We start from the raw sequence: 56,852 nt of genomic DNA, 5'->3' as shown, positions 1-56,852 counted from the left end.
CGCACGGTGGGGCGCGTGAACTGGAAGTCGTAATACTCGTCGGCGTCGATGGAGGCCACTTTCTTGCCGCCCCACAGTTTGTTCAGGTAGCGCAGGGAGTCGCTGGCCGCTTCCCCGGCGTCATTCCAGCCTTCAAAGGCGGCAAGCATCACTGTTACGCGTTGTCCGTCAGCAACAGGCTGCAGGAACCGCTCCCGTTCGGGCCCGGCACCCGGTTCTGTGGTGTCTCCCTCGAAGCTATTCATTTCTTCACCCTACGTCCAAGGACCGCGGCTGTGCATTGAATGAAGCGCCAGAACATCGCGCAAATGCAGTGCGGCCGGTCAGGGGGAGCCCCATATTCGCCAAGGGCGTAGCCATCAGCCGGCGCCCAGGCAGTCCCCGTAGACTTGGGGCATGCGATTGCCAGCCGACAGTTCCCCGCTCAAAGCCGTCCTGTGGGACATGGATGGGACGATCGTTGATACTGAGCCCTACTGGATCGCCGCCGAGCGCGCGCTGGTGGAGGAACACGGCGGGACCTGGTCCCATGACCAGGCCATGCAGCTGGTTGGCCAGTCGCTGACGTTCTCCGCCGGGCTGCTCCAGGAAGCCGGCGTAGAGCTGGAAATCCGGGACATCATCGACACCCTCACCGGCTCGGTGGTCAGCAGCGTCCAGCGCCAGGTACCGTGGCGGCCCGGTGCCCGTGAGCTCCTTGAGGAACTCCACATTGCCGGTGTCCGGTGCGCACTGGTCACCATGTCCGAGGGTCCGCTGGCCAGGCAGGTAGTGGCAAGCCTTCCGCGGCAATACTTCGAGATCCTGGTCACCGGGGACACCGTTGCCCAGGGCAAACCACACCCCGAGGCGTACCTGACCGCCGTCGAATGGCTGCGGGACGCGGACCCGGACCTGGCCCTGCACCACTGCGTGGCACTGGAGGACTCGGTGCCCGGCGTGTCCGCTGCCGTGGCGTCCGGCGTGGCAACTGTTGCGATACCGCATATTGTTCCGCTGCCCGAGGATGAGCGCTACACCCTCTGGGATTCCCTGGCCGGCCGCACGGTGGCCGACCTCGAATCGCTCCTGCCCGGCGGCCAGGGACTGCACGGGTTCGTGGACGCGGCCCGTCCGTTCGGGGACCACCGGTGACGGAAACTACCGTCCCGGTCAGGCGCGAAGGCATTCCGCTGGGCAGGATCGCGGGCGTCCCCGTGGTGCTGGCCTATTCCTGGTTCATCATCGCCGCCTTCACGGTGATCGTTTACGGGCCCGTCCTGGCCCGGCAGAACCCGGCCCTCGGCGTCAGTGCCTACATCGTGGCGTTCGCGTACGCCGTCCTGCTCCTCGTTTCGGTCCTGGTCCACGAACTCGCCCACGCCCTGACGGCCAGAATCTATGGCTGGCCCACGCAGAAGATCGTGCTCAACCTGTGGGGCGGACACACCCAGTTTGAAAGCTTCACCGCGTCGCCCGGACGCTCCGTCCTGGTGGCCCTCGCCGGACCTGCCGCTAACTTCGTCCTGGCCGGAGGAGCCTGGCTGCTCCTTAGCACGGCAAGCATGGGCAGCGTTGCGGAAATCCTCACCAACATCTTTATGTGGGCGAACTTCCTGATTGCCGTGTTCAACGTCCTCCCGGGTCTTCCCCTGGACGGCGGACGGCTGGTCGAATCGGCCGTGTGGAAGGCCACCGGCAGCCAGGCCAAGGGCACGGTTGCGGCTGGCTGGGGAGGCCGGATCATCGTCGTCGCCATCGGTTACTGGTTTGTTGCCAGGCCGTTGCTTGCCGGGGATGCTCCTGATTTCAGCCTCCTGATGATCACTGTGCTGGTGGGTGGTTTCCTGTGGATGGGCGCCTCGGCATCGATCCAGCAGGGGACCCTTCGGGGCCGGCTCCACCTGGTCAGCGCGGCGGGGCTTTCGACTCCCGCTGCCGGCCTGCCATCTACCGCCACGGTGGAGGACGCCCTGAAATACGGTCGCGGGGACGCTACGGCGCTGGTGGTCTGCGGACCGGGCGGCCGGCCGGAGGGCGTTGTGGATTCCGCTGCACTGTCCTCGGTTCCTGCCCACGCCGCGGCGTCAACCCCCATCACCGCCGTTTCCTACGCGCTGTCTCCCGGCGCCTACGTCCCCGAATGGTCCAAGGGGCAGGAGCTGCTCCAGTTCCTGTCCCAGCTGGAAGGGCGGCACTACGCCGTCGTAGACCACAACGGCAAGGTCACCGGACTGCTCGCTCAGGACGCTGTCCTGGCCGCCATCACGGGCAAACCCCGGCGGCCCGATACACGCCGGCAGGGCCAAAACCGGTAGAGTTACCTGCCGGCCGGTGCTTTGCCGCCGCACACGCCGGATTGTTTCCACACGACATGCAGGCGCCACAGTTTTACAGGAGCGAGGAAAGTCATGAGCAGCGAAACCGCCGTCAACGAAGCCACAGAAGCAGCGGTCCCGGCCGGGGCTGCAGCCAGCGGCTCGCAGCCGGTGGGCGCCGCCCGGCGCCGGGGTCCCTTCCGCGAGGGGGAGCGTGTCCAACTGACGGACGAACGCGGCCGCATGAACACCATCACCCTCGAGAGCGGCGGCGCATTCCATACCCACCGCGGTTTCCTGAACCACGACGACATCATCGGCAAGGTGGACGGTTCCGTTGTTGTGAACAACGTTGGGCAGCAGTACCAGACCCTGCGCCCCCTGCTGTCCGACTTTGTCCTGTCCATGCCGCGCGGCGCCGCCGTGGTCTACCCCAAGGACGCCGGGCAGATTGTTACCATGGCGGATATTTTCCCCGGCGCCCGCGTCGTGGAAGCCGGCGTTGGTTCCGGTGCGCTGTCCATCTCGCTGCTCCGGGCCGTGGGGGACAACGGATATTTGCACTCTTTTGAACGGCGTGAAGAGTTCGCTGACATCGCCCGCGGCAACGTAGAGACAATCTTTGGCGGCCCGCACCCCGCCTGGCAGGTATCGCTGGGCGACTTCCAGGAAGAGGTTGTCCGCAGTGAGGCACCTGGCTCCGTGGACCGCGTGGTGCTGGACATGCTGGCCCCTTGGGAATGCCTCGATGCCGTGGCCACCGTACTCGCTCCCGGCGGTGTCTGGATCAACTACGTCGCCACCGTCACCCAGCTTTCCCGCACTGCCGAAGCCATCCGGGCGGACGGCCGTTTCACCGAGCCCGATGCCTGGGAATCCATGGTGCGCGGCTGGCACCTGGAAGGGCTCGCCGTCCGGCCTGACCACCGGATGGTGGCACATACCGGCTTCCTGCTGGTCACCCGGCGCCTGGCGGACGGCGTCACCGGCATCTCCGTCAAGCGCCGCCCGTCCAAGACAGACTTCAACGAAGAGGACGTCAACGCGTGGACGCCGGGTGCGGTGGGGGAGCGGCAGGTCTCCGACAAGAAGCTTCGGCGGGCAGCCCGGGACGCTATCGCGGGCACCCACGTCAAGGATGATCCAGAGGTCACGAACTAGTCCACATTTCGGGAGTCTCCATCCCTACCTGCCATCTTGGGGCTAATGTCTTAATAGAAGCGCAGGAAGGGGCTGATACATCATGGAGACACCAAACCAGGACTCCGGACGTACACCGGCAGAGCAGTCTGCCGCCAACGACCTCTCGGTTGCAGACCGCCAGGTCAACATCCTCCGGGACAAGCTGAGGCATATTGACCGGCAGTTGGCTGCGGCAACGCAGAACAACACCAAGCTGGTCAGCATGCTTGAGACCGCCAAGGCCGAAATCCTCCGGCTGAAGAACGCCCTGGACCAGGAAGGCCAGCCGCCCTACAGCTTCGGCACCATACTCCAGCTCAATCCCAAGCGTCAGCCGGCCCCCGGCAGCAGCGGACAGGCGGCAACCGAGGAATCGGTTGACATCTTCAACGCCGGCCGGAAAATGCGCGTCGGCATCAGCCCCCTGGTGAACATCAACCAGCTGGCGGTTGGCCAGGAGGTCCTCCTGAACGAGGCGCTCCTCGTTGTTGCCGGGCTCGGCTACGAGCGCGCCGGTGAGCTGGCCACGCTCAAGGAAATGCTGGGAGCGGACCGCGCCCTCGTGGTGGGCCGCGCCGACGAAGAACGCGTCGTCCGGCTTTCCGGGGCGCTCCTCGCCGAAAAGCTCCGGGTGGGCGACGCCCTTTCCATCGACTCAAGGACCGGATACGCCCTCGAAAAGGTGCCGCGCTCCGAGGTGGAGAACCTGGTCCTGGAAGAAGTCCCGGACATCACGTATGAGGACATTGGTGGCCTGGGGCCCCAGATCGAGCAGATCCGCGACGCCGTCGAACTGCCGTTCCTCCACCCCGACCTCTACCGCGAGCACGGGCTCAAGGCACCCAAGGGCATCCTGCTCTACGGTCCTCCCGGCTGCGGCAAAACCCTCATTGCCAAGGCCGTGGCCAACTCGCTGGCGGCGCGTGCTGCGGAGCGTTCCGGAAACGTGGACCTCAAAAGCTATTTCCTGAACATCAAAGGACCCGAACTCCTTGACAAGTACGTTGGTGAAACTGAACGGCACATCCGGCTGATCTTCTCCAGGGCACGCGAAAAAGCCTCGGACGGCAGCCCTGTGGTGGTGTTTTTCGATGAGATGGATTCGCTTTTCCGCACCCGCGGCACCGGTATCTCGTCCGACGTCGAAACAACCATCGTGCCGCAGCTGCTCAGCGAGATCGACGGCGTGGAGCGGCTGGACAACGTGATCGTCATCGGCGCGTCCAACCGCGAGGACATGATCGATCCGGCCATCCTCCGGCCGGGCCGGCTGGACGTGAAGGTCAAGATCCACCGTCCCGACGCCGAGGCCGCCGCTGACATTTTCAACAAGTACATCACTACCGACCTTCCGTTCCACGAATCGGACCTGGCAGAGCATGACGGCGACGTGCAGGCCACGGTGGACGCCATGGTCCAGCGGACGGTGGAAGCCATGTACTCCACGGACAAGTCCAACGAGTTCCTGGAGGTCACCTACGCCAACGGGGACACCGAGATGCTGTACTTCAAGGACTTCAACTCCGGCGCCGTGGTGCAAAACGTGGTGGACCGGGCCAAGAAGTACGCCATCAAGGACCTCCTGACCACCCACCAAAAGGGGCTTCGGATCGAGCACCTGCTGCGCGCCGTCGTGGACGAGTTCCGCGAGCACGAGGACATGCCCAACACCACCAACCCTGATGACTGGGCACGGATCTCCGGCAAGAAGGGCGAACGGATCACGTACATCCGCACCATTGTCCAGGGCAAAGCCGGCCAGGAACCCGGCAAATCCATTGAGACGATGCCGACAACAGGCCAGTATCTATGACCGCTGCACCGGAGCCCGCCGCCGGGGGAGCATTGCCGGCCGGCGGGGCCATGCGGGTCATGGGCGCGGAAACCGAATACGGCATCCACGCCCCGTCCGCACCTTCGGCCAATGCCACCATGATGAGCGCCAGGGTGGTCCAGGCCTATGCACAGGTAACCCGCCAGCGCGCCGCCGGCGGCGCCGAGACCCGCTGGGACTACACGGACGAGGAGCCGCTCCATGACGCCCGCGGGTGGACAGTGGACCGCAGTTCCGCCCACCCAAGCCAGCTGACGGACCAGCCGCCGGTACTGGATGCGGAGGCGGTGGCGCTGGCTTACGGCCGCGAGGAACTTGAGCTCGACGGCCAGGACGAGTCCGGGACCCTCCTGATGAACATGGTCCTGGGCAACGGTGCCCGGCTCTATGTGGACCACGCGCATCCCGAGTACTCCAGCCCCGAGGTCACCAATCCCCGGGATGCCGTGAGATGGGATGCGGCCGGCGACCTGGTGGCGCTGGCCGCCGTTCGCCGCCTTGCTGCGGATCCGGACCTTCCGCCGGTCAATCTCTACAAGAACAACACGGACAACAAATCCGTTTCCTACGGCTCCCATGAGAACTACCTCATGCCGCGCTCCGTGCCCTTCGGCGATATTGTGCGCGGGCTGACGCCGTTCTTCGTCAGCCGCCAAATCATGTGCGGGTCTGGCCGGGTGGGCATCGGCCAGGACGCCTCGACTCCGGGATACCAGATCAGCCAGCGCGCGGATTTCTTCGAGGCCGAAGTCGGCCTGGAAACCACCATCCGCCGGCCTATCATCAACACCCGGGATGAGCCCCACGCGACCGCAGACAAGTACCGGCGCCTCCACGTCATCATTGGGGACGCCAACCTCAGCCAGGTCTCCAACTACCTGAAGTTCGGAACCACGGCGATGGTGCTCAGCCTGATTGAGGCAGGACTGGCGCCAAAGGTCGAAGTCTACGAGCCGGTCGCCGCACTCCAGGCAGTGAGCCACGACACCGCGCTCACCGCCAGGCTGCGGCTGCTCGACGGCAGGCGGGTCACCGCCCTGGACCTCCAATGGATGTACCACGAGGCCGCTGCCAAGCTGGCGCAGGACACCGGTGTGGGAGACAAGGTGGACGGCGACGGGCACACGCACGATGTCCTGGAACGCTGGGCCGCCGTCCTCACCCAGCTCGACAACGACCGCGCCGCTGCCGCTTCCTCGGTGGAATGGCTGGCCAAACTGTCGCTGCTCAACGGATACCGGGAACGTGACGGGCTGGAATGGAACGACGCCCGGCTGGGACTCGTCGACCTCCAGTGGGCAGACATCAGGCCGGAAAAGGGCCTGTACTACCGGTTCCTCGCCAGGAACCGGATGCAGAGGATCCTTGAAGATGCGGCGATTGCGGGAGCAGTTTCCGAACCTCCGGCGGACACCCGGGCATTCTTCCGCGGCAGGTGCATCAGCAGCTTCGGCAAGGATGTGGTGGGCGCCAGCTGGGACTCCGTCATCTTCGATGTCCCGGGATACGGGCGGCTCCAGCGCGTGCCCACCAGGGAACCCCTCCGGGGAACCAAAGCCCTGACCGGCGCGTTATTCGAACGCTACCGGGAAGCGGGCCCGTTCCTGGCAGAGCTTCTGGGACATAACGCTCCGCCTGCGGCGTAAACCGCCCCCGGAAGCCCACACCGTGGCAGGATGGGCATATCGGAGGATCCGCCGGATCCGATGACGGATATAAGGAGGGGTAACAATGGCAGGCCAGGAGCAGCAGCAGCCGCAATCGCGCGACAGCCAGGTCGATGAGGACATTCCCGAGGCGCCGCCCGCGCCGCCGGAGGCACAGGCATCCGCATCGACTGAAGGCGTCGACGACCTTCTCGACGAGATCGACGGCGTCCTCGAATCCAATGCTGAAGAATTCGTCCGGGCGTTCGTCCAAAAGGGCGGTCAGTAACCCGGATTCGGAGGCTGGCGGAAGCCGCGGAAGGCCCGAATCTGTACCGACGTTGAAGGACCACGTTCAAGGAGTGCATGAGTGCAGGAATCAACCGCCAACCAGGTAGCCGCCAACGCCACCTCATCATTTACCGAGCACCTGCAACGGGACCGGCCGGAACTCCTTCCGTATAACCGGTCCCTCCAGGCAGGCGCGCCGGCGGCTGCCCCCCTGCAGGTTCCCCATGCCACCACCATTGTCGCCATGAGTTACGACGGCGGTGTGCTGATGGCGGGGGACAGGCGCGCCACCATGGGCAACGTCATTGCCAGTAGGCACATCGAAAAAGTCTTCCCCGCGGACCGCTACTCCGTCCTGGGGATCGCCGGAACGGCCGGAATCGCCATCGACCTGACCAGGTTGTTCCAGGTGGAACTTGAGCACTACGAAAAAATCGAGGGCACGCTCCTCAGCCTTGAAGGCAAGGCCAACAGGCTGGGCGCCATGATCCGGGGCAATCTTCCCCTCGCGATGCAGGGACTCGCCGTTGTGCCCCTCTTTGCCGGGTTCGACACCAGCGCCGGCGTCGGCAGGCTTTTCTCCTACGACGTCACCGGGGGCCGGTATGAGGAACGTGAACACCACACCGTGGGATCCGGTTCCGTCTTTGCCCGCGGTGCCCTGAAAAAGCTCTGGCGGCCCAACCTCACGGCGGCCGAAGCCGTCGCCGTCGCCGTCGAATCGCTTTACGACGCAGCCGACGACGATTCGGCCACCGGCGGTCCCGACACCGTGCGGCAGCTGTGGCCCGTCATCTACACCGTGGACAGTTCGGGCGCGCGCCGCGTGCCTGACAACGAACTTGCCGCGGCGTCCCGGAACGTGATCGAGGCACGGACCATCGCCGGACGGGAGGCCTGAGATGACACAGCAGTTCTATGTTTCACCCGAACAGCTGATGAAGGACCGCGCGGATTTTGCCCGTAAAGGCATCGCCCGGGGCAGGTCCGTCGTCGTCATCAGCTGCCAGGACGGAATCGCACTCGTCGCCGAGAACCCTTCTCCGTCCCTGCATAAGATCGGCGAGATCTACGACAAAATCGCTTTCGCCGCCGTCGGAAAATACAACGAATTCGAAAGCCTCCGCCAGGCCGGTGTCCGCTACGCCGACGTGCGCGGCTACTCCTACGACCGCGAGGACGTCACAGCCAGGGGACTGGCAAGCGTCTACGCGCAGAGCCTTGGAGCGGTGTTCACCGCCGAACAAAAACCGTTCGAGGTGGAGCTTGCCGTGGCCGAGGTCGGCGCCACCCAGGCGGAAGACCACCTTTACCGGCTGACCTTTGACGGCTCCATTGCCGACGAACACTCGTTCGTTGTGATGGGCGGCCAGGCGGACAAAGTCTCCTCCGTTATTGGAGAAGGCTGGCGCAGCTCACTGAACTTCGCTGACGCCGTACGCCTTGCAATGACCGGCCTGATCCCGCCCGGAGAGCCGGAAGAACAGGCAAAAGCACTTCCGGCAGGGGCGCTGGAAGTCGCAGTCCTGGACCGGCAATCGGAAACCACCCGCGGGTCCAGGCGCGCCTTCCGCCGGCTCAACGACGCGGACATCACTGCACTGCTGGCCTAGGAGGACAGGACAGATGGACAAGAGAATCTTCGGCATCGAAACCGAATTCGGGATCTCATACTCGAGCCCGGATTCGAGGCCCCTTGCCCCCGAGGAAGTGGCCCGCTACCTTTTCCGCAAGGTGGTCAGCTGGGGGCGTTCGTCCAACGTGTTCCTGACCAACGGCTCCAGGCTGTACCTCGACGTGGGATCCCACCCGGAGTATGCCACGGCCGAATGCGACGACCTGGCGCAGCTCATTGCCCACGACAGGGCCGGAGAGCTGATCCTGGACGACCTCGTGGACGAGGCGCAGGCCCGGCTCGCGGCCGAAGGCTTTAACGGAACGGTGTACCTTTTCAAGAACAACACCGACTCTGCGGGGAATTCCTACGGCAGCCACGAGAACTACCTCATTCCGCGCCGCGGCGAGTTCTCCCGGCTCGCCGAGATCCTGATCCCGTTCCTGGTTACCCGCCAGCTGATCGCCGGCGCCGGAAAGATCCTCAAAACACCCCACGGCGCAACCTACGCCTTCTCCCAGCGGGCGGACCACATCTGGGAGGGTGTCTCCTCCGCGACAACCAGGTCCCGTCCCATCATCAACACACGCGACGAGCCGCACGCTGATGCCGAGTTCTACCGCCGCCTCCATGTCATTGTGGGGGACTCGAACATGTCCGAAGCCTCGGCCCTCATGAAGATCGGCACCGTGGACCTCGTCCTGCGCATGATCGAGGCTGGAGTGATCATGCGGGACATGCGGATGGAAAACCCCATCCGCAGCATTCGCGAAATCTCCCATGACCTCAGCGGCCGGGCATTGGTCCGGCTGGCCAACGGACGCCAGCTCACCGCTCTCGAAATCCAGCAGGAATACCTGACCAAAGTCACGGCATTCGTCAAGGAGCACGGCCCGCACAACCCGCACGTCCCGGTCATCCTCGACCTGTGGGAGCGGACGTTGAAGGCCATCGAAAGCGGCGACTTCCGCGGGATCGACACCGAAATTGACTGGGCCATCAAGAAAAAGCTCATGGACAAGTACCGTGAACGCCACGGCCTGGGGCTGGATGCCCCGCGGATAGCCCAGTTGGACCTCACCTACCATGACATCTCCCGAAGCCGCGGCCTCTACTACCTGCTTCAGTCACGCGGTGCGGTGCGGCGGATCGTGGACGACACCGTCATCAAGGACGCAGTGGATGTCCCGCCGCAGACCACACGGGCCAAGCTCCGGGGAGACTTCGTGCGCCGTGCCCAGGAGCTGGGACGGGACTACACCGTTGACTGGGTGCACCTGAAGCTGAACGACAGGGCTCACCAGACCATCCTGTGCAAGGACCCCTTCCGCAGCGTCGACGAGCGCGTGGACGCCCTCCTCGACTCTATGGGCTGACACCCAGCTTCAGGGGCTATTCTGGATAGGGCCCTTTAGAGGGACCCCGCGATGCCCGCCGCTGCCATGCGGAACATCGCAGCCACCCTGCCCCGACGAAAGTTTTCTTACGTGCGCCGACTACTAGCAATCCTTCTTCCCGGTCTGCTGTTGCTGACCGCCTGCGGCGGCTCAACCGCAGAGCCGGAGCCCACCAGCGTATCCGCCGGCGAGACTGCCAAGTTCGACTCCCTCAAACTGACCGACAACGGGGACAAAAAAGCCCCCGGCGTGGAATTCACCAAGCCGCTGGAAGTGGCAGAGCCCACCATCAAGGTCATCACCGAGGGCAACGGTGAGGCGGTGAAGGCAAACCAGGTCGCCAATATCTCCATTCTGGCGCTCAACGGCACTGACGGCAGTACCCTTGAGGACACCTTTCCCGGCGAGCCCGAGCCCCTTGAACTCAACGACGAACTGAAGACCAGCAGCGAGGTTATCTACAACGCCTTTGTTGGCGCCAAGGTAGGTTCCAGCCTGGCCCTGGCCGTCCCCGGGCAGCAGAGTGCACCGGCCCCGAGCCCCTCGGACGGAGCCAGCCCCGGCCCGTCCGCCGCGGCGGAGCCCACCCAGTTGTTGATCATCAAGGTCCTGTCCGCCGAGGACGTGGCGCCCGTACTGGAAAAGCCTGAGGGCGAGACTGTCACCCCGCCGGCAGGACTGCCTACCGTGTCCGAAAAGGACGGGGTCCCCGAGATCAACGTTGAGGGTGTGGCTGCTCCCACGGCCCTCGTATCGCAGGACCTCATCAAGGGCAACGGCGCCACGGTGAAGGAAACTGATACCCTCACCGTGAACTACGTGGGCGTCACCCTTGAGGGCGGCACCAAGTTCGACTCAAGCTTTGACCGTGGCGAGCCTGCAAGCTTCCCGCTCACCGGCGTCATTAAAGGCTGGACACAGGGCCTTGCCGGAAAGACGGTCGGCTCCCGCGTCCTGCTGGTCATCCCGAAGGACCTTGCCTACGGCGATGAAGGACAGGGCGAGGCCAAGGGAGACCTGGTGTTCGTAGTGGACATCCTCGGGGCGAAGTAGCAACACTTACAGTCACAGCAGCACAGGTTACGGCAACGCCGCGGCTGGCCCGCGGCTGCAGGAACCAGCAGCACAAAGAAAAGCAGCACTGACATCTAAGGAGCAACCATGTCATTTGGTCAGCGTGAATTCGACCGCCAGAAGCCCGAGATCGACTTCCCGGAGGGCGACGTCCCCACCGAGCTGGTCATCACCGACCTCATTGAGGGTGACGGACGCGAAGCCAAGGCCGGCGACACCGTGTCCACCCACTACGTGGGCGTCGCCTGGTCCACCGGCGAGGAGTTCGACGCCTCCTGGGGCCGCGGAGCTCCGCTGGACTTCCGTGTGGGCGTGGGCCAGGTCATCCAGGGCTGGGACCAGGGCCTGCTGGGCATGAAGGTGGGCGGCCGCCGCCGCCTGGAGATCCCGTCGGAGCTGGCCTACGGCTCCCGCGGCGCCGGCGGAGCGATCGCTCCGAACGAAGCCCTGATCTTCGTGGTGGACCTGGTGGGAGTCCGCTAAGCAAGGATTACCGGCCTCCGCTACCGCCAGGGCGCGGCAGTACCAGGACGCAATGTCCTGGTGCTGCCGCGCTTTCTGCGTTCCGCCCCGGACTTTAGTAACGTAACCAGAGTGCCCGTATCCCGTACTGAACGTCTCCTCAACCTGCTGATCGCACTCCTGAACACCCGGTATGGGTTGCGCCGCAGTGAGCTGCGCGAGAAGGTCTACCACGATTCTTCCGGCAACGACGTCGCCTTTGGGAGGATGTTCGAGCGGGACAAGAATGACCTGCGCCAGTTCGGTTTTGAGGTGGAAACCCTCACGGACATGGGGTGGAGCGAGGACGACCCCGCCACCACCCGCTACCGCATCGGCAAGGAATCCAACCGCCTTCCCGATGTCCAGCTGGGGCCGGACGAATGGACTGTCCTCCTCCTGGCCTCCCAGCTGTGGGAGCGGGCTGCCCTTGGCAATGCAGCCCAGAGCGCACTCCGGAAACTCCAGGCGTCAGCGCATCTCACGGACGCCGCCCTGCCCGCCGGCGTCCAGCCACGCATTAAGCCGGCAGGACAGGCCTTCGACGACCTTGTCGCCGCCATGCACTCGCGGCACCCCGTCACCTTCATGTACCTTGCGGGCAGCACAGGCAATGAGGAGCTGCGGACCGTGGAGCCGTGGGGCCTGGGGAGCCGGTTTGGCCAGTGGTACCTGGTAGGCCACGACCGTGTCCGGGAAGCGCCACGGCACTTCCGTCTTTCCCGCATTACCAGTGCCGTCACAACCCTGGACAAGGAACTGTATACGCCGCCGGCCGGCTTCAACGTCCGCCGGGAATTGGACCGCCTCCCCGAACTGCCGCTGCGCACCGCCGTCGTGGACGTCCGCGAAGGGCGCCTCCTGGCACTGCGGCGGCGGAGCTCCGGGGAAGGCAGTATGGCCGGCCGGCCGGCGGCCGGCTATGAGCGATTGTCCGTGCAGTACCGGGACCCCGAGGCGCTTGCTGAAGAGCTCGCCTCCTACGGACCGGATGCTCTGGCGGTAGAGCCTCCTGAACTGGTCTCTGCGGTCCTGCGCAGGCTGCGCGCGGCTGCGGTGTTCAGTTCCGAACCTGAACCCGCCTACACCCTCGGCGCTGCCCGGGCCGCTGCCGTCCGCAAGCGCACGTCCGAGGACCAGCTCAAGCGAATGCTGCAGCTGGTGCCCTTCCTGGTGCACAACCAGGGCCTGCACATCCAGGACGTGGCAGACCGGTTCGGGATCACCAGGAAGGAGCTGGAGGACGATCTGCAGATCCTGATCTGCTCCGGCCTGCCGGAGGGATACCCGGACGACCTCCTGGACATCCACTGGGACGACGACCATGTCTACATCACCCAGGACCTGGACCTGACCAAACCGGTCCGCTTCACTGTGGAGGAAGCCTGCGCCCTGCTGGCCGGGCTGGAGACGCTGAACGGGCTGCCGGAAGTGGCTGAAGGCGGAGCACTGGAATCGGTGACCATGAAGCTGCTGGCGGCCGCTGGTGAAGAAGGCCTCCGGGCAGCTTCCCTGGCCGGTCCGGAAGTGGCCCCGGCTGACGCCGCCACACACGCCACCGTCCGGCAGGCCATCGAATCCCGCTCCCAGCTTCACCTTCGGTACCTCTCGCCCCAGCGGGACACCATTACGGAACGCAACGTGGATCCGCTCCGCCTCTTTTCGCTGGACGACACCTGGTACTTCGAGGCGTACTGCCACCTAGTGCGCGGCTTCCGCAACTTCCGCCTGGACCGGGTCCAGGCGGTTCGCCTGAGCGGCGCTCCTGTCTCGGACGGCATCACGCCTGCGGAGGGGGTTCCAGCCAGGCTTTTCACCGCGAACGACGACGACACCACCGTCACCGTCCAGCTCACCCGGCAGGGGAGGGGGCTTGCAGACGACTACTACGCGGAACGCAGCGCAGAACTTCCCGACGGCGGGCTGGTGGCCGAGATCCGGTTCGGCAATACGGACTGGCTGCCGATGTTCGTGGCCCAGCACGGCGGTTCTGCCAGGATCCTGGCACCGGTTGAGCTGGCGGAGGCATCCCGCAGCTGGTTGGCGGCAGCCCTGGCCAGGTACGGCGGCTAGACTTTTCAGCATGCCTTGGTGGTCCTGGATCCTGATATGGGTGGCGCTCGTTGCGCTCTCACTGCTCTTCTATGTCCTGTTGGGCATTCGCCTGTTCCGCCGGTTCATGGCGACCGTCAAGGATCTGGGGGCAGCCGGTGAGAAGCTGGGGCACCTGGGCCCCATGGATACGCCGAATGATTCAAACCCGGCGGCGCCCCCGCAAGGCGCGGCGGTTTTTGCCTCGCCCACGCTCATGCGACATGATTACGAGGCATCCAAGTCGTCCCGACGGGAAATGCGCCGCCTGCGGCGCGTGCAGCGCAAGAAAGACCGGGGCCAGCCGCAGGCGCTCGGCGATCTCGACTTTACTTAGAAGTAAAATGTACTTAGACGAAAGGATTTCCCGTGGGAAGACTCTTTGATGGCCCCTGGCCCATCGTAATTATCATCGTTGTTGCTTTGCTTCTCTTTGCCGCTCCGAAACTTCCGGCCATGGCACGCAGCCTTGGCCAGTCCATGCGGATCATCAAGTCCGAGGTCAAGGAAATGAAGAACGACGGCAAGCCCGACACCACCGACGCCTCAGGCCCGGTGGAAGGAACCATCGTTAATCACCCCAAGGCGAAGCCCGGCGAGCCGACCGACGGCACTGACGTTCCGCCGTCGAACCGCGCCTGACCCCCAGTGGCACTGTCGCGGGCCCGTAAAGCCAACCCCGAGGGGCGGATGGCTCTTTGGGACCACCTCAAAGAGCTGAAGAACCGGCTGATCAAGTCGGCCATCGGCGTCGTCATTGGCGGCATCGGAGGATGGATACTTTACGATCCGCTGCTGAAAGCCCTGGCCGATCCGGTCAACCGCATCTCCCAGCAGACGGGCGGGCTTTCGGCAATCAACTTTGGCACCATCGCCTCTCCCTTCGACTTCAAGCTGCAGATGTCGCTGCTGATTGGCGTGGTGATTTCCAGCCCGATCTGGATCTACCAGCTGTGGGCTTTCATCACACCGGGGCTGACCTCCAAGGAGCGCCGGTACACGCTGGGGTACATGGCTGCCGCTGTCCCGCTGTTCCTTGCCGGCATCTGGGCGGGCTGGCTTGTGGTCCCGCAAGTGGTCCGGGCCCTCACCCAGTTCACCCCGGACGGTTCGTCCAGCGTCATTGACGCGCGCACGTACATTGAGTTCGTCACCCGGATGGTCCTGGTGCTGGGTATCGCCTTCCTGGTGCCGGTGGTGCTGGTGGGCATCAACATGGCCGGAGTCATTTCCGGGCAGACCATCCTCAAGGCCTGGCGCATCACCGTGTTCCTGGTGTTTGTCCTTGCCGCCATTGCCGCTCCCGGCGCGGACGCCATTTCGATGTTCATGCTCGCGGGGCCGCTTCTGGTGCTGTTCTTTGCCGCAATCGGTGTTTGCCTGATGAACGACAAGCGCCGGGCGCGCCGTGAGGCCAAGCGGGCAGCCGAAACAGAGGCAACAGCAGACATCGCCACCCCGGGCAGTGAGCTGAAGAACCTCTAGCCGCCCGTTAGGCTTGGGGTATGTCCTCCAACACCGGGCCTTCTTCCTCTGGACCGTTCACTCCCGGACCCCCTGACTTCGAAGAGCTTTCACCCGCCGAGCGGTACCAGGCCAGCGCCAAACGCCAGGCCGAGGCAGCGACGTACCTCGGAGCCTTCATCCGCACGCTGGACTTCGAGCTCGACGACTTCCAGCGGCAGTCGTGCCTATCCTTGCAGGAGGGCAGGGGAGTGCTGGTGGCGGCGCCTACTGGAGCCGGGAAGACCATTGTTGGTGAATTCGCCATCTACCTGGCGCTGGAGCGCGGCCTCAAGGCGTTCTACACCACGCCCATCAAGGCCCTCAGCAACCAGAAATTTACCGAGCTTTCCGAGAAGTACGGCGCCCGGAACGTCGGCCTGCTCACTGGCGACACGAGCATCAACGGCGACGCGCCCGTCGTCGTGATGACCACGGAAGTGCTGCGGAACATGCTGTACGCGGACTCCGCAACCCTCGATGACCTGGGCTATGTGGTGATGGACGAGGTCCACTACCTTGCCGACCGGTTCCGCGGCGCTGTCTGGGAGGAAGTCATCATCCACCTGCCGAGCGAGGTGCAGGTGGTCTCGCTCAGCGCCACGGTCTCCAACGCCGAGGAGTTCGGTGCGTGGCTGGACACTGTCCGGGGCGACACCGACATCATTGTCTCCGAGCACCGGCCGGTACCCCTCTGGCAGCACGTGATGGTGGGGCGCCAGATTATGGAACTGTTCGCCGGGGAAACCACTTTCGACGAGATCGCCCCGCCGGTGGACGGGGACGGAACGCAGCCGGTCCCGTCCGCGGACAGCACCAAGGGGCGTGGCTTCGACGTAAATCCGGACCTCCTCAAGGTGGCGCGCAGCGAAATCCAGCAGAGTTTCCGCAGCCGCCAGGGAGGACCTGGCGGACGCGGCCAGCGCGGAAGGCGCGGCAACGACCGGCCGGGCCGGGGCGGCGACGAACGCGGTGTCCGTCCGGCCAGCCGGCCACAGGTCATCGCAAGCCTTGACCGCATGGACCTGCTGCCTGCCATCACCTTCATCTTTTCCAGGGCAGGCTGTGACGCTGCGGTGGCGCAGTGCGTGGGGTCCGGACTGTGGCTCACCACCGAGAAGGAACAGCGCATCATTACCCAGCGCGTTGACGAGGCCGGGCAGGACATTCCCCCGGATGACCTGGACGTCCTGGGCTTCTGGACCTGGCGTGACGGCCTGATCCGGGGCTTTGCGGCGCACCACGCCGGCATGCTTCCCACGTTCAAGGAAGTGGTGGAGAAACTTTTCGCCGACGGCCTGGTCAAGGCGGTTTTTGCGACGGAAACACTGGCACTGGGCGTCAATATGCCAGCCCGCTCCGTGGTGCTGGAAAAGCTGGACAAGTTCAACGGCGAAGCCCACGTGGACATCACTGCCGGCGAGTACACCCAGCTGACCGGCCGTGCCGGCCGCCGCGGCATCGACGTGGAGGGCCACGCGGTGGTGCTGTGGCAGCCCGGAACGGATCCGACGGCGGTGGCCGGCCTTGCGTCCCGGCGCACCTACCCCCTGAACTCGAGTTTCCGGCCCACCTACAACATGAGCATCAACCTGCTGGCACAGTTCGGCCGGGCAAGGGCCCGCGAAATCCTGGAGTCCTCCTTTGCCCAGTTCCAGGCTGACCGTTCCGTTGTGGGTCTGGCCAGGCAGGTGCGCAGCCGGGAGGAGTCGCTGGCCGGGTACGCCAAGTCAATGACCTGTCATCTGGGAGACTTCACCGAGTACGCACGGCTGCGCAGGGAACTGTCCGACGCCGAAAACGCCGGCTCCCGCACCAAGTCGCGCGTCCGGAAATCACTGAATGACGATTCCCTGGCGCGCCTGCTGCCGGGGGACGTGGTGGATGTTCCCGGCGGCAGGGCACCCGGCCCGGCAATCGTGCTGAGCTCGGACCACACCAGCCGGGAACCCCGGCCCGCCGTCCTGACGCTGGACAACCAGCTGCGCAGGATCGGGACCGACGACCTGGAGGGACCCATCTCTCCGCTGACGCGCATCCGCATTCCCAAGTCCTTCAACGCCAAAGTTCCCAAGTCCCGCCGGGACCTGGCGTCCTCGGCACGGAATGCCCTGCGCGAAAACCGGCCGCCTGCCCCGGGCAACAACCGCAACAACGACTTTGGCCTCGCAACCGCCCTGCCGAACCAGGAAAAACGCATTGCCGAGCTCCGCCGCGCCCTGCGGGCCCACCCGTGCCACGGCTGCAGCGAACGCGAAGACCATGCCCGCTGGTCCGAACGCTGGTGGAAGCTGCGCCGCGAAACCGACGGGCTGGTCCGGCAGATCCAGGGCAGGACCAACACCATCGCCAAGACCTTCGACCGCGTCTGTGACGTCCTTTCCACCTACGGGTACCTCGAACAGACAGCGGACGGGCGGCTCTCCATCAGCCCCGACGGCCAGCGGCTCCGGCGGATCTACGGGGAAAAGGACCTGCTCATCTCCCAGTCTCTGCGACTGGGAGCGTTCGATGACCTGGACGCCGCCGAGATCGCGGCCCTCGCGAGCGTGCTGGTGTACCAGGCGAAACGCGAGGACCGGGGGCTGAGGCCGCGGATGCCCAGCATCTCCCTTGAGACGTCGGTGGATATCGTCGTCCGTGAATGGTCCGCCCTTGAGGATGTGGAAGAGGACAAGAAGCTTCCCCTGACCGGCGAACCTGAACTCGGGCTTGTCTGGCCTGTGTACAAGTGGGCCAAGGGCCGCCACCTGCAGGACGTCCTCAGCGGTACGGATCTGGCCGCGGGCGACTTCGTCCGCTGGGTCAAGCAAGTTGTCGACCTGCTGGACCAGCTCGCCAAAATCCCCGGCCTGGATCCCCGCCTGGCAAGGCTCTGCGCCGAAGCCATCTCGCTGATCCGCCGCGGTGTCGTGGCCTATTCCTCCGTCCTCTGATCACCCGTGCCGGCTGACCGCCGGCACCCCCAACGCCAGGAGCATTTCCCGTATGTCCCAGCCTGAACAGCTGCCCGCCCCGCGTGCAAAAACGGTCCTTTACCGGAACGGATCCGTGTACACGGCCGCCGACCCCTTTGCCACGGCAATGGTGGTGGATGGGGGCACAGTGGCGTGGGTGGGATCCGAGCAGGCTGCCACCTCCATCGCGGACAGCTCCATGGAAATCATCGATCTCCGCGGAGCCCTCGTTGCTCCAGGCTTCATGGACTCCCACATCCACCTGACGGAGACGGGGATTGCGCTGGACTCCCTTCAGCTGGGCGGAGTCCGGTCAGCCAGGGAGCTGCTGGACGCCGTGGCCGCAGTTCCCGGTGACGGCCCGGTCCTGGGCCACGGCTGGGACGAGACCACCTGGCCGGACAGCAGCCTCCCCACCGAAGGTGAACTTGAGCGTGCGGCAGCGGGACGTGCGGTGTACCTGTCCCGGGTGGACGTGCACTCCGCACTGATCTCCAGATCACTGGCCCATGCTGCCGGTGTCCGGCAGCTGGACGGGTTCGACGGCGGCGCCAGAGTCCGCCGCGCCGCGCATACGGCCGCCCGGCAGGCAACCCGGCGCCTCCCGCAAGAAGCATTGAAGCGTCACCAGGCCAGGGCACTGTCCGAAGCGGCAGCCAACGGTTACGTGGCGGTGGCGGAAATGGGGGCACCGCATATTGGCGGTGCGGAGGACCTGCGGCTTGCAGGAGCCTGGAACAGCGGGGCGGATGGAAGCGCAGGGGTTCCTGAAGTCCTGCCCTACTGGGGGGAACTGGCGTCCTCGGAAGAGCATGCCCGCAGCCTCCTGGACCAGTTCGGCTTTGCCGTGCGTGGGCTCGCAGGCGACCTGAACATTGACGGCTCCGTTGGTTCCCGGACCGCTGCCCTGCGGACCGGGTACAGCGATGCCCCTGACGAGCAGGGCAGCCTCTACCTGAGCGTGGAAGAAGCCGCGGCACATCTCGCCGCCTGTTCGCTTGTGGGAGTGCAGGGCGGTTTCCACGTCATTGGCGACGCCGGCCTGGACACCGCGCTGGCGGCACTGGAACTGGCCGCCAGGGAAGTGGGGGAGCAGCGGGTGCGTGCAGCCGGACACCGTTTTGAACACGTGGAAATGGTTGATCCAGCGGCCATCGAGGTGTTGTCCCGGTATGCCGTGACGGTCAGCGCCCAGCCGGCGTTCGACGCCGCCTGGGGAAACCCGGGAGGTCTCTATGAGCGGCGCCTGGGGGAGCGGAGCCGGTCCATGAACCCGTTTGCTTCGCTCTACGCAGCCGGCGTGCCCGTATGTTTCGGCAGTGACAGCCCCGTGACGCCGCTGCGCCCCTGGTCCAGCGTCAGGGCGTGCCTGGAGCACCATAACGAAAGTGAACGGATTTCCGCCCGCGCGGCTTTCCTGGGCCACACCCGGGCGGGCTGGCGGGCAGCAAGGTACGCCGACCCCATGGCCGGCCAGCTCGTACCAGGCGCTCCCGCAAGCTTCGCTGTATGGGAAGTGGAGGAACTGATGGTCCAGGTTGCCGACGGCCGGGTCCAGTCCTGGAGCACCGACCCGCGGGCGCGCACGCCGCTGCTGCCTGCCCTGGATACCGGCACCGACCCCGTGTGCCTGCAGACGGTCCGCAACGGCGTCGAACTTTACGCAAGTCCGGCGCTGCGGTCCTGACCGGAGCGCGGCCGACCTATAATTGATAGTTGCGCCCTCCGCCGATCCGTTCGCAGCCGGGCGCACTGACCATTTCCCCCAGGAAAGGCCCCCTGTGCGCGTCCTCACCATCATTCCCACCTACAACGAACTGGAATCGCTGCCCAAGACCCTTCAGCGGCTTCGCACGGCAGTTCCGGCGTCGGATGTGCTGGTGGTGGATGACAACAGCCCTGACGGTACCGGGCAGCTCGCGGACGGCTTCGCCGCCGAGGATTCCCAGGTCCATGTCCTGCACCGGAAGGGCAAGGAAGGCCTCGGTGCGGCGTACATCGCCGGGTTCAGGTGGGGCCTGGACGCCGGTTACGACGTCCTCGTGGAAATGGACGCGGACGGTTCCCACCAGCCGGAGCAGCTTCCCCAGCTGCTGCAAGCTGTTGAGCAGGGCGCTGACCTTGCCATGGGTTCCCGCTGGGTTCCCGGCGGGAAGGTAGTTAACTGGCCGCTCTACCGCCAGGCCATTTCCCGGGTGGGAAGCACCTACGCCCGCCTGATGCTTGGGCTGAACATCAAGGACGTCACCGGCGGGTACCGTGCGTTCCGCAGGACAACGCTGGAAAAGCTCAACCTGGACCAGGTCGACTCCGTCGGCTACGGCTTCCAGGTGGACCTCGCCTTCCGCGTGGCCCGGATGGGGCTCCGCATCGAGGAACGTCCCATCACCTTTGTGGAGCGTGAGCTTGGAGCCTCAAAGATGAGCGGCAACATCGTGGTGGAAGCCATGATCAACGTCACCAAGTGGGGTCTGCAGGCCCGCTGGAACACGCTGACCCGCAAGAAGGCAGCCAGCCAGCCCTAGGCTGTACGCGCCGCCGCCAGCGCGGACCGCTGAAACAGCAAAAAGAGGAGCCGCCCCAGCACGAAAGTGCAGGGGCGGCTCCCTTTTGTTGTCAGAACGACAGGCCGGAGCCTTTATGCGGAGCGGCGCTCTCCGCGGCGTTCGCGCAGGATGGTCAGCCGGTCTTCGAGGATCTGCTCAAGCTCGGGGAGTGAGCGGCGTTCCAGGAGCATGTCCCAGTGGGTACGGACAGCTTTGTCGTTGCTGGTGTCCGGCCGTTCGCCATCAACGAGGAGCGCTTCCTTGCCGGTCTTGGAAACCCAGACAGGCGGGATTTCTGCCTCTGAGGAGAAGGTGACGAAGACCTGCTCGCCGTCCTCGCACCGGTACTCGACACGCTGGCGCGGAGCCGGCTCTACTCCGGACTCGGTCTCCATGCTCTGTGCACCAAGGCGCATGCCCCGCAGGCTGCGATCGCTCATGATTTCTCCCTCTGGTCGGTTCGCGGTGTACAACACCGCGCTAGCCGGTGGCGGCAAAGCGCCGCCGGACTACTCTGTGCTCTGTGCTGCATCTTATGATTCAACGCATCGCGAAGCTCTCTTGTTCCAGCGGATCTGCTCCGGCCGGACAAATACACAATTATGCCGGACAAATACACAATTATACCGTCAGCCCGCCGGAACAGCCAAAAGGAGGGACCCGCCGAAGCGGATCCCTCCCTCACAGCCGGCCAGGATGATGATTACGGGTGCTGCCGCTGTGCTTAGGGTTCGGACGGTTTCGCGCCGACTTCATCAAACAGCCCGCCGGCGGATTCCGGAGCGGTCCCGCCCAGGGCGCTGCCGATTCCCTTCAGTGCTTCGCCCACCTCACTGGGAATGATCCACAGCTTGTTGGAGGAGCCCTCCGCCAGTTTGGGCAGCGTCTGCAGGTACTGGTAGGCCAGGAGCTTCTGGTCCGGGTTGCCCTTGTGAATGGCGTCAAAGACTTTCTGGATGGCCTGCGCTTCGCCGTCGGCACGGAGGATGGCGGCTTTGGCGTCACCTTCAGCCGCAAGGATCGAGGCCTGGCGCTGGCCCTCAGCGGTCAGGATGGCCGACTGCTTGGTTCCTTCGGCAGTCAGGATGGCCGCGCGGCGGTCGCGCTCGGCGCGCATCTGCTTCTCCATTGAATCCTGGATGGAGTGGGGCGGATCGATGGCTTTGAGTTCCACACGCGAAACCCGGATTCCCCACCGGCCGGTGGCTTCGTCCAGGACACCGCGGAGCTGGCCGTTGATCTGGTCGCGGGAGGTCAGTGCCTCCTCCAGGTTCAGTCCGCCCACCACGTTGCGCAGGGTGGTGGTGGTCAGTTGCTCCACGGCCTGGATGTAGTTGGCGATTTCGTATGTTGCCGCCCGCGGATCAGTCACCTGGAAATAGACCACGGTGTCGATGGAGACCACCAGGTTGTCCTCGGTAATGACGGGCTGGGGCGGGAACGAAACCACCTGTTCACGAAGATCCAGCAGAGGCAACAGCCGGTCGACGAAAGGTATCAGGATAGTCAGTCCCGGGTTGAGTGTCCGTTGATACTTGCCCAGCCGCTCAACAACTCCTGCGCGGGCCTGCGGAATGATCCGGACCGCACGGACCAGAACGATTATCACAAACACGATCAGGACCACCAGCACTATGGCCAGTGCGGCTCCTCCTGCGTTATCCATACATCTCCTTTTTCCCCAAGTGTTCAGGCTGTATCAGGACTTGCCGTCGGCGTCCGATGCCGCCGAGACGACGGCGGTGGCGCCGTCTATCGCGGCTACGACTACTTTTTGTCCGGCGGGCAGGACCCCCGCCGCGGAGCGTGCACTCCAGATGTCCCCGCCGATTTTTACCAGGCCGCCGTCGGACGAGACGGACTCCATCACTACTGCCTGTTCGCCGATCAGGCGGTCGACGTTGGTCCGCTGCTCGGATGGCCCCTTTTTCAGGTGCGAGAGGGCCACGGGCCGGACAAACGCGATCATGAGAAGGGAGACGACGCAGAAAACCACGATCTGCAGCCAGGGGTCCGCACCGGCGAAGTCCGCCACCATGGCGGCGAGGGTACCTCCGCCGAGCATGATGAAAAAAAGGTCAAGGGTGATCATCTCGATCACTGCAAAAGCGAGGAAAGCCGATAGCCACAGTGCCCACCAGTTTTCGCCCAACCATTCAAACATCGTGCTCCCCCTTCGCTACGGGAAGGCCCATTTTGGCCCGCCAGTAACTGTCCTTACATCGTAGTGCTGGCGTCCGGCTTATGGGGGTTACTGCACTTTTGTGGGGGGATAGTGGCCAAGTCGTTACGCTGGCAGGGTTTCCGCGGGTTGGAAGACCATGAGCCGGAACCTTGCCTCGGACTCGATGATCCCGGGGTGGTCTTCAAGCCGGCCGGCGATGTCGCTCCGGTCGAGGTGGTGCCCCGCGGGTCCCATGAAGGCAAGGTTGGTTGCCTCCTCGTGGGTAAGCGCCAAGGGAAAGCCGATGTCGTGGGTTTCCGCAACCGTGAAATGGGGGGCCATCGCCCCGGTCAGCCGGCTCTCCTTGTCCTCTTCGATGTGGAGCATGCCCGTGATGCCGGCAAGCGAGCCGAGGTGTCCGGAGCGTGGTGTGACCACCACCAGGCGGCCTGTTGGCTTCAGGACGCGTGCGAACTCCGGCGCATTGCGCGGCGCGAAAATGACCGTGATGGCGTCTACCGACGTGCCGGCCAACGGCAGTGGCTGCCACACGTCCCAGGCCAGGTTCAGCGCTTCACTGTTGAGCCGGGCAGCGCGCCGCAGGGCGAACTTGGAGATGTCCATGCCCACGGCGGCTACAGTCCGGCCTTCTGCTGCCGCGTGATCCAGGATGCCCCGCAGGTAATGTCCGGTCCCGGTTCCGGAGTCCAGGACGACGGCGGAGTCCCTGGGCAGGCAGGAAACGACGGCGGCAGCGACAGCATCTGCGAGTGGCCGGTAGTGCCCGCTCCCCAGGAAGTTGAACCGGGCGTCCACCATCCCGGGGGTGTCAGCTTCGAAGGCGGTGCCCTTGCCCACGAGGAGGTTGTAGTAGCCCTGCCTGGCTGCATCGAAACTGTGCCCGGAACCGCAGGCAAGGCGCGCCGGGCCCGCGAGGTCCGGCCGCTCCCGCTCCAGCGGCCGGGAGCACACGGGACACAGCAGCGGGAGGTCCGCGGGGGAAGGCATAGGCACTATCTTAGGGCTGTCCGGCGGACTTCCCCGGTCGCCGGGAGCAGTGGCCCGGGGCTGCCCCGGCTCTGCGCTGCCGGTCCTGGATCAGGGGAGGAGGGCGGGGCCGTCGCCGAACCCGAGCCCCTCACGCGCTTTCTCTATTCCGGGCTCCGCCCACCTGGCGGCGTACTCGGCGTTGCTGCTGAGCGAGCGCAACTGGGCACGGTCCACGTAGAGCACGCCGTTCAGGTGGTCTGTCTCGTGCTGCACGATGCGGGCCTGCCAGCCTGCGAACTCCTTCTGCACGTGCGAGCCGTCCGGCACCTGGAATTCCAGCAGGACTTTTTCCGGCCGGGCAACCACTGCCTGCAGTCCGTTCAGGGAGAGGCAACCCTCGTAAAAGGACGCCAGCTCCGTGCCCACCGGGGTGTAGCGGGGGTTCAGGAGCGCCATGAATTCCAGGGGACGCCGCTTCCGCAGGGCAGCTGCCTCGGGGTCGACGTCGAACTGGTCCTCCACGACGGCGATCTGGAGGGGTATGCCCAGCTGCGGTGCTGCCAGCCCCACGCCCGGGGCCTCGTGCATGACCTGCCGCATGAGCGCGATGAGCAGGTCAAGCTGTTGGAGAGACAGCTGGCCGTCAAAGGCGGCGGCGCGCTGGCGCAGGGCGGGATGGCCGGCCTGCACGATGGGCGGCAGTGTGCCTGCTGACAGGATCCGCTCCACAGTTTCCCTGATCTGTTCGTCGCTGAGGGTGGTCTCCGGCGGATTCTGGCTCATGAGGAAAAGCCTACTGGCGGTGGGAGATCCGGCCCGCCTGCCTGGGCTAGTGTCTTTCCCATGGCTGAACACCCTTCCCCGAGTACCCCTGCCCTGGACTGCGTCCTGGGCTTCCTCCGCGTCCTGGAATCAGGTGGAGGGTCTGCTGGAATCCGGCCGTTCCTGGCGGAGGCCTTCGTGCTGGTCGAAGCGCCGCATCTGCTGGCGCCGGAAGGTTCCACCCGGACGCTGGCCGCTGTGCTTGCCGGTGCTGACCAGGGCACGGAGGTGGTGGCGGACCAGGCGTTCAGCATCAGGCGCACCACCTGTGAAGGCGGGAGGGTGGCCGTGGAGGCGGACTGGTCAGCAACAGTCCTGATGGATCTGCCCTACTGGGACAGGGGAGAGACCATCCGCGCCAGGACGTCATCGGTCTTCGAGGTCAGGGACGGCAGAATCGTGAGCCAGGACAGCTACGACTGCTACTTCCGGAGTGGTTCCTGACCGGCATGCCCTCACCGGCGGCCCGCGGCTACTGCATGGTGAAGCGCCTGGCGGTCCACCGGTTAACGGCTGGCACCGAAGCAGCGGCGCCAATGGCCAGGTTTCGCAGCTGGAGGAAGGGTGCCGGCAGCGGACGGCCCAGCATCATATTGACCTCGGACTGGCGCCTGGCGATGACGGCGGCACGCCGCCGCCCGCTGTCGAACTCTTTCAGCTGTCCTTCAACTGGCTCTCCCGCCACGCCCCTGCGAATCAGCGGCGACAGGGCGTGGGCAGCCAGCCAGCCAAGATTCATGCCCTGGCCGCCGATTGGGCTGATTTCGTGCGCAGCGTCGCCGATCAGCAGCACCCGTCCCGCCACCGTGCGGCGGGCAAGCGTGGACCTTACGCTGAAGGCGCTCATCATGGTGTTGGTCTCCACATCGGGCAGGATGCCCGTACGCTGCAGGACCAGTCCGGCCAGCCGATGGGCGTCCGCTGTCTCCGCCGGCGTGCCGAGCCGTACCACCCACCGCCTGAGGCCGCCCGGCAGCGGAAAAGATTCAACGATTCCCCCTGCTTCAAGGAACAGGACAGCCATCTGCCCGTGGTCCCCGGACTCGGCAAAATCGCCCATCAGGTAGTGGTCCGGATACGCCTTTGTGCAGACGGGCACGTCAAGCACCTTCCGCAGCTGCGACCTCGCACCGTCCGCGGCCACCACAAAGGATGCACAGAAGTCCCGCTGACCCGCACCTCCAGCAGAAGGCTCGACGACGACGGCGGCCCTTCCGCCGTCGTCGTACAGTCCTGTGACCCTCGCGCCCCTGACGATGGCCCCGCTGTCAAGGGAAAGGACGCGGTCCTCCAGGAGCTGTTCGGTTCGGTGCTGGGGGAGGGCCAGCACGAACGGAAAGGCCTCTGAAACGGTGTTGAAGGACATGCTGGCCACCGTTTTCCCCCCGCTGACTGCGAGGCCTGTACGGATCGGCACGCCCTCCTGCACCATGGCGCCGGCCAGCCCCACCCGGTCCAGCGCGTCGAGGGCGGGCGGGTGGATTCCGATGGCGCGGCTGTGGAGGTTCCGTTCGGTTCTCTGCTCGAGGATGCGGACCGAGATTCCCTCCTGGAGAAGGGACGCGGCCAGGAACAGTCCCACCGGCCCGCCGCCAACGATCACCACGTCGGGGGCCACGTCAGTTCCCCGGGTAGGCAAGGACCTGATGGAACGCGCTGCCGGTCCGGACCACCCAGCCCGGGGGAGCGAGGGCCTTCAACTCCCCGTGCGTGTAGCTCCGGCGGATGGAGGTCAGCCCGTCCGCGCGGATGAAGGAGTGGCGGAAAGGAAGTGCCGCAGCGCTGAACAGGGCGTAGGCTGCCGGGCTGCGGCGCAGATCATTGTGCAGCGCTGTTTTCCGGGCAAGCGTTTCTGAGTGTGCCAGCAGCTCCTTCAGTTGGCCGGCATCGAGGTGGTGGAGGACATGGTTCGAGATCACGAAGTCGTACTGCCGGCCCTCCTGTACAAGGTCGGTGCTGTGGGCTTGCCGGAAACTGACGCCTGGCACGGCAGGCCTGCGGAGGGCGAAGGCGGCGGCGCGGCGATCCGGATCGATGCCCGTGATGTGCAGGGTGAGCCGGTCGTCTGCGGCCCAGCGCGCCAGCATAACGGCAAGATCGCCGCCGCCCGACCCGATATCCAGGACGGTTGCCGGCCGGGAAGTGGCAGCAAGGAACGGGCGCAGTTCCCGCACGTACAGCCGCCGCCATCCCGACAGCACCCGGTTTACTAAGGCGAACTGCCGGTACGTGTTGTCCAGCGCCTCAGGGTCGCAGTCGGGCAGGTCCATGATCTCTGTGGCGCCGGCATCGCGCTGCCGCAGGAGGAAGTCCACGGGGTTCAGGCCACTGGAGCGTCCGCCGGCATCCGTTCCTGCCCCGTGCGCCCGCCTGGGATTACGACTTGAGCCTGCCGCAGTTTGGTGAACAGTGCGGTTTCCACCGTGAGTCCTGGCCCGAACGCCATGGAGCAGATCCGTTCGTCGCCGGGTTCAGGGGCTTGTTCCAGGATGCGTTTGATGACAAACAGGACTGTGGCGCTGCTCATGTTGCCGTAGTTCCTGAGGATTTCGCGGGCCGGAACCAGCTGTTCCGCCGTCAGGCCGAGCCGGGACTCGACTTTGTCCAGGATGCTCCGGCCGCCGGGGTGGATGGCCCAGTGGCGGATAGATGAGTAGGGGAGTGCAGCGAGTTCAGGGTCCCGGGCAAGGAGCGGCTCCAGCGCCCCGACGATGTGGTCGTCAATGATGTGCGGGACGTAATTGCCCAGGACCATTTCAAATCCGTTGTCGCCGATGTTCCATGCCATGGAGTCTTCACCGACGGGCGTGAGGACGGTTTCGAAATGGTCCAGTTGCAGCAGGGCGTTTTCCTCAGCGCCTGGCCTGGCTGTCACGACGGCGGCCGCGGCGCCGTCGGCGAACAGCGCGGATCCCATAATGGTGTCCGGGTCGTTGGAGGTGCGCACGTGCAGCGAGCACAGTTCCGCACAGACAACCAGGACCACCGCGTTGGGGTCGGCCTCACAGAACAGTTTCGCGGCGCGGAGGGCTGGAAAAGCCGCATAACAGCCCATGAAACCGAGGTGGTAGCGCTGGACGGCGGGATCCAGGCCGAGTTCACGCACGATCTTGTAGTCCGGCCCGGGGTTGAAGAATCCGGTGCAGGAGACGGTCACCAGATGAGTTATGTCAAGTAAATCGAGTTCCGGGCAGGATTCGACGGCGGCACGGGCGGCCGCGACGAACAGCTTGGTGGCCTCGCGGCCAAAAATTTCGTTGCGCACTTTGGTGCTGGGATTCAGCAGCAGGCCGGTGGCGGCATCGTAGAACTGCGGGTCTTCAGCCTGGAAATCGTTGGTCATTTCCTCAACGGCAGTAAACCTAGTGTCAATGGCTGCCGCGTCGAAGCATGTGCCCACCAGGCGTGAGCCGAGCCGGGTCAGGCCGGGCTGCGCCGCAAAAACATCCCGGGCCTCGGACTGGATCAGCATCGTTTTCGGAACTGCGGTTTCAAGGGAACGCACGTAGACCGTCATTGGTTCATTCTTGGCGAGCGGCGGGATATTGGCAACGGTGTGCGACGTGCTGACCTGCGGACTTGTCACTGGATCCGGGTCGCTGCTTTATGGCGGCTGCGGCCGCTTCTGCGGCCCTGAGCTTAACGCCGATAATCTACATTATGTAAAGTAGAACACAGTTGGCCATGCAACCTGCTCCCCCTAACGCCCCTTGAGAGACATCCTCTATCGCTCGTCCTCCGGTATCCCGATGCGGAAGAATGCAGGTGATCGGTGCCCGAGTGCCGATAGTTTGGGGAACATTGTGAAGCGGATTATCGGAATTGTCCTGGCAGGGGTCTGTGTCCTCGGTACGATCGCGTTCTTCATCGTCCGGTCCGCCGAGGACGAGGCAACGGCGGATATGCTTGCCCGCGCCGGACGCTTCGCCATCCCGTCAGACTGGAAGCTGACTGACGAAATCGTGCGCTCCGAGCGTTTTCTGTGCATGAGTACCAATCCTTGCCCCAGCCTTCCCGGCAATGGAATGCAGGGAAAGAGTTGAACACAAGCGACGTCACAGCTGTCGTGTCGGGGGTCGGGTTCGAGATGAAGGCCGACACTCCCTGCCAGCGGCCCTCGAATGCAACCGGCAACATCACCATCTGTAGATTCTCCGGCACAGATGGCGATTACACCTACATGGTCAATGTCGCCAGCCCTGGCTTGAACGAATCCCAGATCGTCACCATGATCGTCCGCCCAGTGGACTAGAACCTTGGGAAATCTTGAGGATGATTTCTCTGGCGACTGGATAAACACGCCGGTACCCTGAGATCATTCAGCCCGCATCCGCTGTCTTGAGCCGCAGATCAAGGCTGCAGTCCGCTGAGTAGCCGTTGGGGGTAATGCGGGGGCTGCGGCCGCTCCCCCGCGGCGGCTCCCGCGGGTGACAAGGACCGTGCTGCGACTCCAGACGGATCAGCGGCGCGGGCCGGCTCTAGAGGAGCAGGGTCCGTGGGGTCACGGTGAGGTTGATTCCGGCATTGGGGCCAAGCAGGTCTCTGGCAAATTCCGGGACGGCGATGTGTCCCCGCCAACGGGAGGGTGTGTTGTCTATATCCGTGAGCTGGTCTTTGTCTTCGGGATTCCAATCGCGGACTGCCGTGGAAATGGCACTGTTCCAGGCGGCCCATGCTTTGGGCAGCGGCCCGTCTCTGCCGGGAGGCTCAATATCGACCACCAGGGTGTCCTGCCAGTCCTCGGTTTGCTCCAGGTGGTCGTCGAAGAAGAAATGTCCCTCCTTTTCCCTGATCGACATCAGCCGCAGCCTGAGCGCGTGGCGCAGCCGCGGTACTTCCCGGCCGCCCACCCGGGGCCGGGGTGCTTTCGAGGAAAGGAAAGTGGTCAGCAGCGGCAGCGGCGAGTCGATCGGGTCCCCTTCCCTCCAGTGCTCAATCTGGACGGGACAGAAGTGGGCGGCGCTCTGTTCATGGACCATGACCGGCAGCCCCCGAATGGCCAGCCCCACGTCAAGCTGGAACTCCACCTCAGGGGGTGCAGCTTTGCCGACGGTGAAACCGGCGAGTTCAACTTCAATTTTGAGGTCGCCGAAGAGGAAGCGCTGGAGGTTCTGGTAGCCCTCCTCGGAATTGACGATGCCGTAGCGGCCGCTGTGGCTCCGGTGCACCACGGCCAGCGGCGCCCCCTGGACTGCGGCATTGTCAATCTGGACCAGGCCGTCGCTTCTTGCTCCTACAGCTTTGGACGAAAGGCCCAAGGCCACGTCGTAATCGCCTGGATTCGAGCCGACAAGGCAGAACAGCTCATCCAGCGGGAACCCGTCGTCGGGCATCTGCGTCCCTACGAAGGCCTCCCGGGTCCGTGTCCGCCTGAGGGCCGGCGGAGTGAGGTAGTCATACATCCTGTCCGGCCCGAAGATGTCCGCCCCTTGAACACCAAGGACGTCGCGGATCTTCTCCAGGAGGCCAAAACCGACTGCGAAACGGATTCCGCCATGCGGTGTTGCATAGGTGAACACCCGTGCCACGTATCGGGCCCCGGCCGCGGGGTCGATGGTGCCCTCCTCGCCGGCAAGGGTTTCGGGTATGACCCGCTGCAGCAGCGAGCGGCAAATCAGCCCTCCCATTGAGTGGGCCACCAGGAAGACCTTGGGGGCGCCGGTCTTATTGAGCACCAGCTTGATGAGCCCGAACAGATCCCGTGCGGCGTCCTCGAAGGAGAAGCTCTCCCCCTCCTCGCCGAAGGTATCCGCGGAATCATCGTAAAAACGATGGATCCATACGGATGCCGGGTTTACGGAGCCGGAATCCACGCTGTTCAGGAAGGCCCACTGGTCGCCATGGACCGGGACCTCGTACTTGTGGTCGGAAACGAGCCGCAGCATCGGGGACTCGAACTGGTGGAACTTGGCGCGTCCGTTTCCGTCGGCACGGACGTGGACAGAGCCTTGGCTGAACCCGTAAAACGGATCATCAACGGCATTGTTGATGGCAGAGCCTGTCCCCGCGAATCCGCGCACATAAATCACCGGCAGCCTGCCATCATCGCCGGGGAATCCCATGACTTGTCCCTCCTGCACCACGAAAACGGGCCCTCTTTCAGTAAGAGGTGCTGTGCCTTGCTCTGGGCAGTGGACCACCGCGGGCGTTACTGGCGCGTTACGGAGCTGCCGTTTTCCTTGAATTCGCCGGGCTCAGGCCGTAATAACGCGGCCGTAACGGTACCGCAGTGTACTGGTCTGAAGTGACCAGCTTTCAAGGAGCCAGTAATGGATGAGCAAGTAGCCGCTAATAGCCAGCCAGCTGGTCCGCACTGTGACGTAAAGCCGCAGACGCGCCCGGTGCTCCGCCCGGATCTTTCGACCCGCAGGGAGCGCCTGATCCGCCTGCTAAGGCTCAAATGGGTCAACGGTACCGTCCTGCACTACTGGTTCCTGGATGCTCCGGCTCCACAAAAGGAAGCGGTCCGCAAGGCGTTCAAGGAATGGAAAGACCTCGGCATAGGACTGGAATTCTCCGAAGTGGCAGACCGCAGTGAGGCCGAAGTTCGCATCGCCTTCGACCAGGGTGACGGCTCGTGGTCCTACGTCGGGCGCGACGTCCTGGGGATCAACGCCAACGAGCCCACCATGAATTTCGGCTGGGACCTCACCGACGACTACGGCCGCACCACTGCCCTCCACGAGATCGGCCACACCCTGGGCCTGCCGCACGAACACCAGAACCCCTTCTCCGGGATCATCTGGGACGAAGCCAAGGTCTATGAATACTTCGGCGGCGCCCCCAACCATTGGCCGCAAGAGCAGACACTGCACAACGTCCTGAGGAAGATTGACACCAGTGAAGTCGAGGGATCCTCCTGGGACCCTGATTCCGTCATGGAATACTGGTTCCCCGCCGGGCTGATCAAGGAACCTGCCCGTTTCCAGGCGGGGCTCAATCCGCCGGGAGGCCTGTCCCCCGCGGACAAGGAATGGGTCCGGAAATTCTTCCCGGCACTGCACTCCCGGCTTCCCGTTCTCCAGCCCTTCCAATCGGTGCCGCTCTCGCTGGTTCCGGGCGGCCAGGCCGACTTTGCGCTGGAACCCCAGGCATCGCGCAAATATGAGATAAGCACCTTTGGCGCGGCCGACACTGTTTTGGTCCTGTTCGAGGAAGTGCAAGGCGAGTTGCGCTTCGTCGCCGGAGACGACGACAGCGGGGAAGACCGGAACTCACGGGTCTCCGCCAAGCTTTTTCAAGGCAGGCGGTACGTCGTGCGTGTACGGCTGTACTGGGCCGGCGAGTCTGGACAGACCGCAGTCATGCACTGGTGACCGCGCCGGCCATTCTTGCGCCAATATTTCGGAAACGCGAGCCAACTCCTGATTTTCCTCCAGCAAGATCAAAACACCTGAGAAGGACGCATCCCGCCAAGGAAAGCCAGCTCCAGGCAGACTTAGGGACCCGGGCACAGCCCCGGCCTTTCCACAGGCATTAACTCAACCGGGAGGGGCGAGCGCGACGATGCAAGAGCACAACTGGTCCGAACCGGCCGGGCCCGGCGAAGATCCGGATGCCCCTTCCACAGGCTTGCTCATCATCCGCACCTGGCACGAACCAGGCCATCCCCAGGGCTTCAGGGCACGAATCACCTACTCCCAGGAATCCGGCAGCCGCCAGGACACTGTTGCCACCGCGGACCCAGCCGAGGTGCTAAGAGTGGTTAAGCGCTGGCTGGCCGCCCAGCCAGGAGTCACCGGCCGGAACTAGGCGCTCCTTGACCACGTTCTGCTGCCGTTCAAGGACAGCAGCAAGGAGCTCCCGGACCGGTTCCGCGGGCATCAGCCCCATGTCCTCCTGCAGCTGCTCCCGGTAGCGCTCATAGGCCCGAAGCGCGGCCGCCGGATTACCTCGCTGCAATTCGGCCCGGATCAGGAGACCGACGGCATTCTCATAGAGGGGTTCTATGCCCACGGCAGCCTCAGCGGCCTCCCGTGCCATCCCGCAGTCACCCAGGGCGAGCGACCGCGCGGCAATATCCGTGAAGATCCGCAACCGGTCCTGCTGCAGGTGGCTTTGTTCAAACACCACCCAGTCCTCATACCAGCCGGGAAGCAGTTGCGCGTCACGCAGCTCGTCCAGCAGAGAGCCGGCCCCAGCGCCGAAACCCGCCTGCCCCAGTGCCCGCGCCTGTGCCCGGATCCGGTTCAAATCGACATCGACCTGATCGTTCAGGGACAGCAACCTGCCTTCGTTGACGATCAGGCCCTGCACCTGGCGCGATGTTAAGTGGACGCTGACCCGGAGGCTTTCCAGGGCTTTCGAATCCGGGTACTCGGGCCACAGCAGTCCTACCAGATAGTTGCGTAGACGTGGGCCCTTGATGGCCAGGGCTGCGATGAGCCGCTGCTGCCGTGTTGCGACGTGGACGACTACGCCGTCCCGGCGTAGGCACCAGGACCCGAGCAGGTCCAGTTTTATTTCTCCATAGCCGTCGTCGTCCATGGGAACCTGATTTCGGTACAACTAAAGGTGGTGGATCAGTAGAACTGAGGATCCTCAATTCGATTGCCCTTGTCAATGTGTTCTGTCCCTTTTTTCCAAGGGGAGAGGCCACTATCGGTAGGGCAGAGTCAGCGCGTGGACCCGATCCCCGCCCCTACCAGCGCTCCAACTCCCAGGCCCAGCGCAAAACCAAGGAACGGGCTGTCGAACACGGCCAATCCAAGGGTTATGCCCACAGCAGCGCCAAGCAGGGAACAGATCCAGAGCGGCTTATTCACATGTCTCCTGATGTCATTGCTGCACCGGCGGCGTCACCCGGCATAGGCCCTTTGCAGTTCCGCGATATCCAGCTTCTGCATGCCCAGCATTGCCTGCATGGCACGATGAGAGCCGTGGGGGTCCGGGCCGGCGATCAACGAGGGCAGGATAGCCGGAACTACCTGCCAGGACACTCCAAAACGGTCCTTCAACCAGCCGCACTGGCTCTCGGAGCCGCCGTCGGTGAGCGCCGCCCAGTACCGGTCCACGGCGGATTGGTCCTCACAATCCACCACGAACGAGACCGCTTCCGTGAAGCTGGAGCCCCTGGCACCGTTCAGTGCAGTGAACCCGCGTCCTTCCAGTTCAAAGTCGACGGCGATTGCCTCACCGGCGACACCCGGTCCACCCTCACCGAAGCGCGAAACATTGATGATCCTTGAGTCGTCGAAAACGGATGTATAAAACTGCGCCGCGTCTTCCGCCTGGTTCTCGAACCACAGGCAGGTCCCAATTTTCCGTGGCATACGTGGCTCCCTTCCGGCTCGAGCCTAATGCCGCGATCCACCCCGCACAACGGCTGGCATTAGGCTCGAAACCATGAGTTCCCACACCGGTAAATCTCCAAAACCGCCCGCACTCCCCCGTCTGCTGGGAGCCGCAACGGCCGATGCAGTCCTGATCATGGTGTTTGCCGCCGTGGGACGCGACGCACACCAGCGCGGCGACATTCTGACCGGCGTGCTGCTGACGGCATGGCCGTTCCTGGCCGGCGCGGCCCTTGGCTGGTTGGTGGGCAGGGCATGGCGTGATCCGCTCTCGGTGCGCCGGGCAGGGCTTGCCGTTTGGCTCGGCAGCGTAGCGGGCGGGATGGTTCTGAGGGCCGTGACTGGGCAGACCGTGGTGCTCCCGTTCGTCATCGTTGCCTTGCTCAGTCTGGGACTTCTGCTGGTCGGCTACCGCCTTCTGCTTGCAGGCGCGAGGCGCCGCGGCCGTGTCGCGGCGCCCGACCGGCCTGACGCCTGACCTGTGCCCGTCCTGAGGCCTGGCGGATGTAATAGGCTGGCAGCAGAAGTCCGCCGGGTACTCCCACCGCGCAACAGATCCGAAAGGGTTCAACGTGATCACCGCATTCGTCCTGATCAAGACTGACGCTTCCCGCATCCCCGAGACGGCTGAGGAGATCTCGGCGATCGAGGGCATCAGCGAGGTATATTCCGTGACCGGCGAGTGGGACCTGATTGCCGTTGCCAGGGTGCACCGGCACGAGGACCTGGCCGACGTCATCGCAGACCGGCTCTCAAAGGTCCCGGCTGTTGTCCACACCACGACGCATATTGCTTTCCGCGCCTACTCCCAGCATGACCTGGACGCGGCGTTTTCCCTGGGCTTCGAACAGTAGGAAGCCAAGGCCCCCCTCAGCGGGCGGTCAGGGAAACCCACTTTTCAAGGACGGCCGCAGCGGCGCCCGTATCAATCGATTCGGCCGCGCGGGCAAAGGCTGTCTTCATCCGGTCCACGAAGGGCCCCTCGGCAGACTCATCGAAGGCCACGAGTCCGGCAGCAGCGTTGAGCAGAACAGCGTCCCGGGCGGCGCCTTCCTTGCCGGCAAGGACGTCCCGGACTACAGCGGCATTTACCTCTGCGTTGCCGCCGCGCAGCTGCTCCACTGTTGCCAGGCTGATGCCAAGGTCCTGCGGCGAGAACGTCATTTCACTCACAGCCCCGTCCCGGATCTCCCAAACGGTGGACGGGCCGGTGGTGGTGAGCTCATCGAGGCCGTCATTGCCCCGAAAGACCAGTCCCCTGCTCCCCCGCTGCGCCAGGACTCCCGCGACCAGCGGCGCCATCCTGGCATTTGCGACGCCGACAGCAGAGGCCTGCACTTTGGCCGGGTTGGTGAGGGGGCCGAGGAAATTGAACGCCGTGGGAACAGCCAGCTCCCGCCTGGGGACCGCGGTGTGACGGAATGACGGATGGAACACCTGCGCGAAGCAGAAGGTGATACCCGCCTCCTCGGCGTTGCGGGCAACTTCCTCGATGGTCAGGTCAAGCCGGACCCCCAAAGCCTCCAGCACATCAGCGGAACCGGACGACGACGACGCCGCGCGGTTGCCGTGCTTGACCACCTTGGCGCCGGCTCCGGCGGCTACAAGGGCCGCCATCGTGGAGATGTTGACTGTATTGAGCTGGTCTCCGCCGGTACCCACGATGTCCAGTTTTTGGCCCGAAATGCCGATGGGTTTTGCGTGGGCCAGCATGGCATCCACCAGGCCGGAAAGCTCCTCCACGGTCTCGCCCTTGGCGCTAAGGGCTACGAGGAATCCCGCGATCTGTGCCGGCGTGGCCTCCCCGGACATGATGGTGTCCATGGCCCAGGACGTGTTACCGGCAGTAAGGTCGGTGCCGCTGATCAGTGCCGAGATCACGCGGGGCCACGAGTTGGCGGACGGTGCGGAAGCCTGTGAAGTCACCTCCTGATGCTATCTAGGGTTGGCGGGGACTGACCAATATGAACCCCTGCGGGAACTTTTCCCCGCGAATTCGCGTCTTTGTAGAAAAAGTCCCCCAAAAAGGCGGTTTGCGTTGGGCAGCACGGACTTTTACAGACATAATGTCTATGTGACATCTGCGACCCATGCCCCCAGTACCCCGGCGCACCCCACGCTGAACCGCCCCAACATGGTTTCCGTTGGAACCGTTGTGTGGCTGTCAAGTGAGTTGATGTTCTTCGCCGGTCTCTTCGCCATGTACTTCACGCTGCGCTCAACGAGCGCACAGATGTGGGCGGACGAGACAGCCAAGCTCAACTTCCCGTTCGCGCTCGCCAACACGATTGTCCTCGTGGCCAGTTCCTTCACTTGCCAGATGGGCGTCTTCGCTGCGGAGCGCCTGCAGCCGCGAAGGACCGGGGGTGTGTTCCAGTTCGCCCGGTGGGGAATGAATGAATGGTTTACCCTCACCTTCCTCATGGGCGCCTTCTTCGTCGCCGGACAGGCTACCGAGTACGCGATGCTGGTTTCCGAGCACGTCTCGCTCTCCTCAAACGCCTACGGTTCCGCGTTCTACATGACCACCGGCTTCCACGGCCTGCACGTCATTGGCGGACTCGTCGCCTTCCTGCTCATCATGGGCCGGTCTTTTGCGGCGAAGAAGTTTGGGCACTTTGAAGCCACATCGGCGATTGTCACCTCTTACTACTGGCACTTCGTGGATGTCGTGTGGATCGGCCTCTTCCTGGTCATCTACGTACTCAAGTAGCCAGCTTTGATTCTTTTTCTACAAGAGGCAGAATTTCAGGTAGCGGCTCCCGGAGCCGGCGCAGGATCGAATAAAGGAACCACCACGTGAAGGCACTCTCACAAAAGCGGCGTCACCCACTTGCAGCAATAGCGCTGCTTCTGATGGGGCTCCTCATCACGGGTGGGCTCTACGCCGTGGCTACCACCGTCAACGAGGCGAAAGCCTCCACCACCTCTTACAGCGCAGATGACGTCGAAGAGGGCGGCAAGCTCTTCGAGGCCAACTGCGCCACGTGCCATGGCATGGGCGCCAGCGGCAGCGAGGCAGGTCCGTCGCTGGTTGGCGTGGGAGCAGCCGCTGTTGACTTCCAGGTGGGCACCGGCCGCATGCCGATGCAGATGAACGGTCCCCAGGCGATGAAGAAGCCTGTCCAGTTCAACGATGAGCAGACCAACCAGCTCTCAGCCTACGTCGCGTCCCTGGGCGCCGGCCCGGCGATTCCTGAAGAAGGCCTGCTTGACGAAGGCGGCGACGCCGCTGCCGGTGGCGAGCTGTTCCGCGTGAACTGCGCCATGTGCCACAACGCTGCCGCTGCCGGCGGCGCCCTGACCCGCGGCAAGTTTGCACCTGCCCTGGCAGACGTTTCGGGCAAGCACATCTACGAGGCGATGGTGACCGGTCCCCAGAACATGCCTGTGTTCAGCGACTCCAACATCACTCCCGAAGACAAGCGCGACATCATCACCTTCCTGAAGCAGATCGAGAGCAGCGGTTCCCCCGGCGGCGCCGACCTCGGTTCGCTGGGTCCGGTAGCTGAAGGCCTGTTCGTTTGGGTCGCCGGCCTTGGCGTCATCATCGCATTCACGATCTGGTTGACCTCCCGGACGTCCTGACATCCGCGTCACCGCACACTTCTGCTGATCCGTCAGCAGCTTGATATTAGAAACTAACCCGGTATCCGCCGGGACGAGAGAAGGATGAGGCGAATTATGGGCAACCATAGTGACGGCAGTCCGAACCACTCGGGCACCGTAGCTACGGCTGGTCAGAATGAGGTGGAGAAGTTCCAGGATCCTGGAATTCCTCCGCACCGTTTGCGCCTGGCTGACACGGACCCGAAGGCCGCAAAGCGGGCAGAACGGCAGGTCGCCTTACTATTTGGCATCTCTGTTGTTGGAACCCTAATCTTCCTGGTGGCGTACTTCGCCATTGATCTGGGAGCCGGGGAGTCGAGCATTGACGCCATCCGGCTGCAGAACATGCTCCTGGGGCTGGGAACCGCGTTCGCGATGCTCGGCATCGGTACCGGCATTGTGCACTGGGCCAAAGCCCTTATGCCGGACCACGAGGTTTCCGAGGAACGCCACGCGATCCGGTACGAAGAGGACCGCCAGGCTGCAGTACGCATCGTGGACGACATCGTTGAAGAGACGGGCATCAAGCGCCGTCCTCTGATCCGGAACACCCTCCTGGGAGCCGTCGCCCTCGCACCCCTGCCGGCAGTTGCCATCTTCGGCGACCTCGGTCCGCGTCCGGACAACAAGCTGGCCCACACCTTGTGGGCACCCCAGGAAGGCAAGCTCAAGCGTCTTGCCCGCGACCCCGACGGAACGCCCATCAAGGCATCCGATGTAACCATCGGATCGGCATTCCACGTTATCCCCGAAGGCCTGAACGACCTCCACGAGGGCAAGCTCAACGAAAAGGCCAAGGCCGTTGTGCTGCTCATGCGGCTGGATCCGGCGTCGCTGAACCCCTCAGAAGGCCGCGAGGACTGGGGATACAACGGCATCGTTGCCTACTCCAAGATCTGCACCCACGTCGGTTGCCCCGTTGCTCTGTACGAGCAGCAGACGCACCACCTGCTGTGCCCGTGCCACCAGTCCACCTTCGACCTCACGCAAGAGTGCAAGGTGATCTTTGGCCCGGCCAGCCGGCCTCTCCCCCAGCTGCCCATCGCAGTTGATGACGAGGGCTACTTGGTCGCTACCAGCGACTTCAAAGAACCCGTAGGACCAAGTTACTGGGAGCGTGATATGCATGAGCGCAGCATCAACAGCTGAGCCCGCTTTCGTCGCCAAAACCAAGACAGGCCGGTTTACCGACTTCGTCGACCAGCGTGTTGGCGGTTCCGGAATCCTCCGCGAATTCGGCCGCAAAGTCTTCCCGGACCACTGGTCCTTCATGTTCGGCGAAGTGGCGCTGTACTCTTTCGTCATCCTGCTGCTCTCCGGCACCTTCCTGACGTTCTTCTTTGATCCGTCCATGGCGGAGACGCACTACGACGGTTCCTACGTTCCGTTGAAGGGCGTGGAGATGTCCGTGGCCTACAGCTCATCGCTGGATATCTCCTTTGATATCCGTGGCGGCCTGTTCATGCGCCAGGTCCACCACTGGGCCGCCCTGCTGTTCGTAGCCTCCATCGCAGTGCACATGCTGAGGGTCTTCTTCACCGGAGCTTTCCGCAAGCCCCGTGAGATGAACTGGGTTGTGGGCAGTGTGCTGCTCATCCTAGCAATGGCTGCAGGCTTCACCGGTTACTCGCTGCCGGACGACCTGCTCTCGGGCAACGGCCTTCGCATTATTGACGGCGTCATCAAGTCCATCCCGGTCATTGGTACCTACATCTCGTTCTTCCTGTTCGGCGGCGAGTTCCCGGGTACCGCAGTCATCGGCCGCCTGTACATGCTGCACATCCTGCTGGTGCCTGCGCTGATCCTGCTGATGATCGTCCTCCACCTCTTCATGGTGGTCGTGCACAAGCACACCCAGTACCCCGGCCCCGGCCGCAACGACAACAACGTTGTCGGTTACCCGCTGGGCCCTGTCTACGCTGCCAAGGCCGGTGGGTTCTTCTTCATCGTGTTCGGCGTCCTGGCGCTCATGGCAGGCTTCTTCACGATCAACCCGATCTGGAACTACGGCCCCTACGATCCCTCCCCTGTCTCCGCCGGTACCCAGCCTGACTGGTACATCGGCTTTGTTGACGGCGCGCTGCGCCTGATGCCGGGTACTTTCGGCGACTGGCAAGTGGAGCAGACATGGCTTGGCTTTGTCTTCTCGTTCAATGTCCTGCTGCCGGCCCTGGTGCCTGCAGGCATCCTGTTCACCGTGATGTTCATGTACCCGTGGATCGAACGCTGGATCACCAAGGATGACCGTGAGCACCACGTGCTGGACCGTCCCCGCAACGCCCCCACGCGGACTGCCATCGGTATGGCCGGCTTTGTCTGGTACTGCGTCATGTGGGCCGCTGCCGGTTCAGACCTCATCGCCACCCACTTCCACGTCTCGCTGAACGATGTCACGTACTGGCTGCGGGCGCTGTTCTTCGTAGGCCCGATCATCGCCTTCATCGTGACCAAGCGCGTGGCCCTGGCCCTTCAGCGGAAGGACCGCGAAATCGCACTCCACGGACGGGAAACGGGCCGCATTGTCCGCCTCCCGCACGGCGAGTTCATCGAGGTACACGCTCCGCTGGACGAGTACAAGCGCTACAAGCTGGTGGGCTTCGAGTCCCCTGAGGTTCTCCCGGCCGTACCCAACGAACACGGTGTGGTGACCCGCAAGGAGAAGCGCCGTGCGTTCCTCTCCAAGTGGTTCTTCGAGGACCGTGTGGCCCCGGCTACTCCGGCTGAGCTGGAAGCCGCCCATGGCCACGGCCACGAGGCAGTGGAGGCACCAGAAGCAACGAAGAGCCTGTCCCACTAGGTTCTAAGATCCGACGACGAAGGCCCGGTCCGCTTGGACCGGGCCTTCGCTTTTAAGTTTGCTACGGAAGGGCAGACCTTCGAGTGGGTTCTCCTTTCGAAACCCGCAGACCTCTAGTGGTTCCGGGCCCTGCGCGCACCGGGCCGCTGCAGCGGAACCCATAGCTTGTATCTGTCAGCGCGGTAATACGACACGGAGTAGTCCACCATCGCCCGGGCAACAAAGGCATGGCGCTGGATTTTCAGCAGTGGTGAGCCCACCTCCACATTCAGCAAGCGCGCAGTGGAGGGTGAGGCCGCCGTGGCCTCAATCATGTCCTCTCCCCACTCCATCACCAGCCCGAACTGTTCGCTCAGCACGTTGTACAGCGACGTGGGCGGTTCCCCGTCCAGCAGCCCCGGCACACGGTGCGCGGGAATGAAGTTCTCGTCAACGCTCATCGGTTCGCCGTCCGCCAGCAGCAGGCGGCGGAACCGCACCAGTGGGGTTCCCTCGTCCAACTGCAGTTCGCGGGCCAGGAACGCACTCGCGGCTATCTGCTCGAAGCTCAGTACCTTTGCAGCCGGGACCATCCCGCGCCGCTGCATCTCTTCGCTGTACGACGTCAGCTTGACCTGGAGATCGAGCTTGGGCCTACGGACGAACGTCCCCAGTCCCACAACCCTCTCGATGACCTCTTCACCAACCAGGGCGTCGATGGCCTGGCGGACGGTCATTCGTGCCAGGCCGAACCGCTCAGCAAGATCGCGCTCTGACGGCAGGGCGGAGCCCGGCGGGCAGGACTGGGCGATATAGGAACGGAGGATCTCACGGAGCTGGACATATATCGCTGTTCCGCTGGTCCGGTCAATCTCGCCGGCGATTGCTGCCGCGCTAGATGCCATGGCGGGTCTCCCCTGCGTTGAAGTTCACCCTCCAATTTTAGGGCAGGTCTAGACCGGTACGGTCCGCGTTCCCGCCGCTTGGTAGGGCGGGCCGCCGGACGACTATATTCGTCTGGCACATGTCATTTGGCGGCGGAAGGCCGCAACAAAGAAGGAGTCCCGTTGCCAATACTCAAGGCAGTGGTCAGAGCCTCGGTGGGACTGCACGCACGTCCTGCCGCCGTGTTCGTCCGGGCTGTTACGGAAACCGGCCTGCCAGTGACCATCGCCAAGGACGGTACACCGCAGGTTGATGCGCGGTCACTCCTCCAGGTGATGGCGGCAGACTTCCACCACGGCTGCGAGGTGAAGCTCGGCATCAGTGAGTCTGCGCTGGATGGCGCACAGAGCCGTCGGGATGCTGAGGACGCCCTCCGGGCGCTTAGCGACCTTTTGGAGTCTCAGGGCGCCGCCTGAGGCCATTCAAGGCGCTGATAATAACGACGTCGGGCCCCACCTTCCGGTGGGGCCCGACGTCGTTGTTTTGTACTAGTTTGTTGCTAGTGTGCGTGGTCTCCGCGGCTGTACTCGTAGACCCAGCCAATAAGGGCAACAACGGCCATGCCGGCTGCGATGTAGACGATCCAGAAGCCCACTGCCAGGCCCAGGAAACCCGTGGCGCAGGAGAGGCCCAGGACCAGCGGCCACCAGCTCCAGGGGCTGAAGTGCCCCTGTTCGCCGGCACCCTCGTGGATCTCAGCGTCGCTGCGGTCTTCGGGGCGGAGGCCAACGCGCTTGCCGGTGAAACCGAGGTATCCACCGATCATGCCGGCCAGGCCGCCCACGAGGAGAATGCCAAGGATGCCCACCCACTCGCCCCAGTTGGTCAGGAAACCGTATACCAGGGACACGGGAACGAAGAAGAAGACTCCGGCACCAAAAATCCAGGATTCAATTTTCATTGTCAGTTATCCCTCTGGTCGGCGTTTCCGAGCGTCTGGGCTGCGGGAGCGGGTGACTCAACGGTGTGGACCTGGCGAAGTTCAGGGTGGTGCAGGTCCAGGGCGGGCCGTTCCGAACGGATCCGGGGCAGCGAAGTGAAGTTGTGCCGCGGCGGCGGGCAGGACGTGGCCCACTCCAGCGAGGCGCCGAAGCCCCAGGGATCGTCCACCTGCACCTTCTCTGCGCTGCGCCAGGTGATGTAGACGTTCCAGAAGAACGGGATCAGCGATGCACCAAGGACAAAGGAAGCAACCGTGGAGAACTGGTTCATCCAGGTGAAGTTGTCTTCCACCAGGTAGTCGGCGTACCTGCGGGGCATGCCCTCGACACCCAGCCAGTGCTGGATCAGGAAGGTGCCGTGGAAGCCCAGGAACAGGAGCCAGAAGTGGATCTTTCCGAGGCGTTCGTTGAGCATCTTGCCGGTGAATTTAGGCCACCAGAAGTAGAACCCGGCAAACATCGCGAAGACAACGGTGCCGAACACCACGTAGTGGAAGTGTGCCACCACGAAGTAGGAGTCAGAGACGTGGAAGTCCAGCGGCGGTGAGGCCAGGATGATGCCGGTCAGCCCGCCGAACAGGAACGTGATCAGGAAGCCGATGCTCCAGAGCATGGGGGTTTCGAACGTCAGCGAACCGCGCCACATGGTGCCGATCCAGTTGAAGAACTTCACGCCGGTGGGCACTGCGATCAGCATGGTCATGAACGCGAAGAACGGCAGCAGCACCGAGCCGGTGACGTACATGTGGTGCGCCCACACGGTAACGGACAGTGCGGCAATGGCAATGGTTGCGTACACGAGGCCCTTGTAGCCGAAGATCGGCTTGCGGCTGAACACCGGGAAGATCTCCGAGACGATGCCGAAGAACGGCAGCGCGATGATGTACACCTCGGGGTGGCCGAAGAACCAGAACAGGTGCTGCCAGAGGACCGCGCCGCCGTTCTCCGGGTCGAAGATGTGGGCACCGAAGCGCCGGTCGGCGCCGAGCGCGAACAGGGCTGCTGCCAACGGCGGGAAGGCCATGAGGACCAGGATGGCCGTGACCAAGGTGTTCCAGGTGAAGATCGGCATCCGCCACATGGTCATGCCCGGGGCGCGCATGCAGATGATGGTGGTGATGAAGTTGACCGCGCCCAGGATGGTTCCGAAGCCCGAGAGCGCCAGGCCGAAGACCCACAGGTCACCGCCGATGCCGGGGCTGAAGGTGGTGTTGGACAGCGGAGCATAGGCAAACCAGCCGAAGGACGCTGCACCTTGCGGGGTGATGAAGCCGGACACCGCTATGGTGGAGCCGAAGAGGAAGAACCAGAAAGCCAGGGCATTGAGCCGCGGGAACGCGACGTCAGGGGCGCCGATCTGCAGCGGCATGATGACGTTCGCGAAGCCGGCAAACAGCGGGGTGGCGAACATCAGCAGCATCACGGTGCCGTGCATGGTGAACAGCTGGTTGTACTGCTCCTTGGTCTGCAGGATCTGCATGCCCGGTTCGAACAGCTCAGCGCGGATGAGCAGCGCCATGACGCCGCCCAGGCAGAAGAACACAAAGGACGCGATCAGGTACATGTACCCGATGGTTTTGTGGTCGGTGGAGGTGATCCAGTTGACGACGATGCGTCCCTTGGACTTCGGAACCACGGGAGCTGGAAGGACTCCGGTGGGTGCGGATTGAGTGTACGTAGCCACGTCGCTCCCCTTACTTAATTTCGTTCACGTTCGGGTTGCGGTCGTACTCATTGCCGAGGAGACCCGTGTTGCCTGCTTCGCGCAGTTCGTCCATGTGGGCCTGGAATTCAGATTCCGACACCACCTTGACGCGGAACAGCATTTCGGAGTGGTACTCGCCGCAAAGTTCGGCACACTTGCCGTCGTAGGTGCCCTCTTTGGTGGGGGTGAACCTGATGTAGTTGGTCTTGCCCGGGATCATGTCGCGCTTCTGCAGGAAGGCGGGAACCCAGAAGGAGTGGATCACGTCGCGTGCGTTGAGCTCGAGGTCAACGGACCTGTTCACCGGCAGGTACAGCGTGGGGAGCTGCTCCATGTCAATGGTGTTTCCGGTGAGGTTCGTCTGCACACCGGCTTCGTAGACGTCCTCTTCAATGACGTCGCCGGCCTGGTAGTTGAAGTCCCAGGCCCACTGCTTGCCGCGGACGTCAACAACGACGTCGGCCGGCTCTGAGCGGTTATCGATGGCCTGCTGGTCGCGGTCCGTGAAGTAGAAGAACACCACAACCATGAACAGCGGGATGGTCAGGTAAAAGACTTCCAGGGGGAGGTTGAAGCTGGTCTGCCGCGGGAACCCGACGGTGCCCTTGCGGCGGCGGTACGCGACCAGGCACCAAACGATCAGGCCCCAGGTAATGATGCCCACAACCAGGGCGGCAATCCATGAGTTGACCCAGAGGTCCATGATGCGGTCGGTGTTGCTGGTGGTGCCACGTTCCGTGGGCAGCCACCCTTTCTCTACCTCTGGCGAACATCCGGTCAAAACCAACGCGCCGGCAATTGCCAAGCTTGAGATCGTTGTGATCGTTTTGCGTCGGCTGCCGGTTCGGTTCTGCGAACTCACAGACGGCCCTTCCTACTTGTTGCTGCTGTCCGGGAAGACTCGGCCGCCCCGGGCACACTAAAAGTTTTACTACTCGGTGTAGAGCTTACCGCTCCGCCGGGCGTTTCGCCCACATGTCGGCGCCGTGCCCCCATACCGTTATTTTCGGCAGGTGGCCCGGCGCCGGCATCGGGCGAAATAACCGGCTTAGTGGAACGAATCCCCACAGGCGCAGGAGCCGCCGGCGTTCGGGTTATCGATGGTGAACCCCTGCTTGGAGATGGTGTCCTCGAAGTCAATGGAAGCGCCGCTCAGGTACGGAACGCTCATCTTGTCCACAACAACCTCGACGCCGTCGTAGTCCCGGACTGCGTCTCCGTCCAGGAGCCGCTCATCGAAGTACAGCTGGTAGATCAGCCCGGAGCAGCCGCCGGGCTGCACGGCAACCCGGAGGCGCAGGTCCGTACGGCCTTCCTGCTCGAGAAGGCTGCGCACCTTGCCTGCTGCGACGTCGGTCAGTTTGACCTCGTGGACGGGCAGTTCATCACTGGCCGTGCTGGTGGTACCGGTGCTGTTCTCATTTGTTGCGGTGCTCATTGGCCTACCTTCTTAGGACGGTCTGGCGGCGCCGCGCTGGCGGTGCCTGCCCCTACGGTTTCGGTATGGGCTATAGCTACATGCTACGCGGGGCGGAGGTGTAGCTCTAACTCCTGACGTAACCATGGTTGGTCCCTCCTTGTTCCCGGAGAAAGCCCATAATTTGGTCCCGGCAGCCGCGGCCGGCGGAGGACCTAGAGCCCCTGTTCATTGATCCGGACGAGGAGCAGCGCCTCGGCCAGGATGGCTTTGCGGAAGTCGCCAAGGTGCAGGGATTCGTTGGCGCTGTGCGCGCGGGAGTCCGGATCCTCCACACCCGTCACCAGGATCTGCACGTCCGGATACAGTTCCGTCAGGTCGGCGATGAAGGGGATGGAACCGCCTATGCCGGTTTCCACCGCCGGTACTCCCCAGGCCTCCCCCAGTGCCCACATCGCCAGTGATGCCGCAGGCGATGAGGTGTCGGTCAGGAACGGGTTTCCGCTCTCCCCCGGCGTGAATGTCACCCTTGCACCGAACGGGGCATTCGCCTCCACATGCCGGCGCACGGCATCCATTGCCTCGGCGGGTACCTGTCCCGGCGCCAGCCGAAGGCTGAACTTTGCCCTCGCGCGCGGCAGCAGGGTATTCGAAGCTGCGTCCACGGACGGAGCGTCGAACCCGATGATGGACAGCGCGGGCTTGGTCCAGAGCCGTGAGGCGATGCTGCCCGAGCCCGCCAGCCGGACGCCGTCGAGCACGGATGCGTCAGCCCGGTAATCCTCCTCCGGAAGGTCCACGGCGGCGGTGTCCTTTGCCACCAAACCCTTGATGGCAACGTTGCCCCCGTCATCGTGAAGCGTGGCGATGAGGCGGGACAGCAGGGTGGGCGCATCCAGCACGGGACCGCCGTACATGCCCGAGTGGACGGCGTGCTCAAGGACCTGGACTTCGATGGTCCCGTCAACCAGGCCCCGAAGGCTGGTGGTCAACGCGGGAACGCCCACCTTCCAGTTGCTCGAATCGGCCACCACGATGACATCGGCGCGCAGCAGCTCACGGTTTTCCTCCAGGAATGACCGGAAGGTGGGGGATCCCGCTTCTTCCTCGCCTTCAAAAAAGAACGTCACGCCCAGGCCAAGAGCGCTGCCGAGCACCTCCGAAACTGCCGCGTAGGCGGCAACGTGTGCCATGATTCCGGCTTTGTCATCCGCTGCGCCCCGGCCGTACAGGCGCCCGTCCTTCTCGACGGCGGTGAACGGTTCGGTCTCCCACAGGCCGGTGTCCCCCGTGGGTTGGACGTCGTGGTGAGCGTACAGGAGGATCGTCGGCCTGCCGTCCGCGGCGGGCCTGCGTGCGACGACGGCGGGGCCGCCCGGGGTGCCGTCCGGCTTGTCGCAGGCCAGGATCTGCACATTGTCCAGGCCAACGCCGCGCAGCAGGTCCGCTACGGCTTCGGCACTGCGTTCCAGGGGTTCGCGGTCGAAGCTGGGCCACGCAATGCCGGGGATGGCGACCAGCCCTTTGAGCTGTTCAAGCGTTTGGCCGAAGGACGCGTCGATGGCGGTACGGAGATCTTCCGTCGAGCTGTTTCCGGCAAAGCCCGGGGACGGGCGGGCACTGGGATTCTGCGGCATGGCCGTGGGCGATGAAGTCATGGCCAAAACATTACCCGCGTCACATCCGCCGCTGCGGGGCGCGGCTATGGCCGGGCATCAAATCCGCAGCCCGCCGCAAGGTATTCTGTTCAGGTGTTCGGACGTAAAAAGGAAGCGCCCTCGGCGCAGCAAACAGTAGACCAACAGGCTGCAGAGGCCGCGGCGCGGGCCAACGGATTGAGCGGCAAGGGGGCCCCGACTCCCACCCGCAAGGCACAGGAAGCAGCCCGCAGGCGCCCGCTGGTCCCGGAAGACCGCAAGGCATCGAAGGCTGCCGAGCGCCAGGCCATCCAGGACCAGCGCCTCAAGATGCGCCAGGCGCTGGATACCGGCGACGAGAAGTTCCTGCCCCTGCGCGACAAGGGCCCGCAGAAACGCTTTGCCCGTGATTTTGTCGACGCCCGCTTTAGCCTGGGTGAATACCTGATGTTCGGCGCCCTGGTTTTCGTGCTGGTGTCCCTGGTGGTCCCGGCATCCAGCGACATGATGATCTACGTCCTTGGCGGGTTCTGGGTGATGTTCCTGGCCGTCTTCGTGGATGTGTTCATCCTGTCCCGCCAACTCCGCAAGCGCCTGACTGCCAAATTCGGCGAGGTGGAGCGCGGAACCGTCTGGTATGGCTCCATGCGCTCCCTGCAGTTCCGCAAACTCCGCCTTCCCAAGCCCCAGGTTAAGCGCGGGCAGTACCCAGCCTGACCGGCAGAGGTTCCAATAACGCGAAACCCCGGCGGTTGATCCGCCGGGGTTTCGCGTTTAAAAGGAGGGCGCAGGGGCGCCGCGTTCCATCAGTCAGGGCCGGCGCTTCTTCGCCAGTTCCCGGTTGATGCGCGCCGCCCAGAAGGGTCCTTCGTAAAGGAACGCAGTGTAGCCCTGGACCAGGGTCGCCCCGGCATCCAGCCTGTCCTGGACATCCTGCGCTGTCTCCACGCCGCCCACTGCCACCAGGGTAAGGGCGTCGCCGGTGACATCCTTGAGCCTGCGCAGCACATCAAGGGAACGCTGCTTCAGCGGGGCGCCGGAAAGCCCGCCCGCACCGCACTTCTCCACCTGCTCCGCCGGCGAGGCGAGCCCATCCCGGGTGATGGTGGTGTTGGTGGCGATGATGCCATCCAGCTTGAGATCGAGCGCAAGGCGGGCGACGTCGTCGATATCCTCGTCACTGAGGTCCGGTGCGATCTTCACAAGGAGGGGCACGTGGCGCCCGGCAGCCCGGTCAGCTTCTTCACCTACGGCGGCCAGCAGGGGCCGGAGCGACTCCACATCCTGGAGCAGGCGCAATCCGGGAGTGTTGGGCGAGCTTACGTTGACCACCAGGTAATCGGCGGCGGGCGCAAGGCTGCGGGCACTCACAAGATAGTCACCAACGGCGTCGGCCAATTCAACTGCTTTGGTCTTGCCGATATTGACACCGATGACAGGGCGCACGTCCGGGTGCCGGCGCTGCAGGGCGGCACGGGCAGCCTTGAGGCGCGGGGCCACAGCGGTTGCGCCGTCGTTGTTGAACCCCATCCGGTTGATGACGGCGCGGTCCTGGACCAGGCGGAAGAGCCGCGGCTTCTCGTTGCCGGGCTGGGCCTGGCCGGTGATGGTACCCACCTCCACGTGGCCGAACCCGAGTTCGGTCAGCGCCTCGATGCCGTGCCCTTCCTTGTCGAATCCGGCAGCAAGCCCGAACGGGGACGGGAACGTTAAACCGAAAGCCGTGGTCTGGAGGGACGGTGCGGGCGCAGTCAGCTTTTCCAGGACCTTTCCCGCGCCGGAGCGGTGCGCCAGCCTGATGGCCTTGAACCCGATTTTATGGGCGCGCTCGGCGTCCATCCATGAAAAGGCAAGCCTGAAGAATGTGGGGTAAACGCGCATGCCTCTAGTTTTCCGTCTTGGAGGGCCCAGACCAAAATGAGCAGGCCGAACTGGGAGCGGATTAGCATAAAGCCATGGAGTGGCAGAAGGATATCCTCGGCGAGGACTTCGAGTCGCGCGCCTTCCTGGCCACGGGTCCGGACGGCGTGGAACGCACGGCCACCCTTGTCCGCTTCCGTCCTGCCCTGAAGACCCTGCCCGCCTCATCCGCGCGCCGCAGGGTGGTCCTTTTCCTGCATGGCTGGAGTGACTATTTCTTCAATGTGGACCTTGCGCGCTTCTGGTCTTCGGCCGGATACGACTTCTACGCGCTGGACATGCACAACCACGGCCGGAGCCTGCGTCCGGAATCACCGGGCGGGTATGTCTCGGACCTCGGGGATTATGACGCCGAAATCGACACCGCGTGCCGGCTGATCGGCCAGGATGGAGCGGACCCGTCCTTAACCCTTATGGGGCATTCGACGGGAGGGCTGGTGGCCGTGCTCTGGGCAAGCCGGCATCCCGGCAGGGTGGCACGCCTGGTCCTGAATAGTCCTTGGCTTGAGATGCACGGCAGTTCATTGGTACGGCGTGCAACGGCGGGGATGGTGGGGCCCGTGGCCCGGTTCCGTCCAGAGGCGGTGCTCCGGCTGCCGGAGCGTGGCTTCTATTGGCGCACCATCAGCAGTTCGGCCGACGGCGAGTGGACGCTGGATGACCGATACCGTCCCCCCATGGCTTTTCCGGTGCGGGCGGGGTGGCTCAGTGCCGTGCTGGCCGGGCACGCACGGGTGGCGCGGGGCCTCAACATCGAGGTGCCCATCCTTGTCCTGCTGTCCAGCGGCAGCGCCAACGGGCTCTTCTGGTCTGAAGAGATGCGGCGGACGGACGCCGTCCTCGACGTGAACATCATTGCCGCCCGCGCCCTGACCCTGGGCCGCACCGTCACCGTGGAGCGGATTGACGGCGCCTTGCATGACGTGTTCCTCTCCCCCGCCGCCGTGCGCGCGGACGCCTACGCCAGGCTGGCGCGCTGGCTTCGGGCCTACGGGGACGAGGAACCGGAACCATCCGGCAGCCGGGACAGCGAATGAGCGGCACACAGGTGGGCAGGGAGACGGATGAGGCTCTGTGGACGGCCGACATCCTGGGCCCGCGCTTCGAGCAGCGGGTCCTTCCCCTTGCCCCGGATGACGAGGGCGACGTCTGTGCGACCCTCGTCCGTTGCGGCGCCACGGGGCCGGGGCCCATACCGGCGACGGCAGACCAGCCCGCCATCAACGTGGTCCTCTACGTTCACGGCTGGGCTGACTACTTCTTCCAGGCGGACGTAGCAGAGTACCTGACCGACGCAGGGTTCCCCTTTTACGCCGTGGACCTCCGCAAGTTCGGCCGCAGCCTCCGCCCGTGGCAGACGCCGGGCTTTACCGAAGATCTGGCTGTCTATGACGAGGACCTGGCCGCCGCCCTCGCGGCGATCAAGGAAGACGTCACCGAACTCTTGGGTCCGGGGGTGGAACCCACCGTCCACGTTCTGGCCCACTCCCTGGGCGGGCTCATCACGGCGCTGTGGGCTGACCGGAACCCTACGGCACTGGGCACCCTGATCCTGAACGCCCCGTGGCTGGAACTGCAGGGCAGCAGTATCATCCGCACCATTGCCATGCACCTGGTGGATCCGCTGTCCAGGGCCGACCCCCGCCGTCCTTTGTGGCTCCCGGAGATGCCCGGATACTGGCAAAGCGTCAGCGACGAGGCCCACGGGGAATGGCACTTCGACCCCCGGTGGCGTCCCAGGGCATCATTTCCCATCAGGGCCGGCTGGGCCAAAGCGGTCCTTGCCGGCCATGCCGCGGTGGAGCGCAGGCTGGACATCAGGGCCCCGGCGCTCGTCCTGCTCTCGAACCGTACGCGCATCCAGATCGAGTGGTCCGCGGAGATGATGGAGGCCGACGCCGTGATCGACGTCGAGGAAACGGCCCACCGTGCGCTGCGGTTGGGACGGCGGGTGGCCGTCTTCCGCTATCCTGGCGCCATCCATGACGTCTTCCTGTCCCGCCGCGCGGTGCGGGAGGAAGCCTGCCGTGACCTGGCAGCGTGGCTCAGGGCGTATTCAACCTGACGGGTGCCCGCAGGGCCTTGCCGTTTCAAGGGCTCACCTTGGCCAGTGGACCCGGGAGTCAGGACCCGGCCGGCGCGGCCGCATCCACGGCACCGCCATAGCGGCGGTCACGCCGGGCGTACTCCTCAACGGCGGCCCAGAGCGTCCGGCGGTCGACATCGGGCCACAGGGTATCCATGAACACGAACTCTGCGTAAGCGGACTGCCAGAGCAGGAAGTTGGAGAGCCGCTGCTCCCCGGAACTGCGGAGGAACAGGTCCACGTCGGGCAGGTCCGGCTCGTCAAGGTACTTCTGGATGGTCCGCTCGGTGATGGCACCGGGCTTCAGCCTGCCGGCAGCCACCTCCGCAGCGATGGCGGAAACGGCATCCGTGATCTCTGCCCGGCCGCCGTAATTAACACACATGGTCAACGTGCAGGTGCTGTTGCCCGCAGTGAACTCCTCCGCTTCCTCCAGCTCGCGGATGACCGAGCCCCACAGCCGCGGCCGCCGGCCTGACCACCGTACCCGGACTCCCCATTCATCGAGCTGGTTCCGTTGCCGGCGCAGCACATCCTTGTTAAATCCCATCAGGAAGCGGACTTCTTCCGGTGACCGGCGCCAGTTTTCGGTGGAGAACGCATAGACGCTGACATACTCGATACCCAGCTCAATGGCCCCCGCCATCACATCCAGCAGGGCAGGCTCCCCTGCCTTGTGCCCTTCAATCCTCGGCAGGCCGCGCTGGTTTGCCCAGCGGCCGTTTCCGTCCATCACGATCGCAACATGGCGGGGAATGAACTCCGCGGGGATGGAGGGCGCCACGGCGCCGGAGGGGTGCGGATACGGGGCAACCACCGGGTGGGTGCGCTTCCGTGAGGCGGTGTTCTTCTTCCCGAGGGCCACTGTCAGCTACGCTCCACATGTTTGAGGGACTTCAGCACCCGTTCGAGGTGCCATTGCAGGTATGCGGCCACCAGGCCGGCGGCCTCTTTCCGGTGCAGCGGAAGGGAGCCGTCCGCCGTTGTCCAGTCCCCGGTCAGCAGCGCCGCCAGCAGGACCACCGTCTCCGCCGCCGGAGCCGGCGAGCCAGGGGGCCTGCATCCGCTGCAGACCATTCCCCCCAGGGGAGCGGAAAAGGCGCTGTGGGGGCCCGGCATGCCGCACCGGGCGCAGTCCGTGAAGCTGGGTGCCCAGCCACCGGTGGCCAGGGCCCGGAGAAGGTAGGAGTCGAGGATCAGGCCGGCAGCATGTTCATCCCTGCTGAGTGAAGCCAACGCACCCACAAGCAGGTTGTACTGGGCTGTTCCGGCCTCGCCGTCCACGTCCGTCAGCTTCTCGGCCGTCTCGGTCATAGCGGCGGCCACCGTGTAACGGCCGTAATCCGCGGCGATGTTTCCCCCGTACGCCCCCTTGGCCACTGCCTGGGTCACAATGTCCAGCGTTTTGCCGGACACAAGCTGGAGGTCCGCCACCATAAAGGGTTCCAGGCGCGCCCCGAACCGGCTGCTGGTGCGGCGCACCCCCTTCGCGACAGCCCGGACCTGGCCATGGTGCTTGGTCAGCAGGGTGATGATCCGGTCCGCCTCACCCAGCTTGTGGGTACGCAGCACCACGGCGTCGTCCCGGTACGCGCGGGAGGCGAAAGAGTGTTGGGCCACGCCTTTTATCTTCCCATTCTTTGCCGGCACAGCCGTGCCGCGTGCTGCCGTGCCGCCGGCAGCTTCCTGCGGCACGGCAGTGCGAAGGTCAGGCCTGGGCGTCCCGGATGGCGCGGTTCACGGCGGAGATGACCGCTTTCAGGGAGGACATGCTGGTGTTGGCGTCGATGCCGACACCCCAGAGCACCCGCTCCCCCACAGCACATTCGACGTAGGCGGCTGCCATGGCATTGCCGCCCTCGGAGAGTGCGTGCTCGCTGTAGTCCAGGACCCGGACATCCACGCCGTCTTCCCGCAGGATGCTCAACAGCGCGGCGATGGGACCGTTGCCGGTGCCCGTCCGGCTGACCTGTGCCCCGTCAATGGTGAGGGACGCGTGAAGCGTCATCCCGCCGTCGTCGTCCGTTTCTGTCTTGACCGAGCCGAGGGAATACCGGCCCCACTGGCCGTCGGTCTTGCCTGAGGGCAGGTACTCGTCCTGGAAGACCTGCCACAGCTGGGCACCGCTGACTTCGCCGCCCACCGTGTCGGTGCGCTTCTGGATGACGCCCGAGAATTCGATCTGGGCACGGCGCGGCAGGTCCAGGCTGTGCTCATTCTTGAGCAGGTAGGCAACGCCGCCCTTGCCGGACTGCGAGTTGACCCGGATGACGGCCTCGTAGCTGCGGCCCAGGTCCTTCGGATCAACCGGCAGGTAAGGCACCTGCCAGGTGAAGTCGGCAACGTCCTTGCCTGCGGCTGCGGCGTCCCGCTCCAGGGCTTCGAAGCCCTTCTTGATGGCGTCCTGGTGGGAACCGGAGAACGCCGTGAACACGAGGTCGCCGCCGTACGGTGAACGCTCCGGCACAGGCAGCTGGTTGCAGTACTCAACGGTCCGGCGGACGTCGTCGATATTGGAGAAGTCGATCATGGGGTCGATGCCCTGCACGAAGAGGTTCAGGCCGAGGGTCACCAGGTCCACGTTGCCGGTCCGCTCGCCATTGCCGAAGAGGCAGCCTTCAATCCGGTCCGCCCCGGCCATGTAGCCCAGTTCGGCGGCGGCGACGCCGGTTCCACGGTCATTGTGGGGGTGCAGGGAGAGGATGATGCCCTCGCGCGGGTGCAGGTGACGGCTCATCCACTCGATGGAGTCGGCATAGACGTTCGGCGTTGCCATTTCCACGGTGGCGGGCAGGTTGATGATGACCTGGCGGTCCGCGGAGGCTTCGAAAACGTCGGCGACGGCGTTGCAGACCCGCACCGCATATTCCAGCTCCGTGCCGGTGAAGGACTCCGGGGAGTACTCGTAGGTCACATGCGTGTCCGCGAGGGTTTCCTCGTACTTCCTGCACAGCCGGGCACCCTGGAGCGCGATGTCCAGGATTCCGTCCTCATCCTGGTTGAAGACCACGCGGCGCTGCAGCACGGAGGTGGAGTTGTAAAGGTGGACGATGGCCTGCTTGGCACCCACCAGCGACTCGTAGGTGCGCTCGATCAGGTGCTCCCGGGCTTGGGTCAGGACCTGGATGGTAACGTCGTCCGGGATGTGGTTGCCCTCAATCAGCTGGCGGACAAAGTCGAAGTCCGTCTGCGAGGCGGAGGGGAACCCGACCTCGATCTCCTTGTAGCCCATGCGGACCAGCAGATCGAACATCTTCATCTTGCGCGCCGGGCTCATCGGATCGATCAGGGCCTGGTTGCCGTCGCGGAGGTCCACTGCGCACCAGCGGGGGGCCTTGGAAATAACCTTGTCCGGCCAGGTGCGGTCCGGCAGTTCAACCTTGATCTGGTCCTGGAACGGCGTGTAGCGGTGGGCAGGCATTCCTGAGGGCTTCTGTGCGTTTCGCATTACTATCGGGGCCTTTTCTGTGGTTCTACGTTGAAAGGGTGGCCGGGCAACACAAACTCCGCAGCGAGGGTGGGCCTTGCGCTAGATCGCGTCTGAGGCCTCGCCGCGGCAGCTAAGAAGAAGGAGCTCTGCACGCACCTTTTGAGAGTAACACGGGTGCGTAAGATGAAAGGGCACTACCGTCAGTAAAGTCCACCATGCAGACGCCGCGCGCTGTGTTTCCTGCCGCCGCTCTCCATAAGAAGGAGTTTCAGTGCCCATTTCGGGGATCGACCTGTCCACCATTGATCACACGGTCCGGCCGCAGGATGACCTTTACCAGCATGTCAACGGCGCATGGCTGAAGGCCACCGAAATTCCCGATGACCGGCCGCTCGAGGGCACGTTCACCGCCCTCCGGGACGGTTCGGAGATCGCTGTCCGCGACATTATCGAAGAAGCCGCAGCGAAGGGCGGGGCGGCCAGCGGGATCCAACGGAAAATCGGGGACCTCTACAACAGCTTCATGGACGAGGCCGCCGTTGAAGCGAAGGGGCTTGAGCCGATCCGCCAGCGCCTTGCAGAGGTATTCGCCACCAACACTGTGGAAGAACTTGTGGCGCTTGCAGGGCGGTTGTTCCGCGCCGATGTTGGCGGTCTCTTCTACATCTATCCTGCGCCGGATGCGGGTAACCCAGACCGGATCCTCCTCTACACCGGGCAGGGTGGCCTTGGGCTTCCCGATGAGTCCTACTACCGGGAAGAAAAGTTCGCTCCGATGGTCGCCGCCTATGCCGCGCACGTGAAGACGATGCTCGGCCTGGCAGGCGTTGCTGATCCCGGCGCAGCCGCCGCGCGCGTAGTGGCACTGGAAACCAAGCTCGCGTCCCACCATTGGGACAACGTCACCCTTCGGAATCCGCAAAAGACGTACAACCTGAAGACGGCGGACGAGGCCTCAGCACTGTTCCCGCTCCTGCCCACCTGGTTTGAGGCCGCCGGCATCGATGCCGGCAAGCGGCAGGAGATGGTCATGAGCACGCCTCCGTTTTTTGAAGGCGCCGCTGCCCTCCTCGGGTCCGAGCCGCTGGCCCACTGGCAGGAATGGCTGGCGATGCGGGTGGTCAGCGCGGCGGCACCATACCTTTCCTCGGATGTCGTGGACGCCAACTTCGCCTTCTATGGCACCACCATCAGCGGCACGCCCCGCAACAAGGACCGCTGGAAGCGCGGGGTGGGCGTCGTCGAGGCCGCTTTGGGAGAAGCCGTGGGGCAGATCTACGTGGACCGGCATTTCCCCGAAACGCACAAAGCGAGGATGCAGGCACTCGTTGCCAACCTCACTGAGGCATACCGCCAGAGCATCAGTGCCGTCGGCTGGATGGGTGACGCCACGAAGGCCGAGGCACTCCGGAAGCTGGAGGGCTTCCGGGCGAAGATCGGCTACCCGGACCAGTGGATTGACTACTCCGCCGTCGAGATCGATCCCACCGACCTTTTGGGCAACGTTGAGCGGGCGCACAACGCCGACGTCGACCGGCACCTTGACGAGGTAGGCAAGCCGGTGGACCGCAACAAGTGGTTGATGACACCGCAGACGGTCAACGCCTACTACCACCCGATGATGAACGAGATTGTGTTCCCGGCCGCGATCCTGCAGCCGCCGTTCTTCACGGCGGATGCCGATGACGCAGTGAACTACGGTGGAATCGGCGCGGTCATCGGGCACGAGATCGGCCATGGGTTTGATGACCAGGGCTCCCAGTTCGACGGCGGCGGCGCCCTCCGGAACTGGTGGACGGAAGAGGACCGGGAGGCGTTCGAAAAGCTGACCTCGAAGCTGGTGGCACAGTACGATGCCCTTTCCCCCTACGCAGCCCCGGGGCATACCGTCAACGGACGCCTCACCCTCGGTGAGAACATTGGCGACCTGGCTGGCCTGGCGATCGCCTACAAGGCGTACCGGATCAGCCTGGAGGGCAGGGAACCGGACGTGCTGGACGGCCTTACCGGGGAACAGCGCTTTTTCGCGTCCTGGGCGGCCGGCTGGCGCCAGGTCATCCGGCCCGAGGAAGCCGTCCGCCGGCTCGCAACGGACCCGCACTCCCCCAACGAGTTCCGCACCAACGCCATCGCGAAAAACCTGGACGCCTTCCACGAGGCCTTCGAAGTCACTGAACAGGACG

Annotated in this window: 57 protein-coding genes (2 of these 57 only partly in view); 33 read left to right on the top strand and 24 right to left on the bottom strand. The window is 64.3% G+C overall.

Features of this window, described 5'->3' with window-relative positions; all coding sequences use genetic code 11:
- Positions 1-245 carry the start of a PAC2 family protein gene (locus WHH00_RS09240; RefSeq protein WP_231454332.1) on the bottom strand. It extends 661 nt beyond the left edge of the window, so 245 of the gene's 906 nt are visible here — the first part of the coding sequence; it begins with the start codon at positions 243-245; its stop codon lies beyond the left edge, outside the window.
- Between the two features lie 151 nt (positions 246-396).
- Between WHH00_RS09240 and WHH00_RS09235 the strand changes: the two genes are divergently transcribed.
- The 18 genes from WHH00_RS09235 (at position 397) to WHH00_RS09150 (ending at position 20,913) form a co-directional block, all read left to right on the top strand.
- Positions 397-1,134 carry an HAD family hydrolase gene (locus WHH00_RS09235; RefSeq protein ID WP_406638226.1) on the top strand — a complete coding sequence of 246 codons (738 nt, stop codon included), beginning with the start codon at positions 397-399 and terminating at the stop codon, positions 1,132-1,134.
- Positions 1,131-2,297, top strand: a complete 1,167-nt coding sequence (locus tag WHH00_RS09230; protein WP_406638224.1) for a site-2 protease family protein — start codon at positions 1,131-1,133, stop codon at positions 2,295-2,297. The genes WHH00_RS09235 and WHH00_RS09230 overlap by 4 nt, the downstream gene beginning before the upstream one ends.
- Positions 2,298-2,390: 93 nt before the next feature.
- Positions 2,391-3,458 (top strand): tRNA (adenine-N1)-methyltransferase, encoded by a 1,068-nt coding sequence (locus WHH00_RS09225; RefSeq protein WP_406638222.1) that lies wholly within the window; start codon positions 2,391-2,393, stop codon positions 3,456-3,458.
- A gap of 82 nt (positions 3,459-3,540) precedes the next feature.
- The gene (arc, locus tag WHH00_RS09220; protein WP_231454328.1) at positions 3,541-5,292 is read left to right on the top strand and encodes a proteasome ATPase; all 1,752 of its coding nucleotides are present in this window, start codon (positions 3,541-3,543) and stop codon (positions 5,290-5,292) included.
- On the top strand, positions 5,289-6,959 hold the full coding sequence (gene dop / locus WHH00_RS09215) for a depupylase/deamidase Dop (protein ID WP_406638219.1): 1,671 nt from the start codon (positions 5,289-5,291) through the stop codon (positions 6,957-6,959). Before arc ends, dop begins: the two co-directional genes overlap by 4 nt.
- An 85-nt stretch (positions 6,960-7,044) precedes the next feature.
- Complete coding sequence (locus tag WHH00_RS09210; protein ID WP_015937113.1) at positions 7,045-7,248, top strand: ubiquitin-like protein Pup; 204 nt, start codon at positions 7,045-7,047, stop codon at positions 7,246-7,248.
- A gap of 81 nt (positions 7,249-7,329) precedes the next feature.
- A complete protein-coding gene (gene prcB / locus WHH00_RS09205; RefSeq protein ID WP_231454326.1) occupies positions 7,330-8,151 on the top strand; it encodes a proteasome subunit beta in 822 nt (273 codons plus the stop codon).
- 1 nt (position 8,152) lies between these two features.
- Positions 8,153-8,863 (top strand): proteasome subunit alpha, encoded by a 711-nt coding sequence (prcA, locus tag WHH00_RS09200; protein ID WP_406638216.1) that lies wholly within the window; start codon positions 8,153-8,155, stop codon positions 8,861-8,863.
- Positions 8,864-8,876: 13 nt separating this feature from the next.
- Positions 8,877-10,241, top strand: coding sequence for a Pup--protein ligase (pafA, locus tag WHH00_RS09195; protein WP_406638214.1), 1,365 nt, complete (start codon positions 8,877-8,879; stop codon positions 10,239-10,241).
- Between the two features lie 111 nt (positions 10,242-10,352).
- Entirely contained in the window at positions 10,353-11,315 is a 963-nt protein-coding gene (locus tag WHH00_RS09190) for an FKBP-type peptidyl-prolyl cis-trans isomerase (protein WP_406638540.1), read from the top strand.
- A 108-nt stretch (positions 11,316-11,423) separates the two neighbouring features.
- Complete coding sequence (locus tag WHH00_RS09185) at positions 11,424-11,819, top strand: FKBP-type peptidyl-prolyl cis-trans isomerase (RefSeq protein ID WP_066275847.1); 396 nt, start codon at positions 11,424-11,426, stop codon at positions 11,817-11,819.
- Positions 11,820-11,930: 111 nt separating this feature from the next.
- A complete protein-coding gene (locus tag WHH00_RS09180) occupies positions 11,931-13,910 on the top strand; it encodes a helix-turn-helix transcriptional regulator (protein ID WP_406638212.1) in 1,980 nt (659 codons plus the stop codon).
- A gap of 10 nt (positions 13,911-13,920) precedes the next feature.
- Complete coding sequence (locus WHH00_RS09175) at positions 13,921-14,265, top strand: hypothetical protein (protein ID WP_406638210.1); 345 nt, start codon at positions 13,921-13,923, stop codon at positions 14,263-14,265.
- Positions 14,266-14,297: 32 nt separating this feature from the next.
- A complete protein-coding gene (gene tatA / locus WHH00_RS09170; protein ID WP_231454320.1) occupies positions 14,298-14,570 on the top strand; it encodes a Sec-independent protein translocase subunit TatA in 273 nt (90 codons plus the stop codon).
- A 48-nt stretch (positions 14,571-14,618) separates the two neighbouring features.
- Positions 14,619-15,413 carry a twin-arginine translocase subunit TatC gene (gene tatC, locus WHH00_RS09165; RefSeq protein ID WP_350003287.1) on the top strand — a complete coding sequence of 265 codons (795 nt, stop codon included), beginning with the start codon at positions 14,619-14,621 and terminating at the stop codon, positions 15,411-15,413.
- A 20-nt stretch (positions 15,414-15,433) separates the two neighbouring features.
- Positions 15,434-18,367: a DEAD/DEAH box helicase gene (locus tag WHH00_RS09160; RefSeq protein ID WP_406638208.1), complete on the top strand. Its 2,934-nt coding sequence runs from the start codon at positions 15,434-15,436 to the stop codon at positions 18,365-18,367.
- Between the two features lie 52 nt (positions 18,368-18,419).
- Positions 18,420-20,075 (top strand): amidohydrolase, encoded by a 1,656-nt coding sequence (locus WHH00_RS09155; protein ID WP_406638206.1) that lies wholly within the window; start codon positions 18,420-18,422, stop codon positions 20,073-20,075.
- Between the two features lie 94 nt (positions 20,076-20,169).
- Positions 20,170-20,913 carry a polyprenol monophosphomannose synthase gene (locus WHH00_RS09150; RefSeq protein WP_406638204.1) on the top strand — a complete coding sequence of 248 codons (744 nt, stop codon included), beginning with the start codon at positions 20,170-20,172 and terminating at the stop codon, positions 20,911-20,913.
- 113 nt (positions 20,914-21,026) lie between these two features.
- On the opposite strand, the gene WHH00_RS09145 is transcribed toward WHH00_RS09150, so the two are convergent.
- The 5 genes from WHH00_RS09145 to WHH00_RS09125 form a co-directional block, all read right to left on the bottom strand.
- Entirely contained in the window at positions 21,027-21,374 is a 348-nt protein-coding gene (locus tag WHH00_RS09145; RefSeq protein WP_013600997.1) for an RNA polymerase-binding protein RbpA, read from the bottom strand.
- Positions 21,375-21,658: 284 nt separating this feature from the next.
- Complete coding sequence (locus tag WHH00_RS09140; RefSeq protein ID WP_406638202.1) at positions 21,659-22,600, bottom strand: SPFH domain-containing protein; 942 nt, start codon at positions 22,598-22,600, stop codon at positions 21,659-21,661.
- A 33-nt stretch (positions 22,601-22,633) separates the two neighbouring features.
- The gene (locus WHH00_RS09135) at positions 22,634-23,098 is read right to left on the bottom strand and encodes an NfeD family protein (protein ID WP_231454314.1); all 465 of its coding nucleotides are present in this window, start codon (positions 23,096-23,098) and stop codon (positions 22,634-22,636) included.
- Between the two features lie 123 nt (positions 23,099-23,221).
- Positions 23,222-24,106 carry a putative RNA methyltransferase gene (locus WHH00_RS09130; protein ID WP_406638200.1) on the bottom strand — a complete coding sequence of 295 codons (885 nt, stop codon included), beginning with the start codon at positions 24,104-24,106 and terminating at the stop codon, positions 23,222-23,224.
- Positions 24,107-24,196: 90 nt separating this feature from the next.
- Positions 24,197-24,871: a peptide deformylase gene (locus tag WHH00_RS09125; protein ID WP_406638198.1), complete on the bottom strand. Its 675-nt coding sequence runs from the start codon at positions 24,869-24,871 to the stop codon at positions 24,197-24,199.
- Between the two features lie 60 nt (positions 24,872-24,931).
- Here WHH00_RS09125 and WHH00_RS09120 point away from each other — a divergent pair, with 60 nt between their 5' ends.
- Positions 24,932-25,354 (top strand): nuclear transport factor 2 family protein, encoded by a 423-nt coding sequence (locus WHH00_RS09120; protein ID WP_406638196.1) that lies wholly within the window; start codon positions 24,932-24,934, stop codon positions 25,352-25,354.
- A 28-nt stretch (positions 25,355-25,382) separates the two neighbouring features.
- Here WHH00_RS09120 and WHH00_RS09115 read toward each other — a convergent pair whose 3' ends face one another.
- From WHH00_RS09115 to WHH00_RS09105, 3 genes are read right to left on the bottom strand one after another with little or no spacing between them, the layout of a single operon-like run.
- Positions 25,383-26,528: an FAD-dependent oxidoreductase gene (locus WHH00_RS09115; RefSeq protein WP_406638194.1), complete on the bottom strand. Its 1,146-nt coding sequence runs from the start codon at positions 26,526-26,528 to the stop codon at positions 25,383-25,385.
- A 1-nt stretch (position 26,529) separates the two neighbouring features.
- Entirely contained in the window at positions 26,530-27,180 is a 651-nt protein-coding gene (locus tag WHH00_RS09110) for a methyltransferase domain-containing protein (protein ID WP_406638538.1), read from the bottom strand.
- Positions 27,181-27,230: 50 nt separating this feature from the next.
- Positions 27,231-28,427, bottom strand: coding sequence for a type III polyketide synthase (locus tag WHH00_RS09105; protein WP_406638192.1), 1,197 nt, complete (start codon positions 28,425-28,427; stop codon positions 27,231-27,233).
- Between the two features lie 286 nt (positions 28,428-28,713).
- Between WHH00_RS09105 and WHH00_RS09100 the strand changes: the two genes are divergently transcribed.
- Complete coding sequence (locus WHH00_RS09100) at positions 28,714-28,953, top strand: hypothetical protein (protein ID WP_406638190.1); 240 nt, start codon at positions 28,714-28,716, stop codon at positions 28,951-28,953.
- Complete coding sequence (locus WHH00_RS09095) at positions 28,950-29,162, top strand: hypothetical protein (protein WP_406638188.1); 213 nt, start codon at positions 28,950-28,952, stop codon at positions 29,160-29,162. Before WHH00_RS09100 ends, WHH00_RS09095 begins: the two co-directional genes overlap by 4 nt.
- Positions 29,163-29,388: 226 nt before the next feature.
- Here WHH00_RS09095 and WHH00_RS09090 read toward each other — a convergent pair whose 3' ends face one another.
- Complete coding sequence (locus WHH00_RS09090; RefSeq protein WP_406638186.1) at positions 29,389-30,972, bottom strand: esterase/lipase family protein; 1,584 nt, start codon at positions 30,970-30,972, stop codon at positions 29,389-29,391.
- A 207-nt stretch (positions 30,973-31,179) separates the two neighbouring features.
- On the opposite strand from WHH00_RS09090, the gene WHH00_RS09085 reads away from it, so the two are divergent.
- The gene (locus WHH00_RS09085; protein WP_406638184.1) at positions 31,180-32,226 is read left to right on the top strand and encodes a M12 family metallopeptidase; all 1,047 of its coding nucleotides are present in this window, start codon (positions 31,180-31,182) and stop codon (positions 32,224-32,226) included.
- Between the two features lie 379 nt (positions 32,227-32,605).
- On the opposite strand, the gene WHH00_RS09080 is transcribed toward WHH00_RS09085, so the two are convergent.
- The 3 genes from WHH00_RS09080 to WHH00_RS09070 form a co-directional block, all read right to left on the bottom strand.
- Positions 32,606-33,418, bottom strand: coding sequence for a BTAD domain-containing putative transcriptional regulator (locus WHH00_RS09080; protein ID WP_406638182.1), 813 nt, complete (start codon positions 33,416-33,418; stop codon positions 32,606-32,608).
- Positions 33,419-33,525: 107 nt separating this feature from the next.
- On the bottom strand, positions 33,526-33,675 hold the full coding sequence (locus WHH00_RS09075) for a hypothetical protein (protein WP_172801433.1): 150 nt from the start codon (positions 33,673-33,675) through the stop codon (positions 33,526-33,528).
- A 33-nt stretch (positions 33,676-33,708) separates the two neighbouring features.
- Positions 33,709-34,182, bottom strand: coding sequence for a VOC family protein (locus WHH00_RS09070; RefSeq protein WP_406638180.1), 474 nt, complete (start codon positions 34,180-34,182; stop codon positions 33,709-33,711).
- A 73-nt stretch (positions 34,183-34,255) separates the two neighbouring features.
- Here WHH00_RS09070 and WHH00_RS09065 point away from each other — a divergent pair, with 73 nt between their 5' ends.
- Both WHH00_RS09065 and WHH00_RS09060 read left to right on the top strand, forming a co-directional pair.
- Complete coding sequence (locus WHH00_RS09065; protein ID WP_406638178.1) at positions 34,256-34,681, top strand: DUF3054 domain-containing protein; 426 nt, start codon at positions 34,256-34,258, stop codon at positions 34,679-34,681.
- Positions 34,682-34,775: 94 nt separating this feature from the next.
- A complete protein-coding gene (locus WHH00_RS09060) occupies positions 34,776-35,057 on the top strand; it encodes an Lrp/AsnC family transcriptional regulator (protein WP_231454301.1) in 282 nt (93 codons plus the stop codon).
- Positions 35,058-35,073: 16 nt separating this feature from the next.
- On the opposite strand, the gene trpD is transcribed toward WHH00_RS09060, so the two are convergent.
- Positions 35,074-36,129 carry an anthranilate phosphoribosyltransferase gene (trpD, locus tag WHH00_RS09055; RefSeq protein WP_406638176.1) on the bottom strand — a complete coding sequence of 352 codons (1,056 nt, stop codon included), beginning with the start codon at positions 36,127-36,129 and terminating at the stop codon, positions 35,074-35,076.
- Positions 36,130-36,241: 112 nt separating this feature from the next.
- Here trpD and WHH00_RS09050 point away from each other — a divergent pair, with 112 nt between their 5' ends.
- The 4 genes from WHH00_RS09050 to WHH00_RS09035 all read left to right on the top strand — a co-directional run bounded on the left by WHH00_RS09050 (position 36,242) and on the right by WHH00_RS09035 (position 40,609).
- Positions 36,242-36,916: a heme-copper oxidase subunit III gene (locus WHH00_RS09050; RefSeq protein WP_217432071.1), complete on the top strand. Its 675-nt coding sequence runs from the start codon at positions 36,242-36,244 to the stop codon at positions 36,914-36,916.
- An 86-nt stretch (positions 36,917-37,002) separates the two neighbouring features.
- The gene (locus WHH00_RS09045) at positions 37,003-37,791 is read left to right on the top strand and encodes a c-type cytochrome (protein ID WP_231454299.1); all 789 of its coding nucleotides are present in this window, start codon (positions 37,003-37,005) and stop codon (positions 37,789-37,791) included.
- A gap of 96 nt (positions 37,792-37,887) precedes the next feature.
- On the top strand, positions 37,888-38,961 hold the full coding sequence (locus tag WHH00_RS09040; protein WP_231454298.1) for a ubiquinol-cytochrome c reductase iron-sulfur subunit: 1,074 nt from the start codon (positions 37,888-37,890) through the stop codon (positions 38,959-38,961).
- Entirely contained in the window at positions 38,939-40,609 is a 1,671-nt protein-coding gene (locus WHH00_RS09035) for a cytochrome bc complex cytochrome b subunit (protein ID WP_406638173.1), read from the top strand. Before WHH00_RS09040 ends, WHH00_RS09035 begins: the two co-directional genes overlap by 23 nt.
- Positions 40,610-40,722: 113 nt before the next feature.
- On the opposite strand, the gene WHH00_RS09030 is transcribed toward WHH00_RS09035, so the two are convergent.
- Positions 40,723-41,493, bottom strand: coding sequence for a GntR family transcriptional regulator (locus WHH00_RS09030; RefSeq protein ID WP_231454296.1), 771 nt, complete (start codon positions 41,491-41,493; stop codon positions 40,723-40,725).
- Positions 41,494-41,655: 162 nt separating this feature from the next.
- Here WHH00_RS09030 and WHH00_RS09025 point away from each other — a divergent pair, with 162 nt between their 5' ends.
- Positions 41,656-41,949, top strand: coding sequence for an HPr family phosphocarrier protein (locus WHH00_RS09025; RefSeq protein ID WP_406638171.1), 294 nt, complete (start codon positions 41,656-41,658; stop codon positions 41,947-41,949).
- An 83-nt stretch (positions 41,950-42,032) separates the two neighbouring features.
- Here the strand turns inward: WHH00_RS09025 and WHH00_RS09020 are convergent, their stop codons facing one another.
- The 5 genes from WHH00_RS09020 to WHH00_RS09000 all read right to left on the bottom strand — a co-directional run bounded on the left by WHH00_RS09020 (position 42,033) and on the right by WHH00_RS09000 (position 47,254).
- Positions 42,033-42,434 carry a cytochrome c oxidase subunit 4 gene (locus tag WHH00_RS09020; protein WP_231454294.1) on the bottom strand — a complete coding sequence of 134 codons (402 nt, stop codon included), beginning with the start codon at positions 42,432-42,434 and terminating at the stop codon, positions 42,033-42,035.
- 2 nt (positions 42,435-42,436) lie between these two features.
- Positions 42,437-44,158, bottom strand: coding sequence for a cytochrome c oxidase subunit I (ctaD, locus tag WHH00_RS09015; RefSeq protein ID WP_231454293.1), 1,722 nt, complete (start codon positions 44,156-44,158; stop codon positions 42,437-42,439).
- Between the two features lie 10 nt (positions 44,159-44,168).
- Entirely contained in the window at positions 44,169-45,041 is an 873-nt protein-coding gene (gene coxB / locus WHH00_RS09010) for a cytochrome c oxidase subunit II (protein ID WP_406638168.1), read from the bottom strand.
- 186 nt (positions 45,042-45,227) lie between these two features.
- Entirely contained in the window at positions 45,228-45,617 is a 390-nt protein-coding gene (locus tag WHH00_RS09005; protein WP_066275924.1) for an iron-sulfur cluster assembly accessory protein, read from the bottom strand.
- A gap of 194 nt (positions 45,618-45,811) precedes the next feature.
- Positions 45,812-47,254, bottom strand: a complete 1,443-nt coding sequence (locus WHH00_RS09000; protein WP_406638166.1) for a dipeptidase — start codon at positions 47,252-47,254, stop codon at positions 45,812-45,814.
- Between the two features lie 93 nt (positions 47,255-47,347).
- On the opposite strand from WHH00_RS09000, the gene WHH00_RS08995 reads away from it, so the two are divergent.
- Complete coding sequence (locus WHH00_RS08995) at positions 47,348-47,950, top strand: DUF3043 domain-containing protein (RefSeq protein WP_400576347.1); 603 nt, start codon at positions 47,348-47,350, stop codon at positions 47,948-47,950.
- 93 nt (positions 47,951-48,043) lie between these two features.
- Here WHH00_RS08995 and WHH00_RS08990 read toward each other — a convergent pair whose 3' ends face one another.
- A complete protein-coding gene (locus WHH00_RS08990; protein ID WP_406638163.1) occupies positions 48,044-49,114 on the bottom strand; it encodes a quinone-dependent dihydroorotate dehydrogenase in 1,071 nt (356 codons plus the stop codon).
- Positions 49,115-49,188: 74 nt separating this feature from the next.
- Between WHH00_RS08990 and WHH00_RS08985 the strand changes: the two genes are divergently transcribed.
- Together WHH00_RS08985 and WHH00_RS08980 are read left to right on the top strand one after the other, a co-directional pair.
- Positions 49,189-50,190: an alpha/beta hydrolase gene (locus tag WHH00_RS08985; protein WP_406638161.1), complete on the top strand. Its 1,002-nt coding sequence runs from the start codon at positions 49,189-49,191 to the stop codon at positions 50,188-50,190.
- Positions 50,187-51,218, top strand: coding sequence for an alpha/beta hydrolase (locus tag WHH00_RS08980; protein ID WP_406638159.1), 1,032 nt, complete (start codon positions 50,187-50,189; stop codon positions 51,216-51,218). The genes WHH00_RS08985 and WHH00_RS08980 overlap by 4 nt, the downstream gene beginning before the upstream one ends.
- A gap of 58 nt (positions 51,219-51,276) precedes the next feature.
- Here the strand turns inward: WHH00_RS08980 and WHH00_RS08975 are convergent, their stop codons facing one another.
- The 3 genes from WHH00_RS08975 to leuA all read right to left on the bottom strand — a co-directional run bounded on the left by WHH00_RS08975 (position 51,277) and on the right by leuA (position 54,687).
- Positions 51,277-52,104 carry an isoprenyl transferase gene (locus WHH00_RS08975; RefSeq protein WP_231454286.1) on the bottom strand — a complete coding sequence of 276 codons (828 nt, stop codon included), beginning with the start codon at positions 52,102-52,104 and terminating at the stop codon, positions 51,277-51,279.
- A gap of 2 nt (positions 52,105-52,106) precedes the next feature.
- Positions 52,107-52,859, bottom strand: a complete 753-nt coding sequence (gene recO, locus WHH00_RS08970) for a DNA repair protein RecO (RefSeq protein WP_231454285.1) — start codon at positions 52,857-52,859, stop codon at positions 52,107-52,109.
- Between the two features lie 88 nt (positions 52,860-52,947).
- Positions 52,948-54,687, bottom strand: a complete 1,740-nt coding sequence (gene leuA, locus WHH00_RS08965) for a 2-isopropylmalate synthase (RefSeq protein WP_406638157.1) — start codon at positions 54,685-54,687, stop codon at positions 52,948-52,950.
- A 253-nt stretch (positions 54,688-54,940) separates the two neighbouring features.
- Here leuA and WHH00_RS08960 point away from each other — a divergent pair, with 253 nt between their 5' ends.
- A protein-coding gene (locus tag WHH00_RS08960; RefSeq protein ID WP_406638155.1) for a M13 family metallopeptidase crosses the window boundary here: on the top strand, positions 54,941-56,852 show its 5' portion. It continues 41 nt past the right edge of the window; 1,912 of the gene's 1,953 nt are visible here — the first part of the coding sequence; the start codon lies at positions 54,941-54,943; its stop codon lies off the right edge, out of view.

Origin of the sequence: Pseudarthrobacter quantipunctorum, from assembly GCF_045291495.1 — a bacterium.
Classification (GTDB): Bacteria; Actinomycetota; Actinomycetes; order Actinomycetales; family Micrococcaceae; genus Arthrobacter; species Arthrobacter quantipunctorum.
Note: the sequence above shows the minus strand (reverse complement) of the source record. Positions and strands in the feature narration are given on the sequence as shown.

Bases quoted from the DNA above. Each gene is read 5' to 3' on its own strand.
- arc (WP_231454328.1), top strand. From the start codon at position 3,541: ATGGAGACACCAAACCAGGACTCCGGACGTACACCGGCAGAGCAGTCT.
- WHH00_RS09235 (WP_406638226.1), top strand. From the start codon at position 397: ATGCGATTGCCAGCCGACAGTTCCCCGCTCAAAGCCGTCCTGTGGGAC.
- WHH00_RS09160 (WP_406638208.1), top strand. From the start codon at position 15,434: ATGTCCTCCAACACCGGGCCTTCTTCCTCTGGACCGTTCACTCCCGGA.
- WHH00_RS09090 (WP_406638186.1), bottom strand. From the start codon at position 30,972: ATGGGATTCCCCGGCGATGATGGCAGGCTGCCGGTGATTTATGTGCGC.
- WHH00_RS09145 (WP_013600997.1), bottom strand. From the start codon at position 21,374: ATGAGCGATCGCAGCCTGCGGGGCATGCGCCTTGGTGCACAGAGCATG.
- WHH00_RS08980 (WP_406638159.1), top strand. From the start codon at position 50,187: ATGAGCGGCACACAGGTGGGCAGGGAGACGGATGAGGCTCTGTGGACG.
- WHH00_RS09030 (WP_231454296.1), bottom strand. From the start codon at position 41,493: ATGGCATCTAGCGCGGCAGCAATCGCCGGCGAGATTGACCGGACCAGC.
- WHH00_RS09020 (WP_231454294.1), bottom strand. From the start codon at position 42,434: ATGAAAATTGAATCCTGGATTTTTGGTGCCGGAGTCTTCTTCTTCGTT.
- WHH00_RS09135 (WP_231454314.1), bottom strand. From the start codon at position 23,098: ATGTTTGAATGGTTGGGCGAAAACTGGTGGGCACTGTGGCTATCGGCT.
- WHH00_RS09105 (WP_406638192.1), bottom strand. From the start codon at position 28,427: ATGACGGTCTACGTGCGTTCCCTTGAAACCGCAGTTCCGAAAACGATG.
- WHH00_RS09120 (WP_406638196.1), top strand. From the start codon at position 24,932: ATGGCTGAACACCCTTCCCCGAGTACCCCTGCCCTGGACTGCGTCCTG.
- WHH00_RS09070 (WP_406638180.1), bottom strand. From the start codon at position 34,182: ATGCCACGGAAAATTGGGACCTGCCTGTGGTTCGAGAACCAGGCGGAA.
- WHH00_RS09065 (WP_406638178.1), top strand. From the start codon at position 34,256: ATGAGTTCCCACACCGGTAAATCTCCAAAACCGCCCGCACTCCCCCGT.
- WHH00_RS08990 (WP_406638163.1), bottom strand. From the start codon at position 49,114: ATGCGCGTTTACCCCACATTCTTCAGGCTTGCCTTTTCATGGATGGAC.
- dop (WP_406638219.1), top strand. From the start codon at position 5,289: ATGACCGCTGCACCGGAGCCCGCCGCCGGGGGAGCATTGCCGGCCGGC.
- pafA (WP_406638214.1), top strand. From the start codon at position 8,877: ATGGACAAGAGAATCTTCGGCATCGAAACCGAATTCGGGATCTCATAC.
- WHH00_RS09225 (WP_406638222.1), top strand. From the start codon at position 2,391: ATGAGCAGCGAAACCGCCGTCAACGAAGCCACAGAAGCAGCGGTCCCG.
- prcA (WP_406638216.1), top strand. From the start codon at position 8,153: ATGACACAGCAGTTCTATGTTTCACCCGAACAGCTGATGAAGGACCGC.
- WHH00_RS08985 (WP_406638161.1), top strand. From the start codon at position 49,189: ATGGAGTGGCAGAAGGATATCCTCGGCGAGGACTTCGAGTCGCGCGCC.
- leuA (WP_406638157.1), bottom strand. From the start codon at position 54,687: ATGCGAAACGCACAGAAGCCCTCAGGAATGCCTGCCCACCGCTACACG.
- WHH00_RS09040 (WP_231454298.1), top strand. From the start codon at position 37,888: ATGGGCAACCATAGTGACGGCAGTCCGAACCACTCGGGCACCGTAGCT.
- WHH00_RS09185 (WP_066275847.1), top strand. From the start codon at position 11,424: ATGTCATTTGGTCAGCGTGAATTCGACCGCCAGAAGCCCGAGATCGAC.
- WHH00_RS09155 (WP_406638206.1), top strand. From the start codon at position 18,420: ATGTCCCAGCCTGAACAGCTGCCCGCCCCGCGTGCAAAAACGGTCCTT.
- WHH00_RS09210 (WP_015937113.1), top strand. From the start codon at position 7,045: ATGGCAGGCCAGGAGCAGCAGCAGCCGCAATCGCGCGACAGCCAGGTC.
- WHH00_RS09005 (WP_066275924.1), bottom strand. From the start codon at position 45,617: ATGAGCACCGCAACAAATGAGAACAGCACCGGTACCACCAGCACGGCC.
- WHH00_RS09140 (WP_406638202.1), bottom strand. From the start codon at position 22,600: ATGGATAACGCAGGAGGAGCCGCACTGGCCATAGTGCTGGTGGTCCTG.
- WHH00_RS09110 (WP_406638538.1), bottom strand. From the start codon at position 27,180: ATGGACCTGCCCGACTGCGACCCTGAGGCGCTGGACAACACGTACCGG.
- WHH00_RS09125 (WP_406638198.1), bottom strand. From the start codon at position 24,871: ATGAGCCAGAATCCGCCGGAGACCACCCTCAGCGACGAACAGATCAGG.
- WHH00_RS09175 (WP_406638210.1), top strand. From the start codon at position 13,921: ATGCCTTGGTGGTCCTGGATCCTGATATGGGTGGCGCTCGTTGCGCTC.
- WHH00_RS09130 (WP_406638200.1), bottom strand. From the start codon at position 24,106: ATGCCTTCCCCCGCGGACCTCCCGCTGCTGTGTCCCGTGTGCTCCCGG.
- WHH00_RS09085 (WP_406638184.1), top strand. From the start codon at position 31,180: ATGGATGAGCAAGTAGCCGCTAATAGCCAGCCAGCTGGTCCGCACTGT.
- tatC (WP_350003287.1), top strand. From the start codon at position 14,619: ATGGCTCTTTGGGACCACCTCAAAGAGCTGAAGAACCGGCTGATCAAG.
- WHH00_RS09000 (WP_406638166.1), bottom strand. From the start codon at position 47,254: ATGACTTCATCGCCCACGGCCATGCCGCAGAATCCCAGTGCCCGCCCG.
- WHH00_RS09035 (WP_406638173.1), top strand. From the start codon at position 38,939: ATGAGCGCAGCATCAACAGCTGAGCCCGCTTTCGTCGCCAAAACCAAG.